The sequence below is a fragment of the Pseudarthrobacter sp. NPDC092424 genome (genome assembly GCF_044754925.1).
Taxonomy (GTDB): Bacteria; Actinomycetota; Actinomycetes; order Actinomycetales; family Micrococcaceae; genus Arthrobacter.
Genome location: NZ_JBIVQC010000004.1, coordinates 56674 through 113535, shown reverse-complemented (window position 1 = coordinate 113535; position 56862 = coordinate 56674). Strand labels below are relative to the sequence as shown.

Genomic DNA, 56862 nt, shown 5'->3' with positions numbered 1-56862 from the left:
GGGCGCGGAAGTGGCCGCCAGTATCACCGAACGATGCTTCTACTACCTGGAATCCGCACCGGTGCGCGTGACCGGATTCGATGTTCCCTATCCCTATTCGAAGGTGGAGATGCACCACTTGCCTGGCCTTGACCGCATCCTGGACGGCGTGGACCGCGCCTTGGGCCGGCCCAACTCCCTGAGCGGGCTGGAAGGATGAGCGCCACCATGATCAAGGAATTCCGGCTTCCGGACCTGGGTGAGGGCCTCACCGAATCCGAAATCCTCAGCTGGAAGGTGGGGGTGGGGGATACCGTTACGCTCAACCAGGTGATCGCCGAGGTGGAGACGGCCAAGGCCGTCGTGGAGCTGCCCTCCCCGTTCGCCGGCGTCATCAGGGAACTCCACGAGCAGCCCGGCACGGTGGTGGAGGTGGGCAAGCCCATCGTCACCTTCGAGGTAGCGGACGACGGCGGCGACGCGCCTTCCGGTGCAGGCGGCGGTGACTCCCCGGGTACTTCCGGGCAGGCTGGTGCCGGCCCCGCCGGCGGCGGTACGGCTGCAGGCGGCACCGCCAAACGCGAACCCAATCTGGTGGGGTATGGCGCCGTCGTCGAAAGTTCCGGCCGTCCTGCACGGCGGCCGCGGAACTTCGCCGCGGTGTCTGCGCCTCCTGCTCCCGCATCGCCTGCGCCCGCGCCTGCTCCCGCATCGCCTGCGCCCGCGCCGGCTGCCGCGCCTGTTCCCGCGGCGCCGGCTGCTTCCGGTGAGCGCCCGCGGTCCACTCCGCCGGTGCGGAAGCTGGCCAAGGACCTGGGCGTTGACCTGGCTTCGGTCGCTGCGACGGGGCCCGGCGGGCTCATCACCCGCGAAGATGTCCAGGCCTACGCCGGCGGCGCACAGTCCACGGAAACCGGTGCCGCTTCCGTCAGTGGTTCCGGCCAGCCGCGCGAAGTCCGCACGCCCATCAAGGGTGTCCGGAAATTCACTGCTGCAGCCATGGTCCAAAGCGCTTTTACGGCGCCGCACGCCACCGAATTCCTCACCGTGGACGTCACGCCCACTATGGAACTGCTGGCGAAACTCAAGGCAAGCCGGGAATTCCAGGACTGCCGGGTGACGCCGATGACGCTTGCGGCCAAGGCGGTGCTGATTGCCCTAAAGCGGAATCCGTCACTGAACTCGCGCTGGGATGAGGCCAGCCAGGAGATCGTGACGTTCAACTACGTGAACCTGGGCATCGCCGCGGCCACCCCGCGCGGTCTCACCGTGCCGAACGTCAAGGACGCCGACAGGCTGTCGCTGCGGGACCTTGCGGGCGCGATCACGGAACTCACGGAAACGGCCCGCGCCGGCAAGACCGCTCCCGCGGATCTTTCCGGAGGCACGATCTCGATTACCAATATCGGTGTCTTCGGGATCGACGCCGGCACGCCCATCCTCAACCCGGGCGAAGCGGCAATCCTCGCCCTGGGCGCGGTGCGGAACATGCCGTGGGAGTACCAGGGCGAAGTGGCGCTGCGGCAGGTGCTCACGCTCAGCCTGTCCTTCGACCACCGCCTGGTGGACGGCGAGCAGGCCTCGCGGTTCCTTGCGGACGTGGGGGCCATCCTGGCCGAGCCCGGCATGGTCCTCACCATGGTCTGACATGCGCAGGACCGGCCCCGGCCCGCTTGGGCGGTGGTGCCAGGGGCCGGTAATGCGTGCCGGGGCCGGTTGTGGCGGCGGGATGATTGGGGGCCCGCCGCCCCGGAACAGGGCTGCCTGCTCCGGGCCTGCTCCGGGCCGGTTGTGGCGGCGGGATCAGCCGGCGGGGACCGTCAGGGCGGCCATTGCCATCGCCTCCAGCAGCGGCCGCGCCGCACGCGAGGCCATCCTGCGCCCATGGCTGCGGACCGAGTGGGGCGTGGAGTTGATGAGGCCGAACGTGGCGTGTGCCCGCATGCGCAGATCGGACGCGTCCGTGCCGGGATGGACCCGGGCCAGCACGTCCACCCAGATCTCAACGTAGCTGCGCTGCAGGGCCCGGACCTCAGCCTGGTCCTGGTCCGACAGGTTGCTCAGGTCCCGGTCCTGGACCCGGATCACGTCCGGCTTGCCCAGCGCGAAGTCCACCTGGAACTCCACGAGCCGCCGGAGGGCCGTCGCGGGGTCCGGGTTGTCCGCAACCACCCTCCGGCCTCCCTCCAGGAGGTCCTGGCTGACGGTAGTGAGCAGGTCCGCCAGGACGGCCTGCTTGCCGGGAAAGTGCCGGTAGACTGCCGGGCCGCTGACTCCGGCCGCCGAGCCCAGGTCCTCGAGCGAGACCCGGTTGAAGCCGTTCACCGCAAACAGGGAAGCGGCAGCGGCCAGCAACGCCTGCCTTCGGCTCTCCTTGGCCATGCTGCGCTGCGTAGAACTGCTGCGCTGCGTCGAACTGCTTCGCTGGGCAGCGCTGCTGTTGGTGGGCACATCTCCTCCTTGGACCCGCAGAGTCTAGCAAGGCCCCTCTGTGTTGGACATCACAGTTAATAGAGACTAACCTGAATTTCAGTTATTGAACACTAACCGAGTTGGTATTCCCGGCCCGGATTTGGAAGAGAAACGGAACGCGTCGATGGAGACCCTTCTCAGCCGCCTTGATCCCGCCAGTGAGGCGTTTGCGGCCAACCGCCAGGCGCAGCTGGAGCTGGTGGCGGACCTGCGCAAGAGACTGGCGGACGCGGCACTGGGCGGTCCGGAGAAATCCCGGCAGCGGCACGTGGCCCGCGGCAAGCTGCTGCCCCGCGACCGCATCGACCAACTCCTGGACGATGGCAGCCCGTTCCTGGAGATTGCCCCATTGGCGGCCAACGGAATGTATGGCGACGAGGCCCCCGGCGCCGGCGTCATAGCCGGAATCGGTCTGGTCCATGGCCGGCACGTGCTGGTGATCTCCAATGACGCCACAGTCAAGGGCGGCACCTACTATCCCCTGACCGTCAAGAAGCACCTTCGGGCCCAGGAAATTGCCCTGGAGAACCGACTGCCCTGCATCTACCTCGTCGACTCCGGCGGGGCCTTCCTGCCCAAACAGGACGAGGTGTTCCCGGACAAGGAACACTTTGGCCGGATCTTCTACAACCAGGCGAGGATGTCCGCGGCGAAGATTCCGCAGATCGCCTCCGTCATGGGCTCCTGCACCGCAGGCGGTGCGTACGTGCCGGCCATGAGCGATGAGACCGTCATTGTCCGCAACCAGGGCACCATCTTCCTGGGCGGGCCGCCGCTGGTGAAGGCCGCCATCGGCGAGATCGTCACCGCAGAGGAACTGGGCGGCGGCGAAGTCCACTCGCGCATCTCCGGCGTGACGGACCACCTGGCCGAAAATGACGAGCACGCGCTCCAGATCATCCGCGACATCGTGGCAACCCTGCCACCGCCGCCCGCACCCGCCTGGGAGGTGCAGCCCGCCGTCGAACCTGCCGCGGACCCGGCCGGGCTCTACGGCGCCGTGCCCACGGACGTCAACGCCCCTTATGACGTGCATGAGGTCATCGCCCGGCTGGTGGACGGCAGCCGGTTCCACGAATTCAAGAAGGAGTACGGGACCACCCTGGTTACCGGCTTCGCCCGCATCCACGGCCACCCTGTGGGCATCGTGGCCAACAACGGTGTCCTCTTCGGCGAGTCATCGCTCAAGGGTGCGCACTTCATCGAACTCTGCGACCAGCGCGGCATCCCGCTGCTGTTCCTGCAGAACATCTCCGGTTTTATGGTGGGCAAGGACGCCGAGCAGGGCGGCATCGCCAAAAACGGCGCCAAAATGGTCACCGCCGTGGCCACTGCACGCGTGCCCAAGCTGACGGTGGTGATCGGCGGTTCGTTCGGCGCCGGCAACTATTCCATGTGTGGGCGGGCATACTCCCCCCGGTTCCTGTGGATGTGGCCGGCCGCGCGGATCTCGGTGATGGGCGGGAACCAGGCCTCCAGCGTGCTGGCCACGGTGAAGCGGGACCAGTACGAGGCCGCCGGGACGGAATGGTCCGCCGAAGACGAAGAAACCTTCAAGGCGCCCATCCGCCGGCAGTACGAGGACCAGGGCAGCCCGTATTACTCCACGGCCCGCCTCTGGGACGACGCCGTAATCGACCCCGCGGACACCCGCACCGTGCTGGGCCTGGCGCTTGACGTCGTGGCCCGCACCCCGCTGCCCGATACCTCCTTCGGCCTCTTCCGGATGTGAACCAGCCATGACTACTCCCGCACTTTCCGAATCAACGCCGCAGGCCGCTCCGGCCCTGTTCGGCACCGTCCTGGTGGCCAACCGCGGCGAGATCGCCTGCCGGGTCATCCGTACGCTGCGCGGCCTGGGCATCCGCTCGGTCGCCGTCTACAGCGATGCCGACGCCGGCGCGCGCCACGTGCGCGAGGCTGACACTGCCGTACGGATCGGCCCGGCCGCGGCCGCCGAGAGCTACCTCAGCATCGACGCGGTCATTGAAGCCTGCCGGCGGACCGGCGCCGACGCGGTGCATCCCGGCTACGGCTTCCTCAGCGAGAACGTCGAGTTCGCGCGTGCCCTGGAGGACGCCGGCATCACGTTCATCGGCCCCCGGGTTGAGGCGCTGAACGTCATGGGGGACAAGATCCGTTCCAAGATGCACGTAGCCGGTTACGGCGTCCCGGTGGTCCCCGGCGTGGCCCGCCCGGGAATGACTGACGCCGAACTCGAGGAGGCGGCTGCCGCCGTCGGCTATCCGCTCCTGATCAAGCCCTCCGCGGGCGGCGGCGGCAAGGGCATGCACGCGGTGGCCACCCCGGAGGAACTGCCGGCCACCCTGGCAACGGCGCGCCGGGTTGCGGCCAGCGCGTTCGGCGACGACACCCTCTTCCTGGAACGCCTGGTCACCACGCCGCGGCACATCGAGGTGCAGGTGCTGGCGGACAACTACGGGAACGTCATCCACCTGGGCGAGCGCGAATGCTCATTGCAGCGCCGCCACCAGAAGGTGATCGAGGAGGCGCCCTCGCCGCTGCTGGCGGGGCTGCCCAACGGTGCTGAGGTCCGTGCCCGGATCGGCGAGGCGGCCTGCAACGCCGCCCGAAGCGTCAACTACACCGGTGCAGGCACGGTGGAGTTCCTGGTCTCTGACGAGGCTCCGGACGAGTTCTTCTTCATGGAGATGAACACCCGCCTGCAGGTGGAGCACCCGGTCACGGAGATGGTCACCGGCATGGACCTGGTCGAATGGCAGGTGCGCATCGCCGCCGGTGAGGAACTGACCGTCCGGCAGTCCGACGTCGAACTTTCCGGGCACGCCGTGGAGGCGCGCGTCTACGCGGAGGTGCCGGAAAACAACTTCCTGCCCTCCACCGGCACCGTGCTCCTGCTGGACGAACTGCCCGGTCCACGGCAGCGGCCCGGCGCTCCTGCACGCAACGAAGTGGCCACGGCCCGGGGGAGGGTCCGGGTGGATTCCTCGCTGGTGGACGGCCTGCAGCTTTCCTCCAACTATGACCCGATGATTTCCAAGGTCATTGCCTGGGGTGCCGACCGCACTGACGCCCTGGACACGCTGGACGCGGCGCTCGCCGGCTACACCGCCCTGGGCGTGCACACCAACGTGGAGTACCTGAGACTGCTCATCAATGACGACGACGTCCGCGCCGGCCGCCTGGATACGGGCCTGATCGGGCGCCGCATGCCGGAGCTCACTTTCCGCAGGGCGGACGCCTTCGAGTTCGCCGCCGCCGCACTCTGCGCCGCAGAGCTTGAACAGCAGAACATCGCGTCCGGGCCTGAGGGTCCGTGGCAGCGGCAGGACGGCTGGCGGATAGGCACCCCGGCGCCGCGGCGCTTCAGCATCGGAACGCCCGACGGCGGCGTGGCCGCCGTGGCGGTCAGCGCCCTGGAGGTGCCGGCAGACGCAGCCGGGGAGGAACCCGTACGGGCCTCGGTGCAGGTGGACGGCGGCCCGGTGCGCCGCGCCGCGCTGAGCCTGACCTCCCGGGCAGGCTTCCGGCTGGAACTCGACGGCGAGGGCCGGGACTACTCGCTGGCCCCGGTGTTCACCGGACCCCGGACGCAAAGCTGGCTGGACCCGCAGCCCGATCCCTCGGCGCTCTTCCTGGGCAATGAAGGCTGGTCCTGCCGGCTGGAAATCCTCACCCGCGAGGCGCGGCTGGAGCGCGTCCTGGCAGCAGTGCAGCGGGAGGAAGGCGCAGCGGATCCTGCGGTGCGTTCACCCATGCCGGGCACGGTGGTCTCCGTTCCGGTCCAGGACGGCGACACGGTCGAAGCCGGGCAGGTGCTGCTCTCCGTGGAGGCCATGAAGATGGAGCACCAGCTTCTCGCGCCGCTGGCAGGCACGGTGCACCTCACAACGGCCGCCGGCGCCCTGGTGAAGGCAGACCAGGTGGTGGCCACCATCCACCCGCTTGAAGACACGAACACCCCCAACGAACTTGATGGCGAAGGAGCCCAGGCATGAACGGTTTTGAACTGACGGAGGAATACCGGGACCTCAGCGACACCGTCCGCGATTTCGCGGACACGGTGGTGGCCCCGGTCTCCGCCAAGCACGATGAGGAACACAGCTTCCCGTACGAAGTTGTGAAGCAGATGGCGGAGATGGGGCTCTTCGGCCTGCCGTTCCCGGAGGAGTTCGGCGGCATGGGCGGCGACTACTTCGCACTGGCCCTCGCGCTGGAACAGCTGGGCCGCGTGGACCAGTCCGTGGCCATCACCCTGGAAGCCGGGGTCTCCCTGGGCGCCATGCCCATCTACCGGTTCGGCACGGACGCGCAGAAGGAGGAGTGGCTGCCGCTGCTGGCCTCGGGCCAGGCGCTCGCAGGCTTCGGCCTCACCGAGCCTGAGGCGGGTTCGGACGCGGGCGGTACCAAGACCACCGCCCGCCGCGAGGACGGAAGCTGGGTCATCAACGGCAACAAGGAATTCATCACCAACTCCGGCACGGACATCACCCGCCTGGTCACCGTCACGGCCGTCACCGGCCAGAAGGAGCGCGCGGACGGCAGCGTGCAGAAGGAAATCTCCACCATCCTGGTGCCCACGGACACCCCGGGTTTCAAAGCGGAGAAGCCCTACAACAAGGTGGGCTGGAACGCCTCGGACACGCACCCGCTGACCCTGAAGGATGTCCGGGTGCCCGAGGCCAACCTGTTGGGCGCCGAGGGCCGCGGCTATGCGAACTTCCTGTCCATCCTGGATGAAGGCCGGATCGCCATCGCAGCGCTTGCTACCGGCGCGGCCCAGGGCTGCGTGGACCTCTCAGTCCGCTACGCCAAGGAGCGCCGCGCTTTCGGCCAGGAAATCGGCAAGTACCAGGCGGTCTCCTTCAAGATCGCCCGGATGGAAGCACGTGCCCACACGGCCCGGCTGGCCTACTACGACGCCGCGGCCAGGATGCTCGCCGGCAAGCCGTTCAAGACGCAGGCCGCCATCGCTAAGATGGTCGCAGGCGAGGCTGCCATGGACAACGCGCGGGATGCCACCCAGGTATTCGGCGGCTATGGCTTCATCAACGAATTCACCGTGGCGCGCCACTACCGCGACTCCAAGATCCTCGAAGTGGGCGAGGGCACCACGGAGGTCCAGCTGATGCTGATCGCCCGCGAACTGGGCCTGTAGGCCCGGGCACCGTTGCCGGCCTGAAAGGATCATCGATGATTGACAAGGTTGTTGCCAGCGCCGCGGAAGCCGTGGCGGACATACCGGACGGCGCCTCGCTCGCCGTGGGCGGGTTCGGCCTCTGCGGCATTCCGGTCACGCTCATCGACGCCCTCCACCAGGCCGGCACCACCGGACTGGAAACCGTCAGCAACAACTGCGGCGTGGACGACTGGGGCCTGGGCATCCTCCTCAAGGACGGCCGCATCCGCCGCACCATCAGCTCCTATGTGGGGGAGAACAAGGAATTCGCGCGCCAGTACCTCTCGGGCGAGCTGGAGGTGGTGCTCACTCCGCAGGGCACCCTGGCCGAAAAGCTCCGGGCAGGGGGTGCCGGCATTCCCGCGTTCTACACCAAGGCGGGAGTGGGCACGCAGGTGTCCGACGGCGGCCTGCCGCAAAAGTACGACGCCAACGGCGGGATTGCCGTCGCCTCCGAACCGAAGGAAGTACGCTCCTTCGGCGGTGTGGACTACGTTCTGGAGGAATCCCTCGCCCCGGATTTCGGGCTGGTCCACGCCTGGAAGGGCGACCGCCACGGCAACCTCGTCTTCCACGCCACAGCCATGAATTTCAATCCGCTGTGTGCCATGGCCGGCAGGATCACCATTGCGGAAGTGGAGGAACTGGTGGAGCCCGGCGAACTGGACCCGGAACACATCCACACGCCCGGCATCTTCGTCCAGCGGGTGGTCCTGGCCGCGGACGCGGAGAAACGGATCGAAAAGCGTACGGTGGCCCTCAACCAGGCAGGAGCATAGCCATGGATCCCAACAGCCCCGAGGCCCCCCGCCCGGAGGCGGTCCGGCCTGAATACCGCCGGGCGTCCCACCAGGAGCACCCTGCCCCGGCCGACGGCAGCCCCGAGACCAAAGGCTGGACCCGTAACGAGCTTGCGGCCCGTGTGGCCCAGGAACTGCGCAACGGCCAGTACGTGAACCTGGGCATCGGCATGCCCACCCTGATCCCCAACTACATCCCAGCGGGCGTGGAGGTGGTGCTGCACTCGGAGAACGGGATCCTCGGCGTCGGGCCCTATCCTGCGGAGGAGGCCGTTGACCCGGACCTGATCAACGCGGGCAAGGAAACCGTCACCGTCAACAAGGGCGCGGCGTTCTTCGACTCCGCCGCCTCCTTCGGCATGATCCGCGGCGGCCATGTGGACGTTGCCGTGCTCGGCGCCATGGAAGTCGCCGCCAACGGGGACCTGGCCAACTGGATGATCCCCGGCAAGATGGTCAAGGGCATGGGCGGCGCCATGGACCTGGTGTTCGGGGCCAAGAAGGTCATCGTGATGATGGAGCACACAGACCGCAACGGCAACCCCAAAATCGTCCGGGAGTGCACCCTTCCGCTGACCGGTAAAGCCTGCGTGGACCGCATCATCACGGACCTGGCGGTCATCGACGTGGTCCAGGACGACGCCGGTCCGCGGCTGGTGCTGCGCGAACTGGCCCCCAACGTCTCCGTGGCGGACGTGGCTGCGGCCACTGCGGCGGAACTCTTCGAGGAAGACATGGAACTGACCGTATGAACGGCAACGCAATAACGGACGACGCCGGCCCCCGGGTCATCGAGCAGCGCGGGCTTTACTTCGACGAACTGGAGGAGGGGGTCCTGTATGCGCACCGCCCCGGCCGGACGGTCACCGAAGCGGACAACGTCCTGTTCACCACGCTCACCATGAACACCCAGGCCCTGCACCTGGATGCCGCATGGAGCGCCGGACAGCCGTTCGGGCAGCGGCTGGTCAACTCGATGTTCACCCTCGCCACGGTGGTGGGCCAGTCCGTATCGCAGCTGACACAGGGCACCATCATCGCCCAGCTCGGCCTGACGGACGTGTCCTTCCCGCACCCGCTCTACCACGGCGACACGCTGTACACGGAGACGGTGATCAGCGGCAAGCGGCTGTCCGGGTCCCGGCCCGGGCAGGGGATCGTCACCATGGAGCACACCGGCCGCAACCAGGACGGCACGGTGGTGGCACTGGCCACCCGCAGCTGCCTCATGTGGACCAGGGAGGCGCATGCCCGGCAGCTGCGCGGCGGCGCCGGGGACGGACAGGAGGCAATGCCGGTATGACCTTCGTGATGGGCCCGTCCCTCCTTTTCTGTCCTGCCGACCGTCCCGAGCGCTACCAGAAAGCTGCAGCCCGTGCCGACGCCGTCATCCTTGACCTCGAGGACGCGGTGGCGCCGGGGGACAAGCAGCGGGCCCGCGGTGCCATCCTCGCCCAGGTGGGGGCCACGGGGGAGGTCCCGGAACTGGAGCCCAGCCGCACCATCGTCCGGGTCAACCCGGTGGGCACCGAGGAGTTCGAGAAGGACCTGCACTGCCTGGCACACACCCCGTACCGGACCGTGATGCTGGCCAAGGCCGAGGACGCCGCCCAGCTCGAAGCCCTGGCCGATTACCACGTCATCGCCCTCTGCGAAACGGCGCTCGGCGTCCTGAACGCCCCCGCCATAGCGGCTGCCCCCAACGTGGTTGCCCTGATGTGGGGAGCGGAGGACCTCCTCGCAAGCCTGGGCGGCACGTCCAGCAGGACGGACGACGGCGGCTACCGGGCCGTGGCGATGCACGCGCGCTCATCGGTGCTCCTGGCGGCCCGGGCCCACGGCAAGGAAGCAGTGGACGCGGTTTACGTGAACATCCCGGACCTGCCCGGCCTCGCTGCCGAAGCGGCGGACGCGGTGGCGTCCGGGTTCAGTTCCAAAGCATGTATCCATCCCAGCCAGGCGGCCGTGGTCCGCGAGGCCTACGCGCCGTCGGACGTTGAGGTTGCGGCCGCGCAGGAGCTGCTGCAGGCCGCTCGGGACGCTGGTTCTGGAGTGTTCCAGCACAACGGGAAGATGATCGACGGGCCCATCCTGAAGCACGCCCAGGCCACCATCCGCAGGGCAGGACTCTAGGACCGGCGCAGTGACAACGGCGGAATCGGCTCGTAGAGCAGGGTCCGCATCCACCGGTTCCCCGTCCTGCGGAACTCTTCCCGGCTGGCGAAGCGGTAGTGGTAGCTCCGTACCCTCACCCAGCGGGGCGGGGCGCCGTCGAACGGGTCATGCCGGAGCAGCCGCAGCGTCTGCCGGTCGGCCTCCAGCAGCTTGCCCAGGAAGGCGTAGAACCATTCCTCGTGCACGGTGCGCAGCGGCAGGAACCACATCAGCCAATCCAGCCGGAGGTGGTAAGGCGCCCACTGGCGGGGCAGGCGCCGGACGTCACCGGGTTTGCCCTTGAACCCGTATTCCCGCCAGGCGGAAGCCTCATCCGGGTCGGCGTCAAGGGTGCCCTCCACCACGATCTCGATCCGCTGCCTGGTCACGGTGCCGAACGCGCCGTAGGTGTTGACCAGCTGCCACCGGTTGAAGCTGGCATTCATCAGCTGCTGCCCGGAGAGCAGGTTCCGCAGCGGCCAATAGCTCAGCGCCAGCAGCAGCACGGTGGCCGCCAGGGTAATGGCCAGCCACCACAGCGGAGTCCCGCCGGCTGGTTCCGGCCCGTCCGCCGGGAGGAAGGGAAAGACGGCCCGCAGTACCGGATCGCTGACGGCGGAGAAGGCCAGCACGATCGCGATCCAGTTCAGCCAGGCAAAGTTTCCGCTGGCCACCAGCCACAGCTGGGTGGCGATAACGATTCCCGCGGCTACGCTGGCCACCGGCTGCGGTGCGAAGAGGAAGAACGGCACCACCAGCTGGGCGAAATGGTTTCCCAGCACCTCCATCCGGTGCAGTGGCCTGGGCAGCAGGTGCGCCTGCCGGCTGAGCGGCCCGGGCATCGGCTGGGTTTCGTGGTGGTAGTAGAGCGCCGTGAGGTCCCGCCACTCCCGCCCGCCGCGGATCTTGATCATTCCGGCGCCGAATTCCAGCCGAAACACCAGCCACACGATCAGCAGCAGGATGGTCCGTGGCGGATCCGTCTGGTCCGAGCCGAGGAACGCCACCGTGAAGCCGGCTTCCAGGAGCAGCATTTCCCAGCCGAAACCATAGAACGTCCGGCCCACGTTCACAATCGACATATACAGCAGCCACAGGGCAAGGAAGGCGATCAGCGGAACCCACGGCGGTCCGGTCTGCGGGATGCCGGCGACCAGCAAAGCAGACACGGCCAGTCCCGCCGCGCAGACTCCCCGCAGCAGGGCATCCGAGTAGTGCCACCGGAAGAGCGTGGGCCGGCGCAGCCTGCTGAAACCCTTCAGGTATTCGGGTACCGGTAACAGGCCGCGTTCGCCCAGCAAGGCAGGGAACTGGTTCAGCGTGGACAGGAACGCCACGAAGTACAGCGCCGCCACGCCGCGCTGCAGCACCTGGCGGGCGAACCCGTATTCGGGCGCGTCAAACCATGCGAGCCAGTCCACGGGATCCACGTTACGCCCGGCGGTCCCCGCACGGGAGGTTAAGGATGGTGCGGGATACTTAAGCAATGCAGCCTCGCAGAATCGTCCTTCTCGGATCCACCGGTTCCATCGGCACCCAGGCGATCGACGTCGTCGACGGCGCCCCGCACCTTTTCGAGGTGGTGGCACTCAGCGCGGGAGGGGGAAACCTTGAACTGCTCGCCCGGCAGGCCGTGCATACCGGAGCCGCCGCCGTCGGAATAGCCGGTGGCGATCCCCGCCGGCTGGCGGCGCTGATTGCCGAGGAAGCCGCCGCAGCCGGCAAAACCGGCTACCGTCCCGAGATCGTGGCCGGTCCGGACGCCTCGGCCCGCATCGCCGCCGTCGACGCCGACGTGGTGCTCAACGGCATCACCGGCTCCATCGGCCTGGCGCCCACCCTCGCGGCACTGCAGTCCGGCGCAACGCTGGCGCTGGCCAACAAGGAATCGCTGATCGTGGGCGGAGAACTCGTCAAGGCCGCCGCCCGGGAAGGCCAAATCGTTCCTGTGGATTCAGAGCACTCGGCCATCGCCCAGTGCCTGCGCTCCGGCACGCGGTCCGAGGTGGAAAAGCTGATCCTGACGGCCTCCGGCGGGCCCTTCCGCGGGCGGAGCCGCAATGACCTGCACGCAGTGACCCCGCAGGAGGCGCTGGCCCACCCCACGTGGGACATGGGCGTCATGGTCACCACCAACTCGGCCACCCTGGTCAACAAGGGCTTGGAGCTCATTGAGGCGCACCTGCTGTTCGACGTCCCGCTGGACCGGATCGACGTGGTGGTCCATCCGCAGTCAGTGGTGCACTCCATGGTGGAGTTCGTGGACGGCTCCATCATCGCGCAGGCATCACCACCGGACATGCGCTTGCCCATTGCGCTGGGGCTGGGCTGGCCTGACCGGGTCCCCGGAGCCGTGTCCGCCTGCGACTGGACCAAGTCCGCCGCCTGGACCTTTGAGCCCCTCGACACCGAAGCCTTCCCGGCCGTGGGCCTGGCCAAGGACGCTGCCCGGAGCGGCAGCACCTACCCCGCAGTCTTCAACGCCGCAAATGAGGAGGCAGTGACGGCATTCCACGCCGGCCGGATCCGCTTCACGGACATCGTGGACACCATCGAGGCAGTCCTCAGCGAACACGCAGGATCCTCCGCGCTGACGGTGGAGTCGGTGCTGGCCGCTGAAGCGTGGGCACGCGCCCGCGCCAACGAACGTTTAGCACTCAGCAGCCTCTAGGAAGCAGTAAGTACCCCCATGACACCCTTACTCCTCTTTATCGTCGGCGTCGTCTTCGTCGCCGTCGGTATCGCCGCGTCCATCGCCCTCCACGAGGTGGGCCACCTGCTGCCTGCCAAGCTGTTCAAGGTGCGGGTCACCAAGTACATGATTGGCTTTGGACCCACGCTGTGGTCCCGGCGCAGGGGCGAGACCGAATACGGCATCAAGGCCATCCCGCTGGGCGGCTACGTGTCCATGATCGGAATGTATCCCCCCAACAGGGAAGACGGCACGGTCCGCGCCTCCAGCACCGGAATGTTCCAGACATTGGCCACGGAAGCCCGCTCCATGGCCCACGAGGAGGTGGGGCCCGGCGACGAAAACCGGGTGTTCTACCGGCTGCCCGTGTGGAAGAAGATCATCATCATGCTGGGCGGGCCCGCCATGAACATGGTGCTGGGCCTCATCCTGACGGCGGTGCTGCTGATGGGCTTTGGCATGGCCACGGCCACCACCACCATCTCTGACGTCTCCAAGTGCCAGGTGGCGGCCGGCGAAACCGTCGATCCCGATTCGGCCGAATGCACGCCCACACCCGCGGCAGCTGCCGGGCTGCGGCCCAACGACACCGTTGTCTCCTTCGGCGGCAGGACCGTCACCAACTGGGAAGAACTCACGGAACGGATCCGTGCTTCGGCCGGGCAGGAAGTGGCCATCACCGTGGAGCGCGACGGCGAGCCGGTCTCCACCACCGTGACGCCCGTCCTCTCCGCCCGTCCCGTGATCGGCGTGGACGGACGCCAGGAGCGCGACAGCGACGGCAACCTCCGGTACCAGGACGTCGGATTCCTGGGCATTGGCGCGCAGACCACCCTGGTGCCCCAGCCGGCGTCGTCCGTGCTGCCCATGGCGGGGGAGAACATCCGCCAGGTGGCCGGCGTGGTGCTCAACCTGCCCGCCCGGGTGGTGGGCGTCGCCAAGGCCGCCTTCAGCGAGGAACCGCGCGATCCCAACGGCCCCATCAGCGTGGTCGGCGTGGGGCGTGTGGCCGGAGAGGTGGCCGCTATGGAGGAAATCCCAGCCGTCTCGCGCCTGGCCACACTGGTGGGGCTGCTGGCGGGGCTCAACTTTGCGCTCGCAGTCTTCAACCTCATTCCGCTGTTGCCGCTGGACGGCGGCCACGTGGCGGGTGCACTGTACGAGGGTGCGCGGCGGCAGGTGGCCAGGCTTGCGGGCCGCCCGGACCCCGGCGCGTTCGACATTGCGAGGCTGCTTCCGGTGACCTACGTGGTGGCCGCCCTGCTGATCGGGATGAGCGTATTGCTGATCTACGCCGACATCGTGAAGCCGGTCAACATCTTCGGGTAGGGACTCGTTAGTCTGTTCTCAGCCCCTTCCGGCTTATTGTGACTTTATCAGCCATTTATGATTGATATCTGGGTATCAGATGCTTATGGTTGAGAAATGTTCGTATTGACCATCGACCAACGTGGCAGCACCGGAGACCGTGACCGCGTGCCGGAGTTGGTCTCCGAGCTCTCCGGGCTTTCCCGACCGGGGACCGGCGCTGCTTTCGAACGCTCCGTGGGGGATGAAGTGCAGGGCGTCATTGCTGATCCCGGGGAGGTTGTGGACGCCGCGCTCCACGCCCTGCGATCCGGACACTGGTATGTGGGGATCGGTGTCGGCCATGTAGTCCTCACCCCCGGCGCGAGCTCCCGTGAAGGTTCCGGGACGGGCTTTGTAGCTGCCCGCCAGGCCGTGGAAGCAGCCAAGTCTGCGGGGTCGCTCGTCCCGTTGTCGGTGGTGTCGGGCACGATGGGCAGGGACATCAGGGGAGGACCGGCCGGGGACGAAGGGGTGCGGGCATGTGCGAACGCGGAGGCAGTGCTCCGCCTCCTCGGGCGCCTGGTGCAGGAACGCACAGACGCCCAGTGGCGCGTGGCAGACGCCCTCCGTCGCCTTGGTCCGGACAAACATGGACGCCAGAAGCAGGTGGCCCGCGAACTGGGAATTACCGAGCAATCGGTGAGCCGGACCCTGATCCGGTCCGGCTGGCAGGAAGAATGGGCGGCGAGGCCTGCGGCAGCGATGCTGCTCGAATACGCCCGGACCGCGGTCGTCGGGCCGGGCGGGGGCCCGTGAAGCGGGCGGGGGTGCCCGCCCAGGGATCAGGAAGGACGGTGCCGTGAGCGCAGTCTGGATAATTGCCGCGCTGGCAGTGGCCGGTTTTGGCGGCTGGCCGGTCACGGCCCTGGTGTTCAAGCTGGCCAGGACCATCGACGACCGCGCGGCGGACGCGGCGCGGGAGGAAACCGTCGCCGGCCCGGTGCACGCTCCGGATGCACCCCGCCAGCGGATCCTGCGCGGCGGCGCGATTATTGGGGTCCTCGAACGCCTGGGGGTGGCCGTGGCCATCCTCACCGGCCAGTCCGTGGCCATCGCCTACATTGTGGCCATCAAGGGACTGGGCAGGTTCGCGGAGCTGAAGGAAACCCCGGTGGCGGCGGAACGGTTCATTATCGGCACCCTGACGTCCCTGCTGTGGGCTGCCGGGACCACGGCCCTGGTCATGATGCTGTTTCCCGCCTGAGGCGGCCCGGGCGGGTCCCGGCCGGATGGGTGCGGAGGCCGGGGGAGCGATAGGGTAGCGGTATGACAGTTTTTGCCGTTGAGTACGTTTACGCCGCCGATTCCACCGAAGCCCGCGATGAGGCCCGGCCGGCCCACCGCGAATGGACCGGGAGCCTCGCCCAGGACGGCGTCATCCTGGCGAGCGGCCCCTATGGGGACGGTGCCGGAGCGCTGCTGATCTTCAAGACCGCCGATGAGGCGGCCCTGCACTCCATCCTCAAGCAGGACCCCTTCGCAGCGGCAGGCGTCATTGCCGGCACGCGCATCACCGAATGGGCTCCCGTGACCGGCATGCTTGCCGGGACCGCAGCGTAGCCGCCACACCTTTCCAACTCTAGGAGTCCACGTGACCTCGGTCAGCCTGGGAATGCCCTCAGCCCCGCCCCCCGTCCTTGCCCCCCGCCGCAAGACGCGCCAGATCAAAGTCGGCTCCGTCGGGGTGGGCTCGGACTCGCCCATCAGCGTCCAGTCCATGACCACCACGCCCACCACGGACATCAATGCAACCCTGCAGCAGATCGCCGAACTCACGGCATCCGGATGCGACATCGTCCGTGTTGCCTGCCCCTCGGCAGACGACGCCGAGGCGCTCCCCATCATCGCCCGGAAGTCCCAGATCCCGGTGATTGCGGACATCCACTTCCAGCCCAAGTATGTTTTCGCGGCTATCGAGGCCGGCTGCGCCGCTGTCCGGGTCAACCCCGGGAACATCCGGAAGTTCGATGACCAGGTCAAGGAAATCGCGGCCGCAGCCCGGGACCACGGAACCTCCATCCGCATCGGCGTCAACGCCGGTTCGCTCGAGCCCGGCATCCTCAAGAAGTACGGCAAAGCCACCCCGGAGGCGCTGGTCGAGTCCGCCGTCTGGGAAGCATCGCTCTTCGAAGAGCACGGCTTCCACGACTTCAAGATCTCCGTCAAGCACAACGACCCCGTCATCATGGTCGCCGCTTACGAAATGCTCGCCGAGAAGGGCGACTGGCCGCTGCACCTCGGTGTCACCGAAGCCGGGCCCGCCTTCCAGGGAACCATCAAGTCGGCAACCGCCTTTGGTGCGCTGCTCTCCCGCGGCATCGGCGACACCATCCGGGTTTCCCTCTCCGCTCCGCCGGTGGAGGAAATCAAGGTGGGCAACCAGATCCTGCAGTCGCTTAACCTGCGCCCGCGGAAGCTCGAGATCGTCTCGTGCCCCTCCTGCGGGCGAGCGCAGGTGGACGTCTACACCCTGGCCGAGCAGGTGACCGCCGGCCTGGAAGGTATGGAGATCCCCCTCCGGGTGGCAGTCATGGGTTGCGTCGTCAACGGACCGGGCGAAGCCCGCGAAGCGGACCTCGGGGTGGCCTCAGGCAACGGCAAGGGCCAGATCTTTGTGAAGGGCGAAGTCATCAAGACGGTGCCCGAAAGCCAAATTGTTGAGACACTGATCGAAGAGGCCATGCGTATCGCTGAAGAGATGGGGGAGGCCGATGGCGAAGATGCTGTCAAGGGTAGCCCCGTGGTTAGCGTCTCGTAGGGACGACGAGGTTCCGGCGGGCATTTCCGTCCGCACCCTCGACGGGGAAGATACCGCTTCCCTGCGCACGCTTGCCCAGCAGGACCCGGTGGGCAACGTCTTCATCCTCGCGCATTTGCGTACTGCCGGCACTGCCGCGCCGACCAGCGGCGGTGCCGGCATTTTTGGTGTCTTTGACCAAGGGATCCTGGTGGGCGCCTGCTGGGCCGGGGCCAACCTTGTGCCGGTACAGCTGGACCCGGCTCTGGCGGGAACCGTTGCCGCAGCAGCAAACCGTTCCGGACGCCGTTATGCCTCGGCCTTTGGGCCTGCCGACGCGGTCCTGGCACTGCACGCGGAGCTCGCTGCCCTGGGACACCGCGCGCATGAAGTCCGCGACGACCAGCCGCTCATGACCATCGAAGGCCCGCCCGCCGTCGAACCCCACCCCGGGCTGGAACGGGGCCAACTGGCCGACTTCGAGCGCATCCTTCCCGCCTGCGCGGCCATGTTCGAAGAGGAAGTGGGATACTCACCCTTCCTGGGCGGCCGGGAGTTCTACAGCCGCAGGGTGGAGGGGCTGATCCGGCAGGGCCACTCGCTGGTCCACCTTAACGAAGCCCGCGACGTGGTGTTCAAAGCCGAGCTCGGGGCGGTGACGGCGGAGGTCACTCAGGTACAGGGAGTCTGGATGAATCCGGAATTCCGCGGGCTGGGGCTCAGTGCGGGATACATGGCCGCGGTGGTGCGCCGGGCCCAGGAGATCGCTCCGGTGACCAGCCTGTACGTCAACGGCTTCAATACCAGGGCCCGCTCCACCTATGAACGGGTGGGTTTCGTCCAGCGGGGCACCTTCGCCACGATCCTTTTCTAGCGTCTCCCTGCGCCGGCACCTACGACTCCAGGGGTCCCGTGAGGTACCGCTGCACGTTCGGCGCCACCAGGCGCACCACCTCGTCCGCCGGCGCCGATGCCAGGGGCTCGAGGCGTACCACGTACCGGACCATCATCAGCCCTACCATTTGGGTGGCCACAAGGTTTCCCCGCAGTGCAAGCTCCTCCGGGGTGCCGGGAAGTCCGGCGATGATCCGGCTGATGATGGTCCGGGTCACCATCTCGCGCAGCAGGGTGGTCTTCGCCTTGGAGCCCAGCGTGCCGCGGATGAAGGCCACCAGGCCCGGCTGGGCGGGACTTTCCCAAAGGCGCAGGACCGCCCGCACCACCAGTTCCCCACGCCTTTGGGGGTCCGAGTCCACCACACCGGACAGTACCTGCTCCGGGTCGGCCGGCAGCTCAACGCTGAGGGCGAAGAGCTCGTCCTTTCCCGTGAAGAAGTGGTGGACCATGGCGGGATCCACGCCGGCGGCCCGGGCCACCTGCCGAAGGCTGGTCCCCTCAAACCCGTGCTCGGCGAACAGGCGGCGGGCGGCTTCCAGGATGTGGTCCCTGGAGGCGGTGGTCCCGCTGCGCCGCCCCCGTGCAGCCGTCACGGGCTGCGCCTGCGCAGGGTCAGGGAGGCCAACACCAGCATGCCCAGGACGATCGCGGCCATGATTCCGGCATCCTGCCACAGCGCCTCCGTGGGCTCGGCATAGGCCGCGACTTCCTGCAGGGCGTCCACCGAGAAGGTCAACGGCAGGACATTGCTGACCGCCTCAAGGACCTCGTTCATCCGGTCCCGGGGGACGAACAGCCCGCACAGCAGGATCTGCGGCACCACGACCACCGGCATGAACTGCACCGCCTGGAATTCCGTCCGGGCAAACGCGGAACAGAACAGGCCCAACGCCACGCCCAGGACGGCATTGATCACCGCGATCATCACCACGAACCCCGGTGAGCCCTGGATGTCCAGGTCAAAAACCCAATACGCCACCGCAGTGGCCACCAGTGACTGCAGGCCGGCCATGATGGAGAAGGCAAGTCCGTACCCGAAGAGCAGGTCGGCCTTGTGGACCGGCGTGGTGAGCAGCCGCTCCAGCGTTCCCGATGTCCGTTCCCGCAGCATCGTGATGGACGTGACCAGGAACATCACGACGAACGGAAAAATGGCCAGCATCATCAGGCCCACGCGGTCGAAGGTGCGGGGTGCCCCCGGAGGCAGCGTCTCGTTTTCGTAGAGGAAGTACACGGCGGTCAGCAGCAGCGCGGGAACCACCAGAATCATGGCGACGCTCCTGTGGTCGTGCCGCAGCTGGCTGAGCACCCTGCGGGTGGTGGCAAGCATCATGCGCAGGTTCATCGTGCGCCGCCTCCCTGCCGGGTCTTTGCCTGCAGCGTCGCGGCGTTTTCCTCCAGCGGCCCGCCCTGTTCCCCGCCGGATTCCCGGATGATGGCCAGGAACGCCTGTTCCAGGTCAGTGCTGCGGCCGCGGCGGCTTAGCTCGGCCGGCGTCAGCTGGGCCAGCAGCCTGCCTTCGCGCAGCAGCAGCAGTTCGCTGCAGTGGCTGGCTTCCTCCATGACGTGGCTGGACACCAGGAGAGTCGTGCCGGTGTCCGCCATGGCGCGGAAGCGGCCCCACAGGTCCGCCCGCAGTACGGGGTCCAGCCCCACGGTGGGTTCGTCCAGCACCAGCAGCCGGGGGTGCGCCACCAGCGCGCAGGCAAGGGATACACGGCTTAGCTGGCCGCCCGAAAGGTCCGCGGTCTTTTGCTTCGCCTGGGGGTCAAGTCCGACGGCGGCAATCGCCTCCGCCACGGCGGCTTTCCCTTTGCCGTGCATGGCGCCGAAGTACCTCACGTTGGCTTCGACGGTCAGGTCCGGGTACACGCTGGGGGACTGGGTTACGTAGCCGACGCGGTGGCGGAGCACGGGACTGCCGGCGGCAAGGCCCAGTACGCGGACCGTGCCGGAATATACCACCTGCACGCCCACGATGGCCCGCATGAGGGTGGTCTTTCCGCTGCCCGAGGGGCCCAGGAGTCCGGTGATCCTGCCGGCGGGTATCGAAAAGTCCAGGTCCCGAAGGACCGGGATCCTGCCGCGCCGCACACTCAAACCGCTGGCTGTCACCGCGGCATCTGCCGCGGCAGGAAACGGTCCTGGCAGTGTTGCCGAGTGGGACATGGCAGCCTCCGCTGCTGGCCGTCCGGGCCGAATGCCCGTTAATTCACCAGCTGATGAATTAACGGTAGGACCGCCGGGGAGCGGCGGTCAACACACCGGGTCGAAAAAATACTTGTCAATGTGCCCGTCATCACATAGGTTCGTTCTAGCTGCGCTGGAGTGGTTTGGACGGTCTCTGTTCGCACCAGTCATAAAGGCGGTAACGGCGTCGAGCCACGCCCGGATGCGATGACCAGCTCCATGGGGGGCCAGGGGCTTTGTATTCCCGGGCGTGGCTCTACTGCTTCCAGGCCGGCCGGATGGGCCGGCCAAGTGCGGCACGCGTGCCACGTGCCGGTAGATTAGTACCCAGACAAAAACCGTCCGGCCCTGCTGATCCAGCACTTCCCCAGAAACGGATACCACCCGTGGTCCTTAGACTGTCCCAGCTTTTCCTGCGCACCCTGCGTGAAGACCCCGCCGACGCCGAGGTTGCCAGCCACAGGCTCCTGGTCCGTGCAGGTTACATCCGCCGCGCGGCCCCCGGGATCTACACCTGGCTCCCGCTGGGTTTGAGCGTCCTGCGCAAGGTGGAAGCGGTAATCCGCGAAGAGATGGCCAACATCGGCGCCCAGGAGGTGCACTTCCCGGCACTGCTCCCGCGCGAACCCTACGAGGCCACCAACCGCTGGACGGAGTACGGCGAAGGGCTCTTCCGGCTCCAGGACCGCAAGGGCGCGGACTACCTGCTTGCGCCGACGCACGAGGAAATGTTCACGCTCCTGGTCAAGGACCTCTACTCGTCCTACAAGGACCTCCCGCTGAGCCTGTACCAGATCCAGAACAAGTACCGCGACGAGGCCCGTCCCCGGGCCGGCCTGCTGCGCGGCCGTGAGTTCATCATGAAGGACTCCTACTCCTTCGACGTGGACGACGCCGGCCTGGACGCCAGCTATGCGGCCCACCGGGGCGCCTACCTGCGGATCTTCGAACGCCTTGGCCTCGAAGTCATCCCCGTCACGGCGACGGCCGGGGCCATGGGCGGCTCCAAGAGCGAAGAGTTCCTGCACCCCACGGAGATTGGCGAAGACACCTTCGTCCGCTCGGCCGGAGGTTACGCGGCAAACGTCGAGGCCGTCACCACTGTCGTCCCCGCGGAAATCGACTTCACCGGCGCCCCCGCAGCGGAGGTCCTGGACACACCGGACACCCCCACCATCGAAACGCTCGTGGCGGCATCGAACCAGGCCGCACCGCGGGCAGAGGCCGACGGCGGGGCCTGGACTGCCGCTGACACGCTCAAGAACGTGGTGCTCGCCGTCACCCTGCCCACCGGGGAACGGCAGCTGGTGGTCATCGGCGTCCCCGGCGACCGGGGCGTGGACCTCAAGCGCGTCGAGGCCAACATCGGTGCCTTCCTGCCCATAGCCGGCGAACTCGGCATCGAAGCGGCCAACGACGACGACCTCAAGAAGCAGCCGCTCATCGTCAAGGGTTACCTGGGGCCTGGCCTGTCCCTGGAAGAACCGCTCCTCGGCTCCGACAGCGCAACCAAGCTCCTGTACCTGGTCGATCCCCGAGTTGTCCGCGGCACATCCTGGATCACGGGCGCCAACCAGGCGGGCAAGCACGTTTATGGCCTGGTGGCCGGACGGGACTTCACCTGGGACGGCGTCATCGAGTGCACCGAAGTCCGCGAGGGCGATCCGGCTCCGGACGGCTCCGGTCCGCTGGAGACCGCCCGCGGAATCGAGATGGGCCACATCTTCCAGCTGGGCCGCAAGTACGCGGAGGCCCTGGAACTGAAGGTGCTGGACCAGAACGGCAAGCAGGTCACGGTCACCATGGGTTCATACGGCGTGGGCGTCACCCGGGCGGTGGCGGCACTGGCCGAGTCCAACCATGACAGCAAGGGCCTGGTCTGGCCCCGCGCCGTCGCGCCTGCGGACGTGCACGTTGTGGCCGTGGGCCGCGGCGACGAAATTTTCGCCACGGCCGAGCGGCTGTCCCTCGACCTGCAGGCTGCCGGCCTGGACGTCATCTACGACGACCGTCCCAAGGTTTCCCCGGGCGTCAAGTTCGGTGACGCCGAGCTGGTGGGCGTCCCCACCATCCTGGCCGTTGGCCGCGGACTGGTGGACGGAGTGGTCGAGATCAAGGACCGCCGCAGCGGTGAAGCCGAGAACGTTGCCGTGGACAAAGCTGTTGATTACGTAGTCAACGCAGTCCGCAGCTAGCGGCCGCGGCAGTGGACTTTTTCCCGGAGTCGCTGCAGCCCGGCACCATCCTGCTGATCCTGGTTGCCGGCTTTGCCGCCGGGTGGGTGGACGCCGTGGTTGGCGGGGGAGGGCTGATCCAGCTCCCCGCCCTGCTGCTGGTTCCCGGCATTACCCCTGTCCAGGCGCTGGCCACCAACAAGATGGGATCGATTTTCGGAACGGCCACCAGCGCTGCGACGTACTACCGCAGGGTCCGGCCGGACCTGAAAACGGCCCTTCCCATGGCAGTCATTGCGCTGGCCGGCAGCTTCGGCGGGGCGGTGCTGGCCGCCAGCCTCCCGGCGTCGGTCTTCAAACCGGTCATTGTCGCAGCGCTTGTGGCCGTGGCGCTCTTCACTGCGCTTAAGCCCGACGCCGGGCACTTCACCGCCCTGCGGCATGAAGGCCGCCGGCACTACGTGGTGGCCTGCCTGATTGGTGCTGTCATTGGGTTTTACGACGGGCTCATCGGCCCCGGCACGGGATCCTTCCTGGTGATCGCTCTCGTCTCCGCCATGGGCTACGCCTTCCTGGAGGCCAGCGCCAAGGCGAAGATCGTCAACATGGCCACCAACGCCGGCGCGCTGATGTTTTTCCTTCCGCATGGCTCCATCCTGTGGGGCCTGGGGCTGTTGCTGGGAGCTGCCAACATGGCAGGAGGCTACCTCGGCGCCAGGACTGCGGTGAAGCAGGGCAGCCGCTTTGTCCGGGCCGTTTTCCTGCTGGTGGTGGCCGCCCTGATCATCAAGCTTGGCTACGACATCGTGCAGGAAGCCCTGGCCTGACCAGCCGCCCGGGAAGGCCTCGTCCGCCGCGGCGCCCGGGCGTAGCATGCAGGTATGGCCCATGATGACGAGGGTTACGCGGCGGCGCTTGCCGCCGCCGCCCAGCATGCAGCAGCCTGGTTGGGGAGCCTTTCGGAGCGCCACATCGGTCCGGGCCGGACCGCGCACGATCTCGTGCCTGCCTTCGGCGGTCCGATGCCCGCGCAGGGGATGCCTGCGGACCAGGTAGTCGACCTGCTGGCCCGCACCGCCGACCCCGGACTGATGGCGATGCCCTCCGGCAGGTTCTTCGGCTGGGTCATTGGAGGAACCCTTCCGGCGGCCCTCGCCAGCGACTGGCTGGTGAGCGCCTGGGACCAGAACGCCGGCCTGCGCTACGCCACCCCCGCCATGGCAGCCATCGAGGAAGGCGCCGCCGGGTGGCTGCTGGACCTGCTGGGGCTGCCGCCGCAGGCCGACGTCGGGTTCGTTACCGGGGCCACCATGGCCAACTTCACCGGCATGGCCGCGGCCAGATGGCGGCTGATGGCGGACGCAGGGTGGGACCTGGACGGCGACGGCCTGGCTGGAGCGCCACGGATCCGCTGCTTCGTTGGCCGGGAACGCCACGACACCGTTGACCTCGCGCTGCGCTACCTGGGCCTCGGCCGGCCAACGGTGGTGGATACCGATGACCAGGGGCGGCTTCTTCCCGAAGCCCTCGATGCCGCCCTTGCGGAGCCCGGCAGGGGCACCGGTGCCAGCGGGCCGGCGCTGGTCTGCCTGCAGGCGGGCAACCTCCACTCCGGCGCGTTCGACCCGTTTGCCCGGGCGGTCGAGGTGGCCCACCGGCACGGCGCCTGGGTGCACGTGGACGGCGCGTTCGGGCTGTGGGCCGCAGCCGCCCCGCCGCTCCGCCACCTGATAGCGGGATTCGAGGAAGCGGATTCCTGGGCCACCGACGCCCATAAGACCCTGAACGTCCCTTACGACTGCGGCATCGCCATCGTCAGGGACACCGCTGCGCTACGGTCCGCGATGGGCCTGCACGCCAGCTACCTCATGCACGACGCTGAAGGGCCGGGAGATCCTTTCGAGAAAGCGCCGGAGCTTTCACGGCGGGCGCGGGGTGTGCCCGTCTGGGCTGCCCTGAAGAGCCTTGGCCGGGAGGGCGTGGCCGGCCAGGTCACCGCGCTCACGGAGGCGGCTGCCGGCATTGCCGAGGGGCTGGCCAGGCTGGACGGCGTGGACGTGCTAAACGACGTGCAGTACACCCAGGTATGCGTGGCCTTCGGCGATGACGCCACCACCCGGGCCGTGACGGCGCGCATCATCGAGGACGGCAGGGTGTGGATGTCCGGTTCCCGCTGGCGGGACCGCGAGGTCCTCCGCGTTTCCGTCAGCAACTGGCAGACCGGCCCGGAGGAAGTCGAGGCTGCCGTGGACGCGGTAAGGTCCGCCCTGGCGGCAGTCCGCGGCTCACGCAGCCCCTAAGGGTCTACCCCTGAACCCAAGGAAACCCGCCCGGCGGGCGGCAGCAGAACCGGAGCCAACACTGTCGTCCGGCGTCAGCGTTCCGGACGTGGTGTTGCCTGTCCGGGCGGCCCGGTCAGCCCGGAAAGTCCGGCCAGTTCGGGGAGCTGGGCCGCGTCGATGGCCAGTCCCGGGACCGGACCGGGATCAGCGCCCCACTGGACGGCCCGCGCCGCCGCCGCATGGAGCGCCGACACTGCCCATTCCCGGGTGCCGCCCTCCGAGAGCGCGATGAGGTCGCCATAAAGGGCAAGGGTTCCGGCTTCGAGGCTGCCCAGCCTGCCGGCGGGGGCCCGGAGGAATTCCGCCTCGATGGCGTAGCCGGGCTTCTGCAGCGGGACCGCCTGGCAGGTCAGGAGGAGCCGGTCCTCGGCGTCCCGGGCCAGCACCCGGTGGCTGCCAAGGAATGCCGACGCCGGTCCGGCCGCCCCGGGTGCGAGGCGGGACATGGCGGCCCCGTAGGCATAGACTGCTTCCCGCTCGGCAAGCAGCGCAGCGGACAGCGCACGGGCAGCGTCGGCGGAGCCGGTGTCGGCTCCTGTGGGGGAGGAGCACGGCCCGGCAGGTTCCCGGTCAGCCTTTCCGGTCCCCGGTTCAGGGTGCTTCGCCGGACCGCCGGCACCGGCCCCCAACCGTTCAGCGGCAGCACCGGTCTGAAGCCGCTCCGCGGCAAGGAGCTGCGCGGTCCCGACGCCGGCCAAGAGGCGGGCCATGCCGCCGTCGTCCGCCGTTTCTGCATCCCGGAGGCGCGCGGCACCGCTGGCTGCCAGGTCCCTGGCCAGGCCAGGCACGGACAGGGCTGCCTCCGGCGCGCCCGCCGCGAAACCAGGCTGCGGCCCTGTCACGTCCGGGAGCAGCAGCGCGCGGGCCTGCACAGTCAGCAAGGTCACAACCTCGTCGATGGCTGCCGCGGCGGCAGGTTTATCCCCTGCCTGCGATGCCAGGCGCCCGCCGGCTGCGCGCAGTCGGAGGGCATCCCCCAAGGCGGAGGAGCGCGCAATTTCGGCATCGGAAGGTGGCCCGGGAACCGGCGGTTCCGCGGGAATCAGCGTGAATCCGAGGCTGAGGACGAGGAGGGATGCCAGCGAAAAAAGGATGTAGCGGAAGAGGTGTCTCCGCTTGCCGGCGCCCTGTCTGTCGTCATTCACAACAGACCATGGTGCCACGGCCGGGAGAAAACTCTGTCCACCACTCTGCCGGTAAAATAGCTACGCTAGTACACACAACATCACCTATAAGGAGGGCGGCCGGCATCGTGAGCAACGCAGAAGCCACGGCTTCACCAGACCACACCGGAACGGGTACGGCTGAGTCTGCACCGGCCCCTAACCCCGAAGCAGCGCGGCTCCGGGCGCTCCTTGAACCCTCGGTCCAGGCCAACCGCCTGTACCTCGAAGACGTCAGCATCGTCGCAGGCTCGCACCGCGTGGTGCATGTGGTGGTGGACCTGCCCCAGGAGGAAACCGGCGGCGTCAGCCTTGACGTCATCGCGGACATCTCCAAGGTGCTCTCGGATGTGCTGGACAACGATCCCGGTGACGACGGCCGCCCCTATGACCTCGAGGTCTCCTCTCCGGGCGTCGGCCGGCCCCTCACCGAACCCCGCCACTGGCACCGCGCCAAAGGCCGCATGGTCAAGGTCAATGTGGTGCAGGGCGAGAACGTCACCGGCCGCATCCAGTCGGTGGACGACGGCGGCGTGACCCTCGTTCCCGAAATCGCCGTCAAGAAGGGCATGAAGCCCAAGCAGGGCGAACCCGTAAAACTTCCTTTCGACAGGATCCGCAACGGAAAAGTCGAGATCGAATTCAGCCACCTTGCAGGGGATGGTCTGGAACCTGGACACAATGGACCTTCTGAGGAGGCCTGATGGATATTGACATGAGCGCACTGAGACTTCTGGAGCGTGAGCGTGAAATCCCGCTGGACCTCCTGATCCCCACCATCGAGCAGGCACTCCTGGTGGCCTACCACAAGTCCCCGGGTGCCTTCGAAAAGGCGCGCGCCGAACTCGACCGCAAGAGCGGGCACGTCACCATCTGGGCCACCGAGATCGACGACGACGGCGCCCCCATCGGTGAGTTCGAGGACACTCCCGCCGGGTTCGGCCGCATCGCCGCCAGCACCGCGCGCCAGATCATCCTGCAGCGCCTGCGCGATGCCGAGGATGATAACGTCCTCGGCGAGTTCAAGGGCCGCGAGGGTGAACTGGTGGCAGGCACCATCCAGCAGGGCAACAACCCGCACATGATCCAGGTCAACCTGGGCGCGGTGGAGGCACTGCTGCCGCCGCCCGAGCAGGTTCCCGGCGAGAAGTACCTGCACGGCAACCGCCTGCGCGCCCTGGTGATCGACGTCCATCGCGGTTCCAAGGGTCCCTCGGTCACCCTGTCCCGGTCGCACCCGGGCCTGGTCCGGAAGCTGTTCGAACTGGAAGTGCCGGAAATCGCGGACCGCTCGGTGGAAATCGTGGCACTTGCCCGCGAGGCCGGCCATCGGACCAAGATCGCCGTCAAGGCCAACATCCCCGGCATCAACGCCAAGGGTGCCTGCATCGGCGAGATGGGCTCCCGCGTGCGCGCCGTCATGACTGAGCTGAACGACGAGAAGATCGACATCGTCGATTACAGCGAGAACCCGGCTGCGTTCATCGCCAGCGCACTGTCCCCGTCCCGTGTGAATTCCGTCACCATCACCGACGAAGCCACCAGGTCCGCACGCGTCGTGGTTCCGGACTACCAGCTCTCCCTGGCTATCGGCAAGGAAGGGCAGAACGCCCGCCTCGCCGCCAAGCTGACCGGCTGGCGCATCGATATCGTCTCTGACGCCGCCACCCAGGCCGGCTGACGCTGACGGCTGGCCGGAGGTGCAGCCGCACCTCCGGTGCCGGCCCGCCCTGCCGCTCGCCGGGCCGGCCGGGCCCGTCGGTTCGGGCCAAACCGCCCCGAGGGGCTAGAATGAAGAGGACCGCGCCTTACGGCCGGCAGCCGTGCGCCTTGGGCGCGCCACCCTGCAGCAGCAGGACTGGCAAACCCCTGGCCAGCAGATATTAACGTCAGGACGATCACCGTGGCAGAAGTAATCCACCCCGGGAATCAGCCTGAACGCACCTGCATCGGATGCCGAAAGAAGGGGCTGCGGTCAGAGTTGCTCCGGCTCGTCGCCGAAGGCAGCGGATCATCCGCTGTCCTGGTGGATGAACGACGCCGGATGGCTGGCCGGGGTGCATGGCTGCATCCCGGCGAATCGTGCCTGGCCCTGGCGGTCAAGCGGCGTGCGTTCGGACGTGCCCTTAACGGCGCAACCGGAACCGCCGCCGTCGAACGCCGGATCAAGCAAGGCCCGAACGTTGCAGCTGCCCCGGTGGCCGCAACACCTACCGTCCAACCTGAAAGCGGGTCAGAAATCTGATGGAAACCCGATGAGTTCCCAGCGATGAGTGCGCAACGATGACAACTTTGTTGCGCTCTGCAATGGGCCCTGCTGCACCAATCGCGGCTGGGGCCCGCAGTAAGAAGTAGACGGTTCGTGCCTGGCTCGGTGCGGACCGAGACAGGAGAAATGTGGCCAAGGTCCGCGTACACGAGCTCGCCAAAGAGCTCGGTATCACTTCCAAAGATGCAGTGACAAAACTGCAGGAACTGGGCGAATTCGTTCGCTCCGCCTCATCAACCATTGAGGCCCCCGTTGTCCGCAAGCTGCGCAACGCCTTCCCGGATGCCGCTGCCAAGTCGGCAGCACCGGCCGCCGCCCCCAAGGCGCCTGCCCCCGCCGGAGAATCACGTCCTTCAGCACCGGCCCCCGGCCCTGCTGCGCCCAAAGCCCCGGCCCCCAAGGCCGAAGCACCCGCTCCCGCGGCACCCCAGGCGCCGGCTGCCCCCGCTGCTTCAGCTCCGGCTGCCCCTGCGGCACCCTCCACGGGCGCCAAGCCCGGTGCACGCCCTGCCCCCAAGGCGGAAACCCCGGCTCCCCGCCAGGGTGGCGCTGCTCCCGGCGCTTCGGCACCGCGCCCCGGCGGCCCCCGTCCGGGCAATAACCCCTTCGCCACGTCCCAGGGCATGCCCCGGGGCCGCGGCGGTGACGGTGAGCGTGCTCCCCGTCCGGGCAATAACCCCTTCGCCACCTCACAGGGCATGCCCCGTCCGGGCGGCGGCCGCACGGACGGTGAACGCCCGGGCGGTCCGCGTCCCGCGGCCGGTGCAGGCGGCCCCCGTCCGGGTGGTCCGCGTCCGGCAGCAGGCGCGGGCGGTCCCCGTCCCGCAGCAGGCGCCGGTGGCCCCCGTCCGGGTGCCCCGCGTCCCGGTGGTGCCGGCGGGAACCGTCCCACTCCGGGCATGATGCCCAACCGCACTGAGCGTCCCGCACCCGCAGGTGCAGGCCGTCCGGGCGGCGGCGGCCGTGGTCCCGGACGGCCGGGTGCTCCGGGCACCGGCGGTCCCGGTGGCGGCGGCGGTGCTCCCGCCGGTGGTGGCTTTGGCAAGGGCGGCCGCGGCCGCGGCGGCACCCAGGGTGCCTTCGGCAAGGGCGGCGCAGGCCGTGGCAAGCAGCGCAAGTCGAAGCGCGCAAAGCGCCAGGAACTTGAGCAGATGAGCGCACCGTCGCTGGGTGGCGTGAGCGTACCCCGCGGCGACGGCAACACCGTTATCCGGCTGCGCCGCGGCTCGTCCATCACGGACTTCGCCGACAAGATCGAGGCAAACCCCGCCGCGCTGGTCACCGTTCTCTTCCACCTCGGCGAGATGGCCACGGCCACCCAGTCGCTGGATGAAGAGACCTTTGCCCTGCTGGGCGAGGAGCTTGGCTACAAGCTCCAGGTCGTTTCTCCGGAAGACGAAGAGCGCGAGCTGCTCTCCAGCTTCGACATCGACTTCGATGCCGAGCTCGAAGCTGAGGGCGACGAGGAACTGGAAGCACGTCCTCCGGTTGTCACCGTCATGGGCCACGTGGACCACGGTAAGACCCGCCTGCTGGACGCCATCCGCAAGTCGGACGTCATGGCCGGCGAGCACGGCGGCATCACCCAGCACATCGGTGCCTACCAGGTCACGCACAACCACGAGGGCGAAGACCGCAAGATCACCTTCATCGATACCCCGGGCCACGAGGCGTTCACCGCCATGCGTGCCCGTGGTGCGAAGGTTACGGACATCGCCATCCTGGTGGTTGCCGCGGACGACGGCGTCATGCCGCAGACCGTTGAAGCCCTCAACCACGCCCAGGCGGCCAACGTGCCGATCGTCGTGGCCGTGAACAAGATCGACAAGGAAGGCGCCAACCCGGACAAGGTCCGCGGCCAGCTGACCGAGTACGGCCTGGTTCCCGAAGAATACGGTGGCGACACCATGTTCGTGGAGGTCTCTGCCCGCCAGAACCTGCACATTGACGACCTGCTCGAGGCAGTCCTGCTCACCGCGGACGCTGCCCTGGACATGCGCGCCAACCCGAACAAGGACGCCCGCGGTATCGCGATCGAAGCCAACCTGGACAAGGGCCGCGGCGCCGTGGCTACCGTCCTGGTGCAGTCCGGCACCCTGCGTGTCGGCGACACCATCGTGGCGGGCACGGCCCACGGCCGGGTCCGTGCGATGTTCGACGACGACGGCAGCGCACTGACCGAGGCAGGCCCGTCCCGCCCCGTGCAGGTGCTGGGTCTGTCCAACGTCCCGCGCGCAGGTGACACCTTCTTCGTGACCGCTGACGAGCGTACCGCCCGCCAGATCGCCGAGAAGCGCGAAGCCGCGGACCGCAACGCCGCACTGGCGAAGCGCCGCAAGCGCATCAGCCTCGAAGACTTCGACCAGGCAGTGGCCGAAGGCAAGATCGACACCCTCAACCTCATCCTCAAGGGTGACGTGTCCGGTGCCGTGGAAGCCCTTGAGGACGCCCTGCTCAAGATCGACGTCGGAGAAGGCGTCCAGCTTCGCGTCATCCACCGCGGTGTGGGCGCCATCACGCAGAATGACGTCAACCTGGCCACCGTGGACAGCGCCGTCATCATCGGCTTCAACGTCAAGCCGGCCGAGCGGGTTGCCGAACTGGCGGACCGCGAAGGCGTGGACATGCGCTTCTACTCGGTCATCTACTCCGCGATCGACGACATCGAGATGGCACTCAAGGGCATGCTCAAGCCGGAATACGAAGAATTCCAGCTGGGTACCGCCGAGGTCCGCGAAGTGTTCCGCTCCTCCAAGTTCGGCAACATCGCCGGTTCCATCGTCCGTTCCGGCATCATCCGCCGTAACACGAAGGCCCGCATCAGTCGCGACGGCAAGATCATCGGTGACAACCTCACCGTTGAGACGCTCAAGCGCTTCAAGGACGACGCCACCGAGGTCCGCACGGACTTCGAGTGCGGTATCGGCCTCGGCTCGTACAACGACATCGCCGAAGGCGACATCATCGAGACCTTCGAGATGCGTGAGAAGCCGCGCGTCTAAGCTGGTTTAGACCAGTGGCGGGGCCGTTGGATTTTTCCGGCGGCCCCGCACTTTTCCGCCGTTGAGGGGGTCCCGCCCCTACGACGGACAGCCAGCGATCTGCGATCGTTGGCCGTCCGTCTTCGGCAGCGGAGCTGGCCTTCCCAACGCTCGCAAGCTCGCGTCGGGTCCCTCGGCCATCTCCTTGGATGCCACCCCGAGCCCCCGCAACGGCTCCAAAAGGCCGCCGGAAAAATCCAACGGAAGTCCGTCGTAGACTCGCCTTTAGGCGCGTGGCAAGAAAACCCAACGTGTGTACGCCAGCTGTTAACGCGCCGTCGTACAACCCAAATTTTTAGGAGTGGATATGGCTGATCCGGCACGTGCTGCCAAGTTGGCGCAGCGGATTAAGGTTGTTGTTGCCGAGGCCCTGGGCCGCAAGGTCAAGGACCCCCGGCTTGAAGGCATTACCGTCACCGATGCCCGGGTGACCAACGACCTGCAGCACGCCACGATCTACTACACCGTCTTCGGAGACCAGGCCGTGCAGGCCGACGCTGCCAAGGGACTGGAGAAGGCCAAGGGCGTGCTGCGGCAGGAAGTGGGGCGGAACATCACTGTCCGGCTGACTCCCAGCCTGGAGTTCGTGGCCGACCAGATTCCCGTCGTTGCCTCCAACCTCGAGGAGCTGCTGAGGGAGGCCAAGAAGCGTGACGCCGAGGTTGCCGCTTTGGCCGCACAGGCCCGGCACGCAGGGGACCCCGATCCGTACCGGAGTGACGCTTCCGGTGACGTGGAAATCGACGAAGATGACTTCGACGAAGAGGACCTCGACCTCAGTGACGACGATGGCATCGACGAAGACGGCAGCACGCAAAAGTAGCGGACACCCGTTGCCTGGAGAAAGCCCGGACCGCTGTTGGTCCGGGCTTTCCTGTCCTGTCATGGCTAGGATCTAGCTATGATGGCTGCCTCCCTGATCCCGTGTCCGTCCTGCGGGAAGACCAACCGCACGCCGGCCGCCGCGGCCGGACGGCCCCGCTGCGGCAACTGCAAGGCTGACCTGCCCTGGATCGTGGACGCGGGGGATTCGGATTTTGCGGCCGTGGCTGAACAGTCGCCGGTCCCCGTGCTGGTGGACTTCTGGGCTGACTGGTGCGGGCCCTGCCGGATGGTGAGCCCAGCGCTGGACAAGCTGGCCAGGGAACAGCCAGGCAGGATCAAGCTCGTCAAGGTGGACGTGGACAAGTCGCCCGGCCTGTCCCGCCGGTTTGATGTCCAGGCCATCCCTACGCTGATGGTGATGGTGGACGGGGCCGTGATTGAACGGCAGGCCGGTGCCGCGCCGGCGCAGGCCCTGAGGTCATGGCTGGCCGCGGCGCTGGCCAAGGCGGCCCGCTAGAGCGAGGCTGCCGGGTACTCCTCAGTCCCGTGCCGGCAGGCGCGACAGCCCTTCGAGAAGTTCGTCCTTCCGCCCGCACAATGCGATGCGCACCCAGCCTTCGCCGATGGATCCGAACGCCGTGCCGGGGGCCAGCGCCACGCCGGAGTCGTTCAGGAAGCGCCGCACCCAGCTGCGCACGTCCCCGCCGCTGGCATGCGACACGTCCGCCCACAGGTAGAACGCGCCCTGCGCGGTCAGGTACGGAATCCCCTTCGCATCCAGCGCGGCCGACGCCGCGTCCCGGTTTTCGCGGTAATGCCGGTGGGCCTCGCGCACATAGTCCTGGGGTCCGGTGAGCGCAGCCAAAGCCGCATACTGCGACGGGGACGCCACGCAGGAGACGATCGACTCCATCACGTTGTCCATCTTCTGCTCCAGCCCGGGCGGGCAGATCAGCGCACCGATCCGGAGGCCGGTAAGGCCGTACGTCTTGGAGAGCGTCAGCGAAGTGAACACGCGCGCATCACCCGGTGCACCGCCGTCGTACGTTGCCGGGCTCACGTGCGGAACGTCGTAGGTGAAGGCCTCGTAGCACTCATCGGAGATGATCCACAGATCGTGCCGCCGGGCCAGCTCCACCAGGTCGCGGGTCAGGTCCTCGCTGAGCACGGCACCCAGTGGATTCGACGGTGAGTTCAGGACCAGGACGCGCGTGCGCGCGGTGATCAGGGCTTCGATGTCGGCGGTCCGCGGCTGGAACGAATGTTCCGGGTACAGCGGATAACCGACGGGCACGGCGTTGAGCAGCCGGCTGGTCATGGCAAAGGTGGGGTACCCCGGATTGGGGATCAGGATCTCGTCGCCGGGGGAGAGCAACAGGCTCATCGCGAAATGCAGCCCCTGCTGGGCTCCGCCCACCACGTATACGCGGTCCGCGCCGATACCGCCTGATTCGGTCAGCCCGGTGCGCTCCCGGAACCGGGCCGCGAACGCCTCGCGCAGCGCCGGAATGCCCGCGTTGGGCGTGTAGCTGGTTTCGTCCCTGTCCAGGCACGCCATGCCGGCCTCGAGGACGTGGCGCGGAAGCGGAAAGCCAGGTTCGCCGATGCTGAGGACCAGGGCGCCGGGTGTGCGCCAGGCGGCTTCGGTGATCTCGCGGATCTGGTTGACGGGCACGTCGCGGACATGGGCGGCAAGCTCAGGCATGCCTGCCATCCTAGCCGCCGACGGGTGCGCCGTGGCGCCCGGCAGCGCCCATATACTGGGAAGCGTGCTTTCTGGACTGGTGATAGTGGACAAACCGCAGGGATGGACCAGCCACGATGTGGTTGGCCGGATGCGGCGCATCGCCGGCACCCGGAAGGTGGGCCACGCCGGAACCCTGGATCCCATGGCCACCGGCGTCCTGGTGGTGGGCATCAACAAGGCCACCCGCCTGCTCACGTACATCGTGGGCACATCCAAGACGTACACGGCCACCATCCGCCTGGGCCAGTCAACGGTGACGGACGACGCCGAGGGCGAGGTTACGGCCACGGCCTCGGTTGCCGAGGTGGCTGAGCAGGCAATTCACGACGGCGTGGCGGCCCTCACCGGCGAAATCCAGCAGGTGCCCAGCAGCGTCAGTGCCATCAAGGTCAACGGCGAACGCGCCTATGCCCGCGTGCGTTCGGGCGAAGACGTCAAGCTCGCTGCCCGTCCGGTCACCATCCACCGCTTTGAGGTGCACGCCATCCGTCGGCCGGACGACGCTGATGTCGTGGACCTCGACGTCACCGTGGAGTGTTCTTCGGGAACCTATATCCGGGCGCTGGCCCGGGACCTGGGCAACGCGCTGGGCGTGGGCGGCCACCTGACTGCCCTCCGCCGCACGCATGTGGGCCCCTACTCGCTGGACCAGGCGCGGACCCTGGAGCAGCTGGCCGGGGAGCTCCACGTCCTGGACATGGCGGAGGCGGCCCGCGCACTGATGCCCAACCGTGAGCTCACAGCCGAGGAAACCACGGAGATCTCCTTTGGCCGGCGCATCGCCGCCGGGGCGCCTGCCGGTAGCCCCTCAGCGGCGACGGCCGACCATCCGGCGGCCGCCTTCGCCCCTGACGGGAGCCTGGTGGCCCTGCTCGCGGACAGCGGGAACCATGCCAAGCCGGTCCTGGTGTTTGCCCCGGGGACTGGCTCAGGTTCCGCCGCCACCCCCGCGGCGGGGGAGGCCTGACCGTGGACGCCTACTTCTACATCATCCTGGTGGTCGGGCTGCTGTCCACGGGTATCTGCCTGGTGGCCGGCATCATGAAGAAGGCCCCGAACGATATCACTATCCTGTCCGTGGCCGCCGTCGAGCTTGCCCTCGTGGTCTACCTGGTGGGCTCGATCGTGCGGGTCATGGCCGGCGAGCCGATTGCGGGGGAGGCGTGGGAATTCTGGGGCTACCTGGTGACGGCCCTGCTGCTGCCGCCCGCCGCGGTGTACTGGTCCATCCTGGAACGGACCCGCTGGAGCAACTTTGTCCTCGCCGCGGTGGGCGTGACCGCGCTGGTCATGGCCGCCCGAATGAACCAGATCTGGTACTGAAGTGGAAGAATCACCCATCTTGAAAGAAGAGCCGGCCGCCCCCGCCGCGAACACCCGCAATACCGGCCCCGGCCGGCTGCTGATCGCCGTCTACGCGATTTTCGCCATTTCCGCGTCCGCGCGGGCCGGTTACCAGATCCTCACCAAGTTCTCCGAGGCGCCGCTGGCGTACCTGCTCTCGGCCTTCGCGGCCCTCGTCTACGTGGTGGCCACCGTCTCCCTCGCGAAGTCCGGCCGGACCTGGTACAAAGTGTCGCTCGCAGCCGTCCTGGTAGAGCTGGTCGGCGTGCTGGTGGTGGGTGCCCTGAGCGTCTTCGACGCGGTGCGGTTCCCGCACGAGACCGTATGGTCTTTGTTCGGCCGCGGGTACGGCTTCGTACCCCTGGTCCTGCCGGTCCTGGGGCTCGTCTGGCTGTACCGGCGGCGTCCCCGGGCCGCTCGGGGGGATTCGTGAATCCGGGTAACCTTAGAGAGTTCCACGGCCGGTACGGTACGGGGACAATGACGCGTGCAGGCAGCTTGAGGCGAGGGTGATGGTCTACATCTGGAACGATCCGGCTGAGGTCCCGGCGGACTTTGGCCCTTCCGTGGTCACCTTCGGAAACTTCGACGGCGTCCACAGGGGTCACCAGCAGGTGTTGTCGCAGTTGATCCGTTCAGCGCGGCTTTCCGGGGCGAAGTCGGTGGCGGTCACGTTTGATCCGCACCCCGCCGTGATCCACCGACCCGAGGCAGCGCCGGAGATGATCATGGGCCTGCCGGACAAGCTGGAAGCTCTTGGCGAACTCGGGCTGGATGCCGTCCTGGTCATGAAGTACTCCCTGGAACTGGCCAGCCTGACCCCGGAGGAGTTCGTCCGGCAATACCTGGTGGACTGCCTCCATGCCAGCCACGTGGTGATCGGCCATGACGCCCGCTTCGGCCGCGGCAACTCGGGTGACCTGGACACCATGAAGGAGCTCGGCGGGAAGTTCGGCTTCGAGGTGCAGGTCATCAGCGAATTCGGTTCAGAGGGCTACCCATTGCATGAGGACGACGGCAAGGACCGCCGCTGTTCTTCCACATGGGTGCGCGAGGCGCTGCGCGAGGGCGACGTCGCCACCGCCGCCGCCGTACTGGGCAGGCCCCACCGGATGCGCGGCGAAGTGGTGCACGGTGCCGCGCGCGGGCGTGCGCTTGGCTTTCCCACGGCCAACCTTTCTTCCGATGCCTCCGGGCTGATTCCCGCAGACGGCATCTACGCCGGCTGGCTGGTTGACCAGGCCGGAAAACGCTGGCCAGCAGCCATTTCGGTGGGCTCCAACCCCACGTTCGACGGCGTCAGCCGCCAGGTCGAGGCGCACGTCATTGACCGGCCCAAGGAAGCTGTGGAGGACTTCGATCTCTACGGCCAGACAGTAGTGGTGGAATTCGTCTCCCGGCTACGGGGGATGGTGGCCTATCGTGGGCCGGAAGCGCTCGTTGAGCAAATGCGTCTGGACGTTGTCCAGACGCACGATCTGTTACGCAGCCACTAGCCGGGCACCCCGCAGGCTGCGGCGCTGCCGTCCCGCCGCCAACCGGCCGGGCGGCTGTTTTGCCACACCATTACCGCCCGGCCCCAAAACTGCCGGAGCCAGACAGGAAAGGCCCGCCAGTGCCAGTGGAGAAAAACACCCGGAAGCTGGAGAAGGGAATCGTCCGCGATTTCAGTTCCCGGATGAGCTATTCGTCCTACCTGCAGCTGCCAACGCTGTTGAGCGCGCAGCAGCCGGTGAGCGAGCCAGAGCATCACGACGAACTGCTCTTCATCATCCAGCACCAGACCACGGAGCTGTGGCTGAAGCTGGTCCTGCACGAGTTGCGGAGCGCGGCAGCCTGGCTCCGCGCGGACGACCTGGGCTCCGCACTGAAGGGCATCGCCCGCGTCAAGCACATCCAGAAGACGCTGACCGAACAGTGGTCCGTCCTGGCGACGCTCACACCCACCGAGTATTCGCAGTTCCGCGGGTTCCTGGGCAATTCCTCGGGATTCCAGTCAGCCCAGTACCGTGCCGTGGAGTTCGTTCTGGGCAACAAGAACCGTAAGATGCTGGACGTTTTCGAATCCGATCCCGAGTCGCACGAAATGCTCGCCGGGCTCCTGGAAGCGCCCAGCATCTACGACGAGTTCCTGGCCTACCTTTCCCGGCAGGGCCATGCCGTACCGGCATCGGTCCTGGAACGCGATGTGACCCGGGCCCACGGGTTCACCCCGGAACTGGTCCCGTTGTTCAAGCACATCTACGAGCATGCCGCAGAGAACTGGGGTGCGTATGAGGCGTGCGAGGAACTCGTGGACCTCGAGGACAACTTCCAGCTGTGGCGCTTCCGGCACCTCCGGACCGTCCAGCGGACTATCGGCATGAAGAGCGGAACCGGCGGATCCAGCGGTGTCGCTTTCCTCCAGAAGGCCCTGGAGCTGACGTTCTTCCCGGAACTTTTCGCTGTCAGGACGGAGATCGGACAATGAGCACCCACCGGGAAGAAACTGAAAACACTCCGGCGCGGGCGGACGGGGAGTTCCGGGTCCGCGCCACGGAGCTCGACAGCCAGGATCCGCTGGCGCACTACCGGCAGCATTTCATTGGCACCGATACCCCGCTGTCCTACCTGGACGGAAACTCGCTGGGCCGGCCGCTGAAGCGTACTGCGGAGGATGTCGCCGCTTTCATCACGGACCAGTGGGGCGGCCGGCTCATCCGCGGCTGGGACGAGCAGTGGCTCGAGATGCCGCAGGCAATCGGCGACCAGCTGGGCCGGGCCGTGCTCGGTGCCGCGCCCGGCCAGACCGTCATTGCGGATTCCACCACCGTGGTCCTCTATAAGCTGATCCGCGCCGCCCTCGCGGCAGTGAACGACGCCCACCGCGACGAAGTGGTGCTGGACATCGAGAACTTCCCCACGGACCGCTATCTCGTGGAGGGTATCGCACGCGAGGAGGGCCTGACCCTTCGCTGGATCCAGCCCGACCCTGCCGGCGGGGTGACCGTTGAACAGGTGCGCCAGGCAGCGGGGCCGCGCACCGCCGTCGTACTCCTGAGCCAGGTGGCTTATCGCTCAGCGCACCTCGCCGACCTCCCCGCCATCACGGCAGCAGTGCACGACGCCGGCGCCCTGGTGGTGTGGGACCTGTGCCATTCCGCGGGATCGGTGGAGATCGGATTGGACGACGCCGGAGTGGATTTCGCGGCCGGCTGTACCTATAAATACCTCAATGGCGGCCCCGGATCTCCGGCGTTCGCCTATGTGAACAGCCGGCACCTTGGCTCGCTGCGGCAGCCCATCTGGGGCTGGATGGGGCGCAAGGACGCCTTCGAGATGGCGGCCGGCTACGAACCGGCGGCGGGAATCCGCGGATTCCTCAGCGGCACGCCGGCCATCTTTGGAATGATCGCCATGCAGGGCACGCTGGACCTGATCGAGGAAGCAACGATGGCCGCCATCCGGGAAAAGTCGCTGCGGCTGACCGGGTTTGCGGTGGACGTGTTCGATGCGTGGCTGGCTCCCCTGGGGGCTAAGCTTGCAACGCCGCGCGACCCCGCCCTGCGCGGCAGCCACATCACCGTTGACCACCCGGACTTCACGAAGGCCACCGTGGCCGGGCTGTGGGACGGCGACGTCATTCCGGATTTCCGGGCCCCGCACGGCATCCGCGTAGGCCTCTCACCGTTGAGCACCAGCTTCGGGGAGGTCCTGCAGGGGATGGCGGCGATCCGCGCGCGGCTGGGCGGCTGAGCTGCAGCTTTTTCGACAAGATTGGCACGCGGCCGGTAAACTGGGCGATGGATCCGGCTGCAGTCCGTGGCGGCTGGTTCCTGCTATGTACAGGAACCCTGATTTTTCGGGAGGCCTGGACAGGCAGACCCGGCAGTGATTTTCTGACCTGGGCCCTCACGGCACATTTTCTAGGAGTTATTGTGGCACTTGACGCCGCTGTAAAGCAGTCCATCATCAAGGAATACGCAACCGGCGAAGGCGACACCGGTTCGCCCGAGGTCCAGGTTGCAGTCCTGACCCAGCGGATCAAGGATCTGACTGAGCACATGAAGGCGCACAAGCACGATTACCACACCCAGCGCGGTCTGCTGGCCATGGTTGGTCGCCGCAAGCGCATGCTGAGCTACCTCAAGAAGACTGACATTGCACGCTACCGTTCGCTCATCGAGCGCCTCGGCCTGCGCCGCTAGTCGGACTTAGGGGCGGCCCCTTCCACCACGGAGCGGGCCGCCTTCTTCAAACCAAAACTAAACAGGAGGATCAACCGCATCACGCATTCGCGGTCCTCGGTAGTGATCCCCGGGAGCGGCTCCCTTCAGGAGCCCCGGCCCGTGGGTCTCGATCGATGACCGGGTGCAGGGCCAGTAGACAGATGCTGGGCTGGGTTGATGCGGCTGGACTTCCGTAAAACAGAAACGGAGGTGACTCTCTTGGAGGGTCCCGAAATCCAGTTCTCAGAAGCAGTCATTGACAATGGCCGCTTTGGCAAGCGTGTAATCCGCTTTGAAACCGGCCGCCTTGCCAAGCAGGCAGCCGGCGCAGCAATGGTGTACATCGACGAAGACACCGCGCTGCTGTCCGCCACCACCGCCGGCAAGCACCCGCGCGAGGGCTTCGACTTCTTCCCGCTGACGGTTGACGTTGAAGAGCGCATGTACGCCGCCGGCCGCATCCCGGGTTCGTTCTTCCGCCGCGAAGGACGTCCGTCCACCGAAGCCATCCTGGCCTGCCGCCTCATGGACCGCCCGCTGCGCCCCGCCTTCATCAAGGGCCTGCGCAACGAGGTCCAGATCGTGGTTACCGTCCTGGCCATCAACCCGGACGAGCTGTACGACGTCGTGGCCATCAACGCCTCCTCCATGTCCACCCAGCTTTCGGGCCTGCCCTTCTCCGGCCCCATCGGCGGCGTCCGCGTTGCCCTGGTTGCCGACGAAAGCGGCTCCCAGTGGGTTGCGTTCCCGAAGCACTCCCAGCTGGAGAACTCCGTCTTCAACATGGTTGTCGCCGGCCGCGTTGCAGGTGACGACGTCGCCATCATGATGGTTGAAGCAGAAGCCACGGACAACTCGTGGAACCTCATCAAGGAACAGGGCGCCACCGCCCCCACCGAAGAAGTTGTTTCCGAGGGCCTCGAGGCTGCCAAGCCGTTCATCAAGGCCCTCTGCGACGCCCAGGCCGACTTGGCCGCACGCGCTGCAAAGCCCACGGTCGAGTTCCCGGTCTTCCTGGACTATGAGGACGATGCTTACGCAGCCGTGGAGTCCGCTGCAGGCGAGAAGCTGGCTGCAGTGTTCCAGATCGCTGACAAGCAGGAGCGCGACAACGCTTCCGACGCACTCAAGGACGAGGTACTCGCGTCCCTGGCCGGCCAGTTCGAAGGCCGCGAGAAGGAACTGTCCGCAGCATTCCGGTCAGTCACCAAGCATGTCGTGCGCCAGCGCATCCTCAAGGACCAGATCCGCATCGACGGCCGTGGCCTGACGGACATCCGCCAGCTCACCGCTGAGGTCGAGGTCCTGCCCCGCGTTCACGGTTCCGCGATCTTCGAACGCGGCGAGACCCAGATCATGGGTGTCACCACGCTGAACATGCTCAAGATGGAGCAGCAGATCGACTCGCTGTCTCCGGTTACGCGCAAGCGCTACATGCACAACTACAACTTCCCGCCGTACTCCACCGGTGAGACCGGCCGCGTGGGTTCACCCAAGCGCCGCGAAATCGGCCACGGTGCCTTGGCTGAGCGCGCCCTCGTGCCCGTCCTGCCGTCCCGCGAGGAATTCCCCTACGCCATCCGCCAGGTATCCGAGGCCCTCGGTTCCAACGGTTCGACGTCGATGGGTTCCGTCTGCGCCTCCACCCTGTCCATGCTGAACGCCGGTGTGCCGCTGAAGGCCGCCGTTGCCGGTATCGCCATGGGCCTGGTTTCCGACCAGGTTGACGGCCAGACCCGTTACGCGGCGCTCACCGATATCCTCGGTGCCGAAGACGCTTTCGGCGACATGGACTTCAAGGTTGCGGGTACCTCCGAGTTCGTCACGGCCATCCAGCTGGACACCAAGCTCGACGGGATCCCCGCATCGGTCCTGGCTGCAGCCCTGAAGCAGGCCCGCGAAGCTCGACTGCACATCCTGGATGTCATCAACTCGGCCATCGACACCCCGGACGAGCTTTCCGAGTTCGCACCGCGCGTCATCGCCGTGAAGATCCCCGTGGACAAGATTGGCGAGGTCATCGGCCCCAAGGGCAAGATGATCAACCAGATCCAGGAAGACACCGGCGCCGACATCTCCATCGAGGACGACGGCACCGTCTACATTGGCGCTACCGACGGTCCGTCTGCAGATGCAGCACGCTCCGCCATCAACGCCATTGCCAACCCGCAGGTTCCGGAAATCGGCGAACGCTACCTGGGCACGGTCGTCAAGACCACCACCTTCGGTGCCTTCGTTTCCCTGACCCCGGGCAAGGACGGCCTCCTGCACATCTCCGAACTGCGCAAGCTGGCCAACGGCAAGCGCGTGGATAACGTGGATGACGTCGTATCCGTCGGCCAGAAGGTCCAGGTGGAAATCACCAAGATCGATGACCGCGGAAAGCTCTCGCTGGCCCCGGTTGTTGCCGAGGAAGAGGGCGCAGGCGACGCCGAGCGCGCGCACTCCACGGAACCGGCAGAAGGCGCTGACGCTTAGTCAGTTCCGGGCTCCGGCCTAAGCATTAATCGGCGGGGCCGGTGGGTGATCCACCGGCCCCGCCGCTGTTACGATGGCAGCCAGATCCGGCTGCCCCTCCTGAAAGGCCTCAATGACTGTTGTACCCCTGCCGCTTGAGCAGAACCACCGCGGCGACACCCTGGTCCACGGTTCCGACGGCGGCTCCGAAGTCCGCCGCTCCGTGCTGCCCGGGGGAGTGCGGGTACTTACCGAGGCGATGCCCGGGCAGCGCTCGGCCACCATCGGCTTCTGGGTTGGTGTCGGCTCCCGGGACGAGGCACCGGGGCAGCACGGTTCCACCCACTTCCTGGAGCATCTGCTGTTCAAGGGAACCAAGCGCCGCACGGCGCTTGAAATCGCTTCCGCCTTCGATGAAGTCGGCGGGGAGTCCAACGCGGCTACTGCCAAGGAAAGCACCTGCTACTTTGCGCGGGTCCTGGACACGGACCTGCCGATGGCGATCGACGTCATTGCCGACATGATCACCGGCGCTGTGATCGACCCCGCCGAGATGGAGCAGGAACGCGACGTTATCCTGGAGGAAATCGCGATGGACAGCGATGACCCCACCGACGTTGCCCACGAACACTTCGTGGCTGCCGTCCTCGGCAGCCACCCGCTGGGCCGCCCGATCGGCGGCACCCCGGATGCCATCCGCGCAGTGGCGCGGGACTCGGTCTGGGACCACTACCAGCGCTACTACCGGCCCGATGAGCTGGTGATTACTGCCGCAGGCGGCCTGGACCACGACGTCGTATGCGGACTTGTGGTGGATGCGCTTGAGTCTGCCGGGTGGTCGCTGGAGTCCGACGCGGCACCCGTGGACCGGCGCCCTACGGACCGTGCACTGATCACCGGCACGGCAGGACTTCACGTTGTGAAGCGGGCGGTGGAACAGGCCAATATCATCATGGGCTGCCCCACGATTGTGGCCACGGATGACCGCCGCTATGTCATGAGCGTGCTGAACGCGGTGCTGGGCGGTGGCATGTCCTCGAGGCTGTTCCAGGAGATCCGCGAAAAGCGGGGCCTGGTGTACTCCACGTATTCCTTTGCGTCCTCCTACGCGGATGCCGGGTACTTCGGCATGTACGCCGGCTGCACTCCGTCCAAGGTGCGCCAGGTGCTGGAGCTGCTGGGCGCCGAGCTGGACAAGCTGGCAGAGCACGGCATCACGGAGGATGAGCTCCGTAAGGCCGTGGGCCAGTTGTGCGGTGGGATTGTGCTGGCGCTGGAGGACACCGGCTCGCGGATGTCGCGGCTGGGGCGTGCTGAACTCGTCTCAGGCGAGTACCAGGACATTGACGAGACCCTTCGCCTCATCAAGGACGTGACGGTCCAGCAGGTACAGGATCTTGCAGCCGAGCTTGCTGCCGCGCCACGCACCGTCACCGTGGTGGGACCCTTCGAGGAATCCGAAAGCTTCGGACTCTGAGCACAGTAACCAAGAACGTTGGGTCCCGACGGGAATAGTATGGGTGCAACCCCGCGAGTTGCTAGCGAAAGCGGAACCCACCGTGACCCCAGCCAGTTCGGACCACCCGTCCACGGCCTTGGCCAGCCTCCTGGGGCATTGGCGCGGAAGCACCCACATCCCCGCCGGCCCTTGGGGTCCCGCGCGCACTGTTGATGCCGAGCTGACGTACCGCCGGCTGGCCGGCGGTTTCGCAGTAGTGCAGACGTACCGGCATACAGAGGCCGACGGCAGCCACTACGAGGGTCATGGCATCTTCACCCTGGACCCGCAGCGCCAGGACGTCCTCTGGTACTACGTGGACACCGCCGGTCCGGTGCCGGACGGCCCCACCAGATGTGTGGTCCACGACGGTGTCCTCCGGGTGGAACGGCGCAGCGACGGCGGCTGGACCCGGCACACGCTCAGCGTGGAGGGCGACCTGTTGACCCATGTTGCGGAAATCCGCTCGGGAGCGGCATCAGCCTTGCCGGAAGCCGGCGGTTACCGGCCCCTGATGACGTCCCGCTACCGACGCGTGGCTGATTGACGCACCCTCGCCTGGCTGCGGCCGACCAACGGCATGCCGGCACGGACCGGGCGAAACCCTAGGTCCTCGCCGGTTCAGGCATCCGCTCCAACAACCATGCCATAGGGTCTTCGGGGAGGGTGTCGGGGCAGGGGTAGGTGTCCCAGGCGGGGTGCGCGGGGTGGAGGTCGCGGGCATCGATGTAGTGGAGGCCGGTTGGGTCAGGTGGTGGGTCATCGGGCGGGTATTCGGTGTTCGGGCAGGAGTGCTCCGGGTCCGTAGGGTTCGGGAGGTGTTCGGGCAGCATGCAGCCGTGCGGGTGCTCGGGCACGCGGTCGATGTTGAGCGTGGTGGCGGGCAGTTGGGGTGGGTGCCAGGGGTGGGGTTCGGTGTTGTAGTGGCGTCCGGTCGGTGAGGTCCAGCCTGGTGGTGTGGTTTTGGTGGCCGGGGTGGGGGTCCAGGTGCTGGCGTGTTTGAGCCGGTGGTGTTTGGGGCAGGGCTGGGCGAGGTTGCTGACGCCGGTGGTGCCGCCGTGCTGCCAGGCGGTGAGGTGATCCGCGTTGTTGTCCAGGGAGTGGTTGGTGCAGCCCGGGAACGGGCATTTCGTGTCGCGGAGCCGGAGCCAGTTCCGCATGGCCTGCGGGATGCGGTAGCTGGTCCGGCCGATCTCCAGCGGTGCCCCGTCGCGGGGGTCAACAAGGACCCGGTAGAACGAGCCGGCCCCGTCGGCCAGGATCTGGCGGGCGATGGAGGCCGGGACGGGGCCGTACCCGTCCAGCTCTGCCGGTTCGTCCGTGAGCCCCAGCAGCGCGAACACCGGAACGGTGACCAGGACCTGCGCTTTGGGGACCGGAACCCGCGCAAGGGCACCGTTACCGGTCCGCCCCTCCTCGGCCGGCCCGGCGGAGTCAGCACCGGCATCAGCGGCGGTATCGGCGGCGCCACGGGCGGCGGCATTCTCGGTGTGGGTGTGGGTGTGGGTGTCGGGGTCGCGCCCTGAACCGTTGCCGCGGGCTGTGGCGTGGTTGGGGGCTGTGTTGTTGGTGAGGAGGGCGGTGGCGAAGATGTCGGCCCGCAGTTGGGTGAGGGTCCGGGATTCGGTGGGGCCTTGGAGGGCGCGGGCGATCGCGGTGGTGCGGTTCCAGATCGCCTCGGCCTGGTGCGCGGGAAGGTACGCGCTGAACCAGGACATCCCGTCCCGGTCCGCCGAACACTCGATCCTGCGGTCCGCGATACCCCGCACATGCCGCTTCTCCAGGCTCTCGGGGTGGTGCCGTTCGCGCCAGGCCCGCGCCCGGGACCGGAACCTCCCCGGCGTCAGATCCCCCGCCACACACCCCCACACCCCGCCAGCAGGATCATGAGCACCAGGGTCAGGGCCGGCCGCGTCAGGACTAGCCGGATCAGCCGGGCCGGGTGTGAGGGAGAGGAAGTGTGTTTCCAGGGCTGTGGTCCCGGCGGTGGTGAGGCCGGTGGTTTCATCACACGCGATGACCGCGTGGCGCCAGGAGATCGCCCCGGCCTGCAACGCACCCAACGTTACGGGCAGGTCCGTGCACAGGGCCCGGGCCTGGGACAGGAACAGGGCCGCGGCGCCGTCACTGATCCGCAGGAGACAGCCGAGCTCGGCCCGGATCGACACCTCCAGCATCCCCGCGGCCTTCACCGCCGGCGGAGCGAGGACCGTTTCGAGCTCGGCGAACCGGGCAGCAGTGCGGGCCTTCAACGCCGCGGCCTTCGCCTCACACCGGGCCGCTTCGGCCATCACCTCCAGGAGGGCATCGGCCTCGACCCGCATCGGATCAGCCCACCAATCCCGCACCCCACCACCAGGGACACCGGCAGTCTCCGCCGCACCCGCATTGCCTGAAGGCCGCGAAACCTTGCCGGCGACGGAGCCGGAATTCGGGCGGGCAGCCATGGTCCCCGGAACAGCGCCACTGGCAAAACCCGGGCCGGCAGCACTGGCGGAACCCGGGCCGGCAGCAGCCTGCCGCACCAGCGCATCCAACCGCGCGGCGGAGCCCCCAACAGCCTCCACCGCCACCCCGATACCCCCACCAAAACCCATACCCACATCATCCAACGAGGGTCCGACATTTTGAGCCGGAGCATCACGGAGAACCTGTCCGCAGGATCGAAGGGCCATGCGTCCGGGTCCCAGGACATAGGCGACCGGTCCCGGAACATAGGCCGAAGCGGACTGGAAGCGCGCCGTTACCCCGAGCGCGCGGTACCCCGGAGCGGGCCGTTACCGCCGCCCGGGCCGTTACCCGCCGGCGAAAGGAGGCAGCACGTCAACCACGTCGTCCGCCCCCAAAGCGGTGCTGTGATCCCGCACGGCAACTTCATTCAGCAGGAAGCTGCTGCGCCCCAGGATTCGGGGGAGAGGCGGCGTCCCGGCCGGCGGCGTGGCGCGCTCGACGGCCAGGATTGCGTCAAGGAGATCGGCCACTGTCGACCCGGCAGGCAGGTCGAAGCGTTCTTCTTCCAGCCCTGCAGCGGCGCGCGCGGCAGCGAAATAACGTACGTTCATGCGGTGTCAGCCCCCGATGGCACTCATACTGCGGTCCGGCTGGACGAAGTCCGGAGCGTCCAGTCCCACGTGGTCCATTCCGTGGGCCTTTGGCTTGACCCACATGGCGTCCTGCCAACGCCGCGCCAGCGCGGCGTCGTGCGCCCCGGAACGAAGCAGCCCCAAGAGGTCGAACTCTTCACGGGAGAACAGGCAGCTCATAATCTTTCCCTCGGCTGTGATCCGGGTCCGGCGGCAATCGGCGCAGAATGGCTCGGTCACGGAGGCTATGATCCCCACGGTGCCCAGAACCGGCGCGGAACCGTCCCCGGAAGCCGCCACCCGCCGTCGTACTTCAAAGCGTTCGGCGGGCGCCCCGTCACGTTCCCTGGAATCAGGACTGAGGACGTAATCGGTGGAGAGAAGGGTGCGGATTTCGGCGGCGGTGATCATGTTGCGCCGCGTCCAGCCGTGGTCGGCGTCGAGGGGCATCTGCTCGATGAACCGAAGTTCGTAGCCCCGGTCCAGCGCCCAAGCGAGCAGGGACGGAGCTTCGGTGTCGTTGATTCCGCGCATCAGCACCGCGTTCAGCTTGACCGGCCCCAGCCCGGCAGCCCACGCAGCGTCCACCCCGGCGAGCACCTGGTCCAGGAACGGACGCCTGGTCAACTGCGTGAAAGTCTCTTCGTGCAGTGAATCCAGCGACACGTTGATGCGCGTCAGCCCGGCGGCCTTGAGGGCCGCGGCCTTTTTGGCCAGCCCCACGCCGTTGGTGGTCATGGAGATGGGCAGCGCAGGATGGTTGCGGCGCAGCGCGGCAATGATGTCCACAAGGTCGTGCCTGACCAGCGGCTCACCGCCGGTCAGGCGCAGTTCGCGCACGCCGAGGTGCTCCACGCCAATCCGCACGATCCGGACGATTTCTTCCGCCGACATCACCGCCTGCTTGGCCAGCCATTCCAAGCCCTCGGCCGGCATGCAGTAGGTGCAGCGCAGATTGCATTTGTCGGTCAGGGACAACCGCATGTCCGTGGCGCGCCGGCCATAGCGGTCCGCAAGGCCGTCGGGGGCATCAGCGGGCCTGGGCCCCGGTTCCGGCAGCGTCGGCCGTGAACTTTCCTCCCGGGGCTGCGGGATGCCTAGCTGGACAGTCATGGTTTCAGGCTACGCCACGTTGGGTGGGCCATCACACATGACGGGCGGCGCTGGCTAGAGTGGACCCTGTCCACAGCCCGCAACCGAAGGCGCCCGCATGACTCCCCGAACCGTCGCTGTCCACCGTGCCGCGGTCGTCGCGCTGCTCGAGGGGCTCCGCGCTCCCGGCCGCACCGAGGTGTTGCCCCTGGTCCAGGCATTGGGCAGGGGCCTGCCACAGCCAGTCACCGCCCCGGTCAGCCTTCCGCCCTTCGCAAATTCGCAGATGGACGGCTACGCGGTCCGCGCCGTTGATACGCAACGCCCCGGGGACGCGGACATGCCAGCGCACGACGCCGGCGCCCGCCTCCGCGTGTCAGCCCCGGTTCCAGCGGGCACAACGCCGCCCGGGCTGGCCCCGGGGACAGCGGCGCCCATCATGACCGGTGCCATGCTCCCGGCGGGGGCGGACGCCGTCGTACCTATTGAGAAGGCTGTGCCGGACCGGTTCCTGGCCGCGGGGGAGGAAGCGGCGGTGACGCTGCCGGCCACGGCGGCCGGAACGTATGTCCGTGCCGTTGGCAGCGACCTCCGGGAAGGGTCCGTTGCCCTGCCGGCCGGTTCCTTCCTGGGGCCGGCCCAGCTGGGGCTGCTCGCGGCCCTCGGCCTCCCGGAGGTGGCCGTCTACCGGGCGGTCACGGTCCTGCTGGTCACTACGGGTGATGAAGTGGTGGCGCCGGGACAGGAACTGCCGGCGGGCAAAATCTACGACGCCAACGGCACCCTCCTCGAAGCGGCGATGGTCCAGGCCGGACTCCGGGTGCGCCGGGCGGGCATCGCCACGGACAACCCGGCAGAGCTCCTGGAACTCCTGCGCGCCGAGTCCGCAGGCGCGGACCTCATCGTGACCACCGGAGGGGTGAGCAAGGGCGCCTACGAAGTGGTGCGGCAGGCGCTGGCGGACCAGCCGGTGGAATTCCTGCCCGTTGCCATGCAGCCGGGCGGACCCCAAGGCATCGGCACCGTTGACGGCGTTCCGATCCTTGGCTTTCCCGGAAACCCGGTGAGCTGCCTGGTGTCCTTCGAGATGTTCCTCCGGCCTGCCCTCACGGAACTACTCGGCGCCCCGGCGCCCCGGCCGCGGGTCCGGGCGCGGCTGCGCCATCCGCTGGAGTCGCCGCACCATAAGCACCAGGTGCGGCGCGGCACCCTCCACCCGGACGGAACGGTGGGGCTGCAGGGCGGGGCGGGCTCGCACCTGATGCACGCGCTGGCAGGGTCCAACGCCCTGGTCCACGTCCCGGAAGGACAATCGGCTCTGAGCGCGGGGGACGAGGTGGAAGTATGGACACTGTGAATGCAGAACAGACCCCGCCGGCCCTCACGCACCTTCGCCAGGACGGCAGCGCCCAGATGGTGGACGTTTCCGCCAAAACCGAGACCACCCGCGAGGCCACGGCCACGGCCACCGTGCGGACCACCCGCGACGTCATGGGGCTGTTGGGCTCCGGCGGCCTGCCCAAAGGCGACGCCATCGCCGTCGCGCGCGTTGCCGGGATCATGGCCGCCAAGAAAACCCCGGAGCTGATCCCGCTGTGCCACCCGCTGCCGTTGTCCAAGGTCACGGTGGACTTTTCGCTGGACGCCGATGCGGTGACAATCCTGGCCACGGTCAAGACCCGGGGTGTCACCGGTGTTGAAATGGAGGCGCTCACGGCCGCCTCCGTCGCCGCGCTCAGCGTGTACGACATGGTCAAGGCCGTGGACAGGCACGCCGTCCTGACGGACATCAAGGTGTTGGCCAAGAGCGGCGGAAAGAGCGGAGACTGGACCCTGTGAGCACCACCCCCGAACCGCACCGCCACGGTGACGTCCAGGGCAGGAAAGCCGGGGTTGTCATCGCCTCCACCCGTGCAGCCGCCGGGCTCTACGACGACGAAACCGGCCCCGTGATCACCGACTGGCTCACCGAACACGGCTTCGACGTCTTCCCGGCCATGGTGGTCCCGGACGGCGAGCCGGTGGGTGCCGCCGTGAGGGCCCTGCTCACCCAGCGGCCCGCCGTCGTCATCACCAGCGGCGGAACCGGGCTGAACCCCGATGACCGCACGCCTGAAGTCACCCTGCCGCTCCTGGAGCGGGAGATTCCCGGCATCATGGAGGCCATCCGCCGCGCCGGTGCCGCCAAGACGCCGCTCGCGGCGCTGAGCCGTGGCTACGCGGGCGCCGCCGGGACCACGTTTATCGTCAACCTGCCAGGATCACCCAAGGGGGTCATGGACGGGCTGACCGTCCTGGACCCGATGATCGGGCACCTCTGCGACCAATTGGAAGGCGTACATGGACACTGACCAGGCATTCGAGGTGGTCCACGCCGTGCTCAGTGCGGACCCCATCTCGGTGGACCAAGCCATAGCGGCCGTAGAAAGCGACACGGCAGGGGCGGTGGTCAGCTTCAGCGGAGTAGTGCGCAATCACGACGGCGGCAGGCAGGTTGAGCGCCTCAGCTACAGCGCGCATCCCACGGCTCACCAGGTGATGGCCGACGTCGTCGCCCGCCTGGTTGCCGGGCAGGCGGAAGGAAATGGTGAGCCTGACGCCTCGGCACCGGCCCAGCCGGTCCGCATCTGGGCCGCGCACCGGATCGGAATGCTGGAAATCGGCGACCCCGCCCTGGTCTGCGCCGTGTCCGCAGCACACCGCGGACAGGCCTTCGCCGTCTGCTCGGAGCTGGTGGACAGGATCAAGGAGCAGGTGCCCATCTGGAAGGAACAGTTCTTTACGGACGGCACCGTGGAGTGGGTAGGCGCGGGCGGCTGACACCCGGTTCCGCCGGTAGGGTTAACGGCATGACCGAAGAACACCCTGCCCTCCTCCGGGTCTCCGTGCTGGGCGCCAACGGCCGCATGGGCGCCGAAGCCGTCAAAGCCGTCCAGGCCGCACCGGACATGGAACTTGTCGCAGCCTTGGGCCGCGGCGACTCGCTGGAGCGCGTCACGGAAGCCGGCGCACAGTACGTGGTTGACCTCACCGTGCCGGAAAGCACCGAAGCAAACGTCCGCTTCGCCGTCGAACACGGCATCCATGCCGTCGTCGGCACCACGGGCTGGAACCCCGCGCGCCTCTCCTCCCTCGGGGACCTGCTGGCAGGACACCCTGGGACCGGCGTGCTGATCGCCCCCAACTTCGCGCTTGGCTCGGTGCTGGCCTCCGCATTCGCGGCCAAGGCCTCGAAGTACTTCGAATCGGTCGAGATCATCGAACTGCACCACCCGGACAAGGTGGACGCCCCGTCCGGCACCGCCGTCCGCACGGCCCAGCTCATTGCCGCCGAGCGCGCCGCAGCGCAGGTTCCGCCCAGCCCCGACGCCACGGCCACGGAGCTGGCCGGAGCCCGCGGCTGCGAGGTGGATGGTGTCCGCGTCCACAGCGTGCGGCTACGCGGCCTGGTCGCGCACCAGGAAGTGCTGCTGGGCGGTCCCGGCGAGCAGCTGACCTTCCGCCACGATTCCTACGACCGTGCATCGTTCATGCCCGGCGTCCTGCTCGGGGTTCGCCAGGTGGCTGCGCACCCCGGCCTCACCGTGGGCCTGGACGGCTACCTGGACCTGGGAATCTAGCGGCATGCCGGCCGTGATGGGTGCCTTCCGGAAGAACCGCACCAAGATCTGGGTGGGAGCGGTGACGCTCTTGCTCGTCTTCTACCTGGTGGTGTCCCTGCAGCGCTCGGTGCTGCTCCTGACCGATTCCAACCTCGCCGCGCAGGCCATCGGTGCCGCCTACCTGGTGTTGCCGGTCATCGGCGCCTGGGCCTTGATCCGCGAGCTGATGTTCGGGGCGCGCACCGAACAGATGGCCAAGGCCCTGGAGGCCGAAGGCGGACTGCCCGTCGACGAGCTTCCCCGTACTCCTGCCGGCAGGATTGTCCGGTCCGCGGCGGATGCGGAGTTCGAGAAGTACCGGGCCGAGGCCGAGGCCGCGCCGGACGACTGGCGTTCGTGGTTCCGCCTCAGTTGCGCTTATGACGCTGCGGGGGACCGGAAGCGGGCGCGGGCGGCAATGCGCGACGCCGGACGCCTCTTCAGCGCCGCGCGCTGACCTTTCCACGCCCAAGCCGGGCGGCCGAGTGCGCCACCCACTCCAGCGGGCCCCTGCGCTGCAGCAGCGCGAACACCACGCCCACCGCCACGGCGATGGCAGCCTGGACGAAGTACAGGCCGTTCTCGGTCCAGCCCCGAGGTACCGGTTCCCCGTAGAGCCCCGACATCGCCCAGACATGGGCGGAATACAGGGTCAGGGTCATCGCGCCGGCGCCGCGCAGCGGGAGCAGCAGGTCCAGGTCCACCCATTCGGCCAGCCGTCCGAGCAGGAGGAAGGCACCGATAACGGCCACCGCAGTCCCGGAGGTGTGCAGCAGGTCCAGGGTGGTGCCCGAGTGCGGCGCTGCAGAGGCCAGCCACCACCAGGAATCCTTCTGCGGGATGCCGGTCAGGTTCACCTGCAGGATGTTTTCCAGTGGATAGCCGGGCGAGTTGATCACCTTTTCCAGCGCCTCCAGGCCGCCCCAGTCCTGCATCGCCGCGGTCCCCAGCCATTTGGCAGGCAGGGCAATGATCAGCCCGCCCGCCAGCAGCACCACCGGTACCATGGCGCGGTCCAGGACAAGGCGGCCGACGACGAGTCCCACCAGGAAGTAGGACAGCCACTGGAAAACGGGATAGTAGCCGGTGAAGAAGATATCGCCCAGGAGCCGGGCCGGGGCGGAAACGTCCTCCCAGGACGGGTTGTGCCCCAGCGTTAGTGGGGGCGCGGGGGCGAGGAACCATGGCCGGAGCAGGTAGGCGAGCACCGGGGATCCGACGATCCAGCCGCCGGCCCACGCGCACAGGCGCTTGAGCTCCATGCCCAGGAACGGCAGGATGCACAGGAACAGCACGGCGTAGTGCACCAGGATGATGGCCACGTTGACGTCCAGCCCGCCCAGGGAAAGTCCGACGGCGGCAATCACCAGCGCGCGGAGCGCTATCCCGCGCCGCGCACCCCAAAGTTCGGGTCCGGCGGGCGGCCTGTGCTTCCCTGTCGACAGGGCCAGTCCCACGCCGGCGAGCACCGCGAACAGGGCCGAAGCCCGGCCGGAGAACACCAGCACGACCCAGGTGGGCGTCAGTTCCGGAGTGGACTCGAAGGTGGGCAGCAGGTGGGTTGCCATCATGCCCAGCAGGGCCAGCCCGCGTGCGGCATCGACCCCGTACAGGCGTCCGGACCCTGGCCGGATGCTGGCGGCAGAACTCCGTGCCTGGGTGCGGGGGGTCATGAGCCGATGCTCTCACACCGGACCGGGAAGCTGCCTGTCACGGCCGCCAAAGCAGTCTTGTATTCGAAGATATGTTCGAATAAAGTGATTCCATGCAAACGCCACCGGATACCCCTGCCTCCCCGGGCTCCCGCGCCGGGGTGATGAAAGCCATGAGCCCCGGAGTGGTCGACTACCTTTTCCGCCAGCTCGTTAACGGCCGGCCGCCCGAGGACGAGCAATGGGAACGCGAAGGTGTCGCCCTCTCCGACCAGCCCGGCGGGGCCGAACTGGCCCGCCGTCTCGCCGAAACCGACCTTGACGCCCTGACGCCGGTCGAGCTGTTCCACTACGTGCGGGCAGCCCAGCGGCTCGAAGCCTGGGCAGGGGAGCTGCGGAAGGCCGCCGTCGGGCGCTATTGCGGCGGGCGCCCCGCTTCGGATGCCGCGATTTGATCTTCCTCACTGTCCCGGCATTGTCCTAACCAGCGGCGGACAGGGTAACGTTTTTCCCATGGCTGACACTTCCGCGCACATCCCTGCCCTTGGCACGCTCCTGACCGCCATGGTTACCCCGTTCACCAAGGACGGAGCCGTGGATTACGACCAGGCGGCATCGCTTGCCGCGAAGCTCGTGGATGACGGCTGCGACGGACTGGTGGTCACCGGCACCACCGGCGAGACCTCCACCCTGACTGACGAGGAAAACCTCGGCATGTTCCGGGCGGTCAAGGAAGCAGTCGGTGGACGCGCGGCCATTATTGCCGGCACCGGCACCAATGACACCGCCCATTCCGTGCACCTGTCGCAGGAGGCCGCGAAGCTCGGCGTGGACGGACTTCTCCTGGTCACGCCCTACTACAACAAGCCCAGCCAGGCCGGCCTGCGGGCGCACTTCGAGACCATTTCCTCGGCCGTGGACGTGCCCGTCATGCTCTATGACATCCCCGGCCGTTCCTCCATTCCCATCGAGCCGGACACCATGATCCGCCTGGCCCAGCACCCGAACATCGTGGCCGTCAAGGACGCCAAGGCTGACCTGGTTTCGGCCACCCGCGTCATGGCCGAAACCGACCTCCTGTTCTACTCGGGAGACGACGGGCTGACCCTCCCGTGGATGGCCCTGGGCGCTGTTGGCCTGGTCGGCGTGACGACCCACGTGGCAACCCGCCGTTTCCGCGAGCTGATCGATGCCGTCAACGCCAACGACCTCTCCACGGCGCGGAAGATCAACTTTGAACTCCAGCCGGTGGTGCGCGCCACGATGAGCCGGGTCCAGGGCGCCGTAGCCGCCAAACAGATTCTTAAATGGCAGGGAGTCCTGCCCAACTCGATTGTCCGTTTGCCCCTCGTGGAGCCGGACGAAGCCGAGATCGAAACCATCCGCGGGGATTTGGCGGAAGCGGGGCTGGTCTTCTCCTGACGGCGAAGCCCGGCACCCTTCCGCCTGGAAAGTAGTGCAATATGACCCAAACCGCCCTTACCGGCCTTGTTACCCCGCCCCGCCTCCCGCAGGGCACGCTCCGGATTGTCCCGCTGGGCGGGCTGGGGGAGATCGGCCGGAACATGGCCGTATTCGAAATCGACGGCAAGCTGCTGATCGTTGACTGCGGCGTTCTGTTCCCGGAAGAGACCCAGCCGGGCGTAGACCTGATCCTGCCGGACTTCTCCTACATCGAGGACCGCCTGGATGACGTGGTGGCCGTCGTGCTGACGCACGGCCACGAGGACCACATCGGTGCCGTGCCGTACCTGCTGCGCCTGCGCAACGACATTCCCCTGGTGGGATCCCAGCTGACGCTTGCCCTGATCGAGGCCAAGCTGCAGGAACACCGCATCCGTCCTTACACGCTTACCGTGGAAGAGGGGCAGGTGGAGAAGTTCGGTCCGTTCGAATGCGAGTTCGTCGCCGTCAACCACTCCATCCCGGACGCCCTGGCCGTGTTCATCCGCACCGCCGGCGGTACCGTGCTGCACACCGGCGACTTCAAGATGGACCAGCTGCCGCTGGACGGACGCATTACCGACCTCCGCCACTTCGCCAAGCTCGGCGAGGAAGGCGTGGACCTTTTCATGTCCGACTCCACCAACGCCGACGTCCCGGGCTTTACCACCGCCGAGAAGGAAATCGGCCCCACCCTGGAGCGGATGTTCGGCCAGGCCAGCAAGCGCATCATCGTTGCGTCATTCTCCTCACATGTGCACCGCGTCCAGCAGGTCCTGGATGCAGCCGCCAAGCACAACCGCAAGGTGGCTTTCGTGGGCCGCTCCATGGTGCGGAACATGGCCATCGCCGAGAAACTCGGCTACCTGGACGTTCCGGCCGGGCTGATCGTGGACATCAAGAACATCGACAACCTGCCGGACAACCGCGTGGTGCTCATGTCCACCGGCTCCCAGGGTGAGCCGATGGCCGCGCTGTCCCGCATGGCCAACGGCGACCACCGCGTGGTGGTGGGCCAAGGCGACACCGTCATCCTCGCCTCCAGCCTGATCCCGGGCAACGAAAACGCCGTATTCCGGATCATTAACGGCCTGCTGAAGCTGGGCGCGGACGTCATCCACAAGGGCAACGCCAAGGTGCACGTCTCCGGACACGCTGCCGCCGGCGAACTGCTGTACTGCTACAACATCCTCGAGCCGCTGAACGCGATGCCGGTGCACGGCGAAACCCGGCACCTCATCGCCAACGGCAAGATCGCCATCGAGTCCGGCGTGCCGGAAGCAAGCGTCATCCTCGCAGACAACGGCACAGTCATCGACCTCCGGGACCACCAGGCGGACATCGTGGGCCAGGTGGAGGTCGGGTTCGTCTACGTGGACGGTTCCAGCGTGGGCGAAATCACCGACGCCGACCTCAAGGACCGCCGCGTGCTCGGCGATGAGGGCTTCATCTCCATCATCACGGTCATCAACCGCGCCACCGGCAAGGTCGTTTCGGGTCCCGAAATCCACGCCCGCGGGGTGGCGGAGGACGACTCCGTGTTCGACGACATCATGCCCAAGATCAACGCTGCGCTGGAAGAAGCCGTTCTCAACCACGCAGACCACACCACGCACCAGCTCCAGCAGGTGGTCCGCCGCGTCGTGGGCACGTGGGTCAACCGCAAGCTCCGCCGCAAGCCGATGATCATCCCTGTGGTGCTCGAGGCCTGATCCGCCAGCGCGTTGCTGCGCCCTGTGCCCCGGTTCTCCCGAACCGGGGCACAGTCGCTTAAACGTGCGCTGACGAACAGGCGGGGAAGCCCGTCAATCCGCGGAATGAGGCCCTGCTTCCGGTAGCGTGGCAGTATGGCCACACGTACTACTTCCGCGCCCAAGGGATCAGGCAGGGGCAGCTCCGCCACGAAATCCGGCGGCGCGGGAAGCCGCGGCACCGCCTCCAGGCCTGGCCGGTCGGGAACCCCGGCAGGCTCTTCGCGCACCCGCGCGCTTCCCGCCGTCGAACACCACCAGCCGTGGCTGCTGCGCGTGGTGGGCGGAGCGTGGCTGGGAATCGGCCACCTGGTGGGCGGGGGAGTCCGGCGCATCGGACATGACGTCAGCGATCTCCCCGCCGAGGAGCGCCGCGACGGGGCCGCGCTCTTCAATCTGGTGCTCGCGGTCTTCATCGCCACCTTCGCCTGGTGGGGGCTTACGGGCTGGTTCCCGGACGCCGTCCACGCCGTGGTCAACGGCACGTTCGGCTGGATGGCGCTCCTGCTTCCGTTGATCCTGTTCGTCTGCGCGTTCAGGCTGTTCCGGCAGCCCTCCGACGGGCGCGGCAACAACCGGGTAGGCATCGGTTTCCTCATCATGACCTTCGCCGGCTCCGGCCTGGCCCACGTCCTGGGCGGGCAGCCCACGGTGGCCCAGGGCTTCGACGGTCTCCGCGCGGCCGGCGGCATGCTCGGCT

The 56862-nt window shown here is 67.6% G+C and carries 56 protein-coding genes (2 of these 56 cut by a window edge); 45 read left to right on the top strand and 11 right to left on the bottom strand.

Going from position 1 to position 56862, the window contains the following annotated elements; genetic code table 11:
• On the top strand, positions 1 to 199 hold the end of the coding sequence (locus ACIQCN_RS08390; RefSeq protein ID WP_400610392.1) for an alpha-ketoacid dehydrogenase subunit beta. The gene continues 812 nt to the left of window position 1, outside the view; the window shows 199 of its 1011 coding nt (coding positions 813-1011); its start codon lies beyond the left edge, outside the window; its stop codon occupies positions 197 to 199.
• Complete coding sequence (locus ACIQCN_RS08385) at positions 196 to 1626, top strand: dihydrolipoamide acetyltransferase family protein (RefSeq protein WP_400610391.1); 1431 nt, start codon at positions 196 to 198, stop codon at positions 1624 to 1626. Before ACIQCN_RS08390 ends, ACIQCN_RS08385 begins: the two co-directional genes overlap by 4 nt.
• A 156-nt stretch (positions 1627 to 1782) precedes the next feature.
• Here ACIQCN_RS08385 and ACIQCN_RS08380 read toward each other — a convergent pair whose 3' ends face one another.
• The gene (locus ACIQCN_RS08380) at positions 1783 to 2361 is read right to left on the bottom strand and encodes a TetR/AcrR family transcriptional regulator (RefSeq protein WP_400606421.1); all 579 of its coding nucleotides are present in this window, start codon (positions 2359 to 2361) and stop codon (positions 1783 to 1785) included.
• Between the two features lie 214 nt (positions 2362 to 2575).
• Between ACIQCN_RS08380 and ACIQCN_RS08375 the strand changes: the two genes are divergently transcribed.
• The 7 genes from ACIQCN_RS08375 to ACIQCN_RS08345 are packed head-to-tail and all read left to right on the top strand — an operon-like array spanning position 2576 to position 10545.
• Positions 2576 to 4183, top strand: a complete 1608-nt coding sequence (locus ACIQCN_RS08375) for a carboxyl transferase domain-containing protein (protein WP_400610389.1) — start codon at positions 2576 to 2578, stop codon at positions 4181 to 4183.
• Between the two features lie 7 nt (positions 4184 to 4190).
• Positions 4191 to 6431, top strand: a complete 2241-nt coding sequence (locus ACIQCN_RS08370) for a biotin carboxylase N-terminal domain-containing protein (RefSeq protein ID WP_400610387.1) — start codon at positions 4191 to 4193, stop codon at positions 6429 to 6431.
• Positions 6428 to 7591, top strand: a complete 1164-nt coding sequence (locus ACIQCN_RS08365; protein ID WP_400610385.1) for an acyl-CoA dehydrogenase family protein — start codon at positions 6428 to 6430, stop codon at positions 7589 to 7591. Before ACIQCN_RS08370 ends, ACIQCN_RS08365 begins: the two co-directional genes overlap by 4 nt.
• Before the next feature lie 35 nt (positions 7592 to 7626).
• Complete coding sequence (locus tag ACIQCN_RS08360; RefSeq protein ID WP_400606194.1) at positions 7627 to 8391, top strand: CoA transferase subunit A; 765 nt, start codon at positions 7627 to 7629, stop codon at positions 8389 to 8391.
• 2 nt (positions 8392 to 8393) lie between these two features.
• Positions 8394 to 9164: a CoA transferase subunit B gene (locus ACIQCN_RS08355; protein WP_400610382.1), complete on the top strand. Its 771-nt coding sequence runs from the start codon at positions 8394 to 8396 to the stop codon at positions 9162 to 9164.
• Positions 9161 to 9715 carry a MaoC family dehydratase gene (locus ACIQCN_RS08350; protein WP_400610380.1) on the top strand — a complete coding sequence of 185 codons (555 nt, stop codon included), beginning with the start codon at positions 9161 to 9163 and terminating at the stop codon, positions 9713 to 9715. The genes ACIQCN_RS08355 and ACIQCN_RS08350 overlap by 4 nt, the downstream gene beginning before the upstream one ends.
• Positions 9712 to 10545, top strand: coding sequence for an HpcH/HpaI aldolase/citrate lyase family protein (locus ACIQCN_RS08345; RefSeq protein WP_400610378.1), 834 nt, complete (start codon positions 9712 to 9714; stop codon positions 10543 to 10545). The genes ACIQCN_RS08350 and ACIQCN_RS08345 overlap by 4 nt, the downstream gene beginning before the upstream one ends.
• On the opposite strand, the gene ACIQCN_RS08340 is transcribed toward ACIQCN_RS08345, so the two are convergent.
• Entirely contained in the window at positions 10542 to 11987 is a 1446-nt protein-coding gene (locus ACIQCN_RS08340) for a lipase maturation factor family protein (RefSeq protein WP_400610376.1), read from the bottom strand. The two genes, ACIQCN_RS08345 and ACIQCN_RS08340, sit on opposite strands and share 4 nt — an antisense overlap.
• 65 nt (positions 11988 to 12052) lie before the next feature.
• Between ACIQCN_RS08340 and dxr the strand changes: the two genes are divergently transcribed.
• The 7 genes from dxr (at position 12053) to ACIQCN_RS08305 (ending at position 18219) form a co-directional block, all read left to right on the top strand.
• Positions 12053 to 13237 carry a 1-deoxy-D-xylulose-5-phosphate reductoisomerase gene (gene dxr, locus ACIQCN_RS08335; protein ID WP_400606204.1) on the top strand — a complete coding sequence of 395 codons (1185 nt, stop codon included), beginning with the start codon at positions 12053 to 12055 and terminating at the stop codon, positions 13235 to 13237.
• A gap of 18 nt (positions 13238 to 13255) precedes the next feature.
• Positions 13256 to 14587: a M50 family metallopeptidase gene (locus tag ACIQCN_RS08330; protein WP_400610375.1), complete on the top strand. Its 1332-nt coding sequence runs from the start codon at positions 13256 to 13258 to the stop codon at positions 14585 to 14587.
• Between the two features lie 96 nt (positions 14588 to 14683).
• A complete protein-coding gene (locus ACIQCN_RS08325) occupies positions 14684 to 15364 on the top strand; it encodes a MarR family transcriptional regulator (RefSeq protein WP_400610373.1) in 681 nt (226 codons plus the stop codon).
• 43 nt (positions 15365 to 15407) lie between these two features.
• Positions 15408 to 15812: a hypothetical protein gene (locus tag ACIQCN_RS08320; protein ID WP_400606211.1), complete on the top strand. Its 405-nt coding sequence runs from the start codon at positions 15408 to 15410 to the stop codon at positions 15810 to 15812.
• Positions 15813 to 15874: 62 nt separating this feature from the next.
• A complete protein-coding gene (locus ACIQCN_RS08315) occupies positions 15875 to 16168 on the top strand; it encodes a YciI family protein (RefSeq protein ID WP_377215473.1) in 294 nt (97 codons plus the stop codon).
• Between the two features lie 31 nt (positions 16169 to 16199).
• Positions 16200 to 17366, top strand: a complete 1167-nt coding sequence (gene ispG, locus ACIQCN_RS08310) for a flavodoxin-dependent (E)-4-hydroxy-3-methylbut-2-enyl-diphosphate synthase (RefSeq protein WP_013600504.1) — start codon at positions 16200 to 16202, stop codon at positions 17364 to 17366.
• Positions 17329 to 18219 (top strand): GNAT family N-acetyltransferase, encoded by an 891-nt coding sequence (locus ACIQCN_RS08305; RefSeq protein ID WP_400606424.1) that lies wholly within the window; start codon positions 17329 to 17331, stop codon positions 18217 to 18219. The genes ispG and ACIQCN_RS08305 overlap by 38 nt, the downstream gene beginning before the upstream one ends.
• Before the next feature lie 19 nt (positions 18220 to 18238).
• Here ACIQCN_RS08305 and ACIQCN_RS08300 read toward each other — a convergent pair whose 3' ends face one another.
• The 3 genes from ACIQCN_RS08300 to ACIQCN_RS08290 are packed head-to-tail and all read right to left on the bottom strand — an operon-like array spanning position 18239 to position 20411.
• Positions 18239 to 18835 carry a TetR family transcriptional regulator gene (locus ACIQCN_RS08300; protein ID WP_400610371.1) on the bottom strand — a complete coding sequence of 199 codons (597 nt, stop codon included), beginning with the start codon at positions 18833 to 18835 and terminating at the stop codon, positions 18239 to 18241.
• Positions 18832 to 19575 (bottom strand): ABC transporter permease, encoded by a 744-nt coding sequence (locus ACIQCN_RS08295; protein ID WP_400606426.1) that lies wholly within the window; start codon positions 19573 to 19575, stop codon positions 18832 to 18834. The genes ACIQCN_RS08300 and ACIQCN_RS08295 overlap by 4 nt, the downstream gene beginning before the upstream one ends.
• A gap of 8 nt (positions 19576 to 19583) precedes the next feature.
• A complete protein-coding gene (locus tag ACIQCN_RS08290) occupies positions 19584 to 20411 on the bottom strand; it encodes an ABC transporter ATP-binding protein (protein WP_400610370.1) in 828 nt (275 codons plus the stop codon).
• 407 nt (positions 20412 to 20818) lie between these two features.
• Here ACIQCN_RS08290 and ACIQCN_RS08285 point away from each other — a divergent pair, with 407 nt between their 5' ends.
• The 3 genes from ACIQCN_RS08285 to ACIQCN_RS08275 are packed head-to-tail and all read left to right on the top strand — an operon-like array spanning position 20819 to position 24906.
• Positions 20819 to 22627, top strand: coding sequence for a proline--tRNA ligase (locus tag ACIQCN_RS08285; RefSeq protein WP_400610368.1), 1809 nt, complete (start codon positions 20819 to 20821; stop codon positions 22625 to 22627).
• 11 nt (positions 22628 to 22638) lie between these two features.
• On the top strand, positions 22639 to 23433 hold the full coding sequence (locus tag ACIQCN_RS08280; protein ID WP_400606219.1) for a sulfite exporter TauE/SafE family protein: 795 nt from the start codon (positions 22639 to 22641) through the stop codon (positions 23431 to 23433).
• 54 nt (positions 23434 to 23487) lie between these two features.
• Positions 23488 to 24906, top strand: coding sequence for a pyridoxal phosphate-dependent decarboxylase family protein (locus ACIQCN_RS08275; RefSeq protein WP_400610366.1), 1419 nt, complete (start codon positions 23488 to 23490; stop codon positions 24904 to 24906).
• A gap of 74 nt (positions 24907 to 24980) precedes the next feature.
• Here the strand turns inward: ACIQCN_RS08275 and ACIQCN_RS08270 are convergent, their stop codons facing one another.
• A complete protein-coding gene (locus ACIQCN_RS08270; RefSeq protein WP_400610364.1) occupies positions 24981 to 26093 on the bottom strand; it encodes a DUF4439 domain-containing protein in 1113 nt (370 codons plus the stop codon).
• A gap of 107 nt (positions 26094 to 26200) precedes the next feature.
• Between ACIQCN_RS08270 and rimP the strand changes: the two genes are divergently transcribed.
• The 6 genes from rimP (at position 26201) to trxA (ending at position 32763) form a co-directional block, all read left to right on the top strand.
• Complete coding sequence (gene rimP, locus ACIQCN_RS08265; protein WP_400606224.1) at positions 26201 to 26815, top strand: ribosome maturation factor RimP; 615 nt, start codon at positions 26201 to 26203, stop codon at positions 26813 to 26815.
• The gene (gene nusA, locus ACIQCN_RS08260) at positions 26815 to 27792 is read left to right on the top strand and encodes a transcription termination factor NusA (protein WP_400606226.1); all 978 of its coding nucleotides are present in this window, start codon (positions 26815 to 26817) and stop codon (positions 27790 to 27792) included. The genes rimP and nusA overlap by 1 nt, the downstream gene beginning before the upstream one ends.
• Before the next feature lie 216 nt (positions 27793 to 28008).
• Positions 28009 to 28356 carry a YlxR family protein gene (locus tag ACIQCN_RS08255; protein WP_400610516.1) on the top strand — a complete coding sequence of 116 codons (348 nt, stop codon included), beginning with the start codon at positions 28009 to 28011 and terminating at the stop codon, positions 28354 to 28356.
• Between the two features lie 152 nt (positions 28357 to 28508).
• Positions 28509 to 31382, top strand: coding sequence for a translation initiation factor IF-2 (infB, locus tag ACIQCN_RS08250; protein WP_400610362.1), 2874 nt, complete (start codon positions 28509 to 28511; stop codon positions 31380 to 31382).
• 346 nt (positions 31383 to 31728) lie between these two features.
• Positions 31729 to 32244 (top strand): 30S ribosome-binding factor RbfA, encoded by a 516-nt coding sequence (gene rbfA, locus ACIQCN_RS08245; RefSeq protein ID WP_400606233.1) that lies wholly within the window; start codon positions 31729 to 31731, stop codon positions 32242 to 32244.
• Between the two features lie 81 nt (positions 32245 to 32325).
• Positions 32326 to 32763 carry a thioredoxin gene (gene trxA / locus ACIQCN_RS08240; protein ID WP_400610515.1) on the top strand — a complete coding sequence of 146 codons (438 nt, stop codon included), beginning with the start codon at positions 32326 to 32328 and terminating at the stop codon, positions 32761 to 32763.
• A gap of 21 nt (positions 32764 to 32784) precedes the next feature.
• On the opposite strand, the gene ACIQCN_RS08235 is transcribed toward trxA, so the two are convergent.
• Positions 32785 to 33951, bottom strand: coding sequence for a pyridoxal phosphate-dependent aminotransferase (locus ACIQCN_RS08235; RefSeq protein ID WP_400606234.1), 1167 nt, complete (start codon positions 33949 to 33951; stop codon positions 32785 to 32787).
• A gap of 64 nt (positions 33952 to 34015) precedes the next feature.
• Here ACIQCN_RS08235 and truB point away from each other — a divergent pair, with 64 nt between their 5' ends.
• The 10 genes from truB to ACIQCN_RS08185 all read left to right on the top strand — a co-directional run bounded on the left by truB (position 34016) and on the right by ACIQCN_RS08185 (position 44047).
• A complete protein-coding gene (truB, locus tag ACIQCN_RS08230) occupies positions 34016 to 34960 on the top strand; it encodes a tRNA pseudouridine(55) synthase TruB (protein ID WP_400606236.1) in 945 nt (314 codons plus the stop codon).
• A 2-nt stretch (positions 34961 to 34962) separates the two neighbouring features.
• Complete coding sequence (locus ACIQCN_RS08225; protein WP_400606238.1) at positions 34963 to 35316, top strand: hypothetical protein; 354 nt, start codon at positions 34963 to 34965, stop codon at positions 35314 to 35316.
• A 19-nt stretch (positions 35317 to 35335) separates the two neighbouring features.
• The gene (locus ACIQCN_RS08220) at positions 35336 to 35770 is read left to right on the top strand and encodes a hypothetical protein (RefSeq protein WP_400606241.1); all 435 of its coding nucleotides are present in this window, start codon (positions 35336 to 35338) and stop codon (positions 35768 to 35770) included.
• Between the two features lie 79 nt (positions 35771 to 35849).
• Entirely contained in the window at positions 35850 to 36833 is a 984-nt protein-coding gene (locus ACIQCN_RS08215; protein WP_400606244.1) for a bifunctional riboflavin kinase/FAD synthetase, read from the top strand.
• A gap of 119 nt (positions 36834 to 36952) precedes the next feature.
• Positions 36953 to 37807: a tryptophan 2,3-dioxygenase gene (gene kynA, locus ACIQCN_RS08210; protein WP_400606246.1), complete on the top strand. Its 855-nt coding sequence runs from the start codon at positions 36953 to 36955 to the stop codon at positions 37805 to 37807.
• The gene (gene kynU, locus ACIQCN_RS08205; protein ID WP_400610360.1) at positions 37804 to 39072 is read left to right on the top strand and encodes a kynureninase; all 1269 of its coding nucleotides are present in this window, start codon (positions 37804 to 37806) and stop codon (positions 39070 to 39072) included. The genes kynA and kynU overlap by 4 nt, the downstream gene beginning before the upstream one ends.
• 182 nt (positions 39073 to 39254) lie before the next feature.
• Entirely contained in the window at positions 39255 to 39524 is a 270-nt protein-coding gene (gene rpsO / locus ACIQCN_RS08200; RefSeq protein ID WP_377215495.1) for a 30S ribosomal protein S15, read from the top strand.
• 240 nt (positions 39525 to 39764) lie between these two features.
• Positions 39765 to 42023, top strand: coding sequence for a polyribonucleotide nucleotidyltransferase (locus ACIQCN_RS08195; protein ID WP_400606430.1), 2259 nt, complete (start codon positions 39765 to 39767; stop codon positions 42021 to 42023).
• 112 nt (positions 42024 to 42135) lie between these two features.
• The gene (locus ACIQCN_RS08190) at positions 42136 to 43479 is read left to right on the top strand and encodes a M16 family metallopeptidase (protein ID WP_400606252.1); all 1344 of its coding nucleotides are present in this window, start codon (positions 42136 to 42138) and stop codon (positions 43477 to 43479) included.
• 82 nt (positions 43480 to 43561) lie between these two features.
• A complete protein-coding gene (locus tag ACIQCN_RS08185; protein WP_400606255.1) occupies positions 43562 to 44047 on the top strand; it encodes a DUF1579 family protein in 486 nt (161 codons plus the stop codon).
• A gap of 58 nt (positions 44048 to 44105) precedes the next feature.
• Here the strand turns inward: ACIQCN_RS08185 and ACIQCN_RS08180 are convergent, their stop codons facing one another.
• The 3 genes from ACIQCN_RS08180 to moaA form a co-directional block, all read right to left on the bottom strand.
• Positions 44106 to 46097, bottom strand: a complete 1992-nt coding sequence (locus ACIQCN_RS08180) for an endonuclease (RefSeq protein ID WP_400610358.1) — start codon at positions 46095 to 46097, stop codon at positions 44106 to 44108.
• A gap of 198 nt (positions 46098 to 46295) precedes the next feature.
• A complete protein-coding gene (locus ACIQCN_RS08175) occupies positions 46296 to 46562 on the bottom strand; it encodes a MoaD/ThiS family protein (protein ID WP_400606260.1) in 267 nt (88 codons plus the stop codon).
• A gap of 6 nt (positions 46563 to 46568) precedes the next feature.
• The gene (gene moaA, locus ACIQCN_RS08170; protein ID WP_400610356.1) at positions 46569 to 47696 is read right to left on the bottom strand and encodes a GTP 3',8-cyclase MoaA; all 1128 of its coding nucleotides are present in this window, start codon (positions 47694 to 47696) and stop codon (positions 46569 to 46571) included.
• Between the two features lie 97 nt (positions 47697 to 47793).
• On the opposite strand from moaA, the gene glp reads away from it, so the two are divergent.
• The 6 genes from glp to ACIQCN_RS08140 are packed head-to-tail and all read left to right on the top strand — an operon-like array spanning position 47794 to position 51773.
• The gene (glp, locus tag ACIQCN_RS08165; protein WP_400610354.1) at positions 47794 to 49032 is read left to right on the top strand and encodes a gephyrin-like molybdotransferase Glp; all 1239 of its coding nucleotides are present in this window, start codon (positions 47794 to 47796) and stop codon (positions 49030 to 49032) included.
• The gene (moaC, locus tag ACIQCN_RS08160) at positions 49020 to 49514 is read left to right on the top strand and encodes a cyclic pyranopterin monophosphate synthase MoaC (RefSeq protein WP_400606268.1); all 495 of its coding nucleotides are present in this window, start codon (positions 49020 to 49022) and stop codon (positions 49512 to 49514) included. Before glp ends, moaC begins: the two co-directional genes overlap by 13 nt.
• Positions 49511 to 50026, top strand: coding sequence for a MogA/MoaB family molybdenum cofactor biosynthesis protein (locus ACIQCN_RS08155; protein ID WP_400606271.1), 516 nt, complete (start codon positions 49511 to 49513; stop codon positions 50024 to 50026). The genes moaC and ACIQCN_RS08155 overlap by 4 nt, the downstream gene beginning before the upstream one ends.
• Entirely contained in the window at positions 50016 to 50495 is a 480-nt protein-coding gene (locus ACIQCN_RS08150) for a molybdenum cofactor biosynthesis protein MoaE (protein WP_400606274.1), read from the top strand. Before ACIQCN_RS08155 ends, ACIQCN_RS08150 begins: the two co-directional genes overlap by 11 nt.
• Before the next feature lie 29 nt (positions 50496 to 50524).
• A complete protein-coding gene (gene dapB, locus ACIQCN_RS08145) occupies positions 50525 to 51295 on the top strand; it encodes a 4-hydroxy-tetrahydrodipicolinate reductase (protein ID WP_400606277.1) in 771 nt (256 codons plus the stop codon).
• A 4-nt stretch (positions 51296 to 51299) separates the two neighbouring features.
• A complete protein-coding gene (locus ACIQCN_RS08140; RefSeq protein ID WP_400610352.1) occupies positions 51300 to 51773 on the top strand; it encodes a hypothetical protein in 474 nt (157 codons plus the stop codon).
• On the opposite strand, the gene ACIQCN_RS08135 is transcribed toward ACIQCN_RS08140, so the two are convergent.
• Positions 51757 to 52989 carry a heparan-alpha-glucosaminide N-acetyltransferase domain-containing protein gene (locus ACIQCN_RS08135; protein WP_400610350.1) on the bottom strand — a complete coding sequence of 411 codons (1233 nt, stop codon included), beginning with the start codon at positions 52987 to 52989 and terminating at the stop codon, positions 51757 to 51759. The two genes, ACIQCN_RS08140 and ACIQCN_RS08135, sit on opposite strands and share 17 nt — an antisense overlap.
• A 92-nt stretch (positions 52990 to 53081) precedes the next feature.
• Here ACIQCN_RS08135 and ACIQCN_RS08130 point away from each other — a divergent pair, with 92 nt between their 5' ends.
• From ACIQCN_RS08130 to ACIQCN_RS08115, 4 genes are all read left to right on the top strand, one after another.
• Entirely contained in the window at positions 53082 to 53423 is a 342-nt protein-coding gene (locus ACIQCN_RS08130) for a hypothetical protein (RefSeq protein WP_400606282.1), read from the top strand.
• Positions 53424 to 53481: 58 nt separating this feature from the next.
• Entirely contained in the window at positions 53482 to 54390 is a 909-nt protein-coding gene (gene dapA / locus ACIQCN_RS08125) for a 4-hydroxy-tetrahydrodipicolinate synthase (protein WP_400610348.1), read from the top strand.
• A gap of 41 nt (positions 54391 to 54431) precedes the next feature.
• Positions 54432 to 56123, top strand: coding sequence for a ribonuclease J (locus tag ACIQCN_RS08120; protein ID WP_400606287.1), 1692 nt, complete (start codon positions 54432 to 54434; stop codon positions 56121 to 56123).
• 135 nt (positions 56124 to 56258) lie between these two features.
• A protein-coding gene (locus ACIQCN_RS08115) for a DNA translocase FtsK (RefSeq protein WP_400606289.1) crosses the window boundary here: on the top strand, positions 56259 to 56862 show its 5' end (the start). Its footprint extends 2273 nt past the window's final position; the window shows 604 of its 2877 coding nt (coding positions 1-604); the start codon lies at positions 56259 to 56261; its stop codon lies off the right edge, out of view.

Coding starts and splice junctions, on each gene's coding strand:
- ACIQCN_RS08275 (WP_400610366.1), top strand. CDS start 23,488: ATGGCCCATGATGACGAGGGTTACGCGGCGGCGCTTGCCGCCGCCGCC.
- ACIQCN_RS08385 (WP_400610391.1), top strand. CDS start 196: ATGAGCGCCACCATGATCAAGGAATTCCGGCTTCCGGACCTGGGTGAG.
- glp (WP_400610354.1), top strand. CDS start 47,794: ATGACTCCCCGAACCGTCGCTGTCCACCGTGCCGCGGTCGTCGCGCTG.
- ACIQCN_RS08140 (WP_400610352.1), top strand. CDS start 51,300: ATGCCGGCCGTGATGGGTGCCTTCCGGAAGAACCGCACCAAGATCTGG.
- ACIQCN_RS08355 (WP_400610382.1), top strand. CDS start 8,394: ATGGATCCCAACAGCCCCGAGGCCCCCCGCCCGGAGGCGGTCCGGCCT.
- ACIQCN_RS08380 (WP_400606421.1), bottom strand. CDS start 2,361: ATGGCCAAGGAGAGCCGAAGGCAGGCGTTGCTGGCCGCTGCCGCTTCC.
- ACIQCN_RS08295 (WP_400606426.1), bottom strand. CDS start 19,575: ATGATGCTTGCCACCACCCGCAGGGTGCTCAGCCAGCTGCGGCACGAC.
- ACIQCN_RS08345 (WP_400610378.1), top strand. CDS start 9,712: ATGACCTTCGTGATGGGCCCGTCCCTCCTTTTCTGTCCTGCCGACCGT.
- ACIQCN_RS08350 (WP_400610380.1), top strand. CDS start 9,161: ATGAACGGCAACGCAATAACGGACGACGCCGGCCCCCGGGTCATCGAG.
- rbfA (WP_400606233.1), top strand. CDS start 31,729: ATGGCTGATCCGGCACGTGCTGCCAAGTTGGCGCAGCGGATTAAGGTT.
- ACIQCN_RS08375 (WP_400610389.1), top strand. CDS start 2,576: ATGGAGACCCTTCTCAGCCGCCTTGATCCCGCCAGTGAGGCGTTTGCG.
- ACIQCN_RS08360 (WP_400606194.1), top strand. CDS start 7,627: ATGATTGACAAGGTTGTTGCCAGCGCCGCGGAAGCCGTGGCGGACATA.
- dapA (WP_400610348.1), top strand. CDS start 53,482: ATGGCTGACACTTCCGCGCACATCCCTGCCCTTGGCACGCTCCTGACC.
- ACIQCN_RS08180 (WP_400610358.1), bottom strand. CDS start 46,097: ATGGGTTTTGGTGGGGGTATCGGGGTGGCGGTGGAGGCTGTTGGGGGC.
- ACIQCN_RS08135 (WP_400610350.1), bottom strand. CDS start 52,989: ATGACCCCCCGCACCCAGGCACGGAGTTCTGCCGCCAGCATCCGGCCA.
- kynU (WP_400610360.1), top strand. CDS start 37,804: ATGAGCACCCACCGGGAAGAAACTGAAAACACTCCGGCGCGGGCGGAC.
- ACIQCN_RS08190 (WP_400606252.1), top strand. CDS start 42,136: ATGACTGTTGTACCCCTGCCGCTTGAGCAGAACCACCGCGGCGACACC.
- moaC (WP_400606268.1), top strand. CDS start 49,020: ATGGACACTGTGAATGCAGAACAGACCCCGCCGGCCCTCACGCACCTT.
- ACIQCN_RS08120 (WP_400606287.1), top strand. CDS start 54,432: ATGACCCAAACCGCCCTTACCGGCCTTGTTACCCCGCCCCGCCTCCCG.
- ACIQCN_RS08215 (WP_400606244.1), top strand. CDS start 35,850: ATGGTCTACATCTGGAACGATCCGGCTGAGGTCCCGGCGGACTTTGGC.
- ACIQCN_RS08235 (WP_400606234.1), bottom strand. CDS start 33,951: ATGCCTGAGCTTGCCGCCCATGTCCGCGACGTGCCCGTCAACCAGATC.
- ACIQCN_RS08175 (WP_400606260.1), bottom strand. CDS start 46,562: ATGAACGTACGTTATTTCGCTGCCGCGCGCGCCGCTGCAGGGCTGGAA.
- ACIQCN_RS08305 (WP_400606424.1), top strand. CDS start 17,329: ATGCTGTCAAGGGTAGCCCCGTGGTTAGCGTCTCGTAGGGACGACGAG.
- ACIQCN_RS08150 (WP_400606274.1), top strand. CDS start 50,016: ATGGACACTGACCAGGCATTCGAGGTGGTCCACGCCGTGCTCAGTGCG.
- dxr (WP_400606204.1), top strand. CDS start 12,053: ATGCAGCCTCGCAGAATCGTCCTTCTCGGATCCACCGGTTCCATCGGC.
- ACIQCN_RS08325 (WP_400610373.1), top strand. CDS start 14,684: ATGTTCGTATTGACCATCGACCAACGTGGCAGCACCGGAGACCGTGAC.
- ACIQCN_RS08130 (WP_400606282.1), top strand. CDS start 53,082: ATGCAAACGCCACCGGATACCCCTGCCTCCCCGGGCTCCCGCGCCGGG.
- ACIQCN_RS08370 (WP_400610387.1), top strand. CDS start 4,191: ATGACTACTCCCGCACTTTCCGAATCAACGCCGCAGGCCGCTCCGGCC.
- dapB (WP_400606277.1), top strand. CDS start 50,525: ATGACCGAAGAACACCCTGCCCTCCTCCGGGTCTCCGTGCTGGGCGCC.
- trxA (WP_400610515.1), top strand. CDS start 32,326: ATGGCTGCCTCCCTGATCCCGTGTCCGTCCTGCGGGAAGACCAACCGC.
- nusA (WP_400606226.1), top strand. CDS start 26,815: ATGGATATTGACATGAGCGCACTGAGACTTCTGGAGCGTGAGCGTGAA.
- ACIQCN_RS08315 (WP_377215473.1), top strand. CDS start 15,875: ATGACAGTTTTTGCCGTTGAGTACGTTTACGCCGCCGATTCCACCGAA.
- ACIQCN_RS08290 (WP_400610370.1), bottom strand. CDS start 20,411: ATGTCCCACTCGGCAACACTGCCAGGACCGTTTCCTGCCGCGGCAGAT.
- moaA (WP_400610356.1), bottom strand. CDS start 47,696: ATGACTGTCCAGCTAGGCATCCCGCAGCCCCGGGAGGAAAGTTCACGG.
- ACIQCN_RS08330 (WP_400610375.1), top strand. CDS start 13,256: ATGACACCCTTACTCCTCTTTATCGTCGGCGTCGTCTTCGTCGCCGTC.
- ACIQCN_RS08365 (WP_400610385.1), top strand. CDS start 6,428: ATGAACGGTTTTGAACTGACGGAGGAATACCGGGACCTCAGCGACACC.